General features: G+C 41.2%; 51 protein-coding genes and 3 pseudogenes (1 of these 54 running past the window's edge). 31 read left to right on the top strand and 23 right to left on the bottom strand.

The features are described 5' to 3' along the window. The 3 genes from V7K53_RS10645 to thrS form a co-directional block, all read right to left on the bottom strand. Positions 1-61: the beginning of a hypothetical protein gene (locus V7K53_RS10645; protein ID WP_335197473.1), read on the bottom strand. 422 nt of this gene lie to the left of the window's left edge; 61 of the gene's 483 nt are visible here — the first part of the coding sequence; its start codon is at positions 59-61; the stop codon falls past the left edge of the window. Between the two features lie 310 nt (positions 62-371). After that, the gene (locus V7K53_RS10640) at positions 372-863 is read right to left on the bottom strand and encodes a cupin domain-containing protein (protein ID WP_335197472.1); all 492 of its coding nucleotides are present in this window, start codon (positions 861-863) and stop codon (positions 372-374) included. 472 nt (positions 864-1,335) lie between these two features. Next, positions 1,336-3,171 (bottom strand): threonine--tRNA ligase, encoded by a 1,836-nt coding sequence (thrS, locus tag V7K53_RS10635; protein WP_335197482.1) that lies wholly within the window; start codon positions 3,169-3,171, stop codon positions 1,336-1,338. Positions 3,172-3,653: 482 nt separating this feature from the next. Between thrS and V7K53_RS10630 the strand changes: the two genes are divergently transcribed. The 4 genes and pseudogenes from V7K53_RS10630 to V7K53_RS10615 all read left to right on the top strand — a co-directional run bounded on the left by V7K53_RS10630 (position 3,654) and on the right by V7K53_RS10615 (position 6,169). Then, positions 3,654-3,971, top strand: coding sequence for a DUF2605 domain-containing protein (locus V7K53_RS10630; protein ID WP_335197471.1), 318 nt, complete (start codon positions 3,654-3,656; stop codon positions 3,969-3,971). 308 nt (positions 3,972-4,279) lie between these two features. After that, positions 4,280-4,609, top strand: coding sequence for a DUF2973 domain-containing protein (locus V7K53_RS10625; RefSeq protein ID WP_335197470.1), 330 nt, complete (start codon positions 4,280-4,282; stop codon positions 4,607-4,609). Between the two features lie 481 nt (positions 4,610-5,090). After that, positions 5,091-5,351: pseudogene (locus V7K53_RS10620) on the top strand (hypothetical protein); the annotation flags it as partial. A 128-nt stretch (positions 5,352-5,479) separates the two neighbouring features. After that, on the top strand, positions 5,480-6,169 hold the full coding sequence (locus V7K53_RS10615; RefSeq protein WP_335197481.1) for a DUF1877 family protein: 690 nt from the start codon (positions 5,480-5,482) through the stop codon (positions 6,167-6,169). Positions 6,170-6,351: 182 nt separating this feature from the next. Here the strand turns inward: V7K53_RS10615 and V7K53_RS10610 are convergent, their stop codons facing one another. Continuing rightward, positions 6,352-8,643, bottom strand: a complete 2,292-nt coding sequence (locus tag V7K53_RS10610; RefSeq protein ID WP_335197469.1) for an amylo-alpha-1,6-glucosidase — start codon at positions 8,641-8,643, stop codon at positions 6,352-6,354. Positions 8,644-9,911: 1,268 nt separating this feature from the next. Between V7K53_RS10610 and V7K53_RS10605 the strand changes: the two genes are divergently transcribed. The 3 genes from V7K53_RS10605 to V7K53_RS10595 all read left to right on the top strand — a co-directional run bounded on the left by V7K53_RS10605 (position 9,912) and on the right by V7K53_RS10595 (position 14,491). Further along, the gene (locus V7K53_RS10605) at positions 9,912-11,921 is read left to right on the top strand and encodes a DICT sensory domain-containing protein (protein ID WP_335197468.1); all 2,010 of its coding nucleotides are present in this window, start codon (positions 9,912-9,914) and stop codon (positions 11,919-11,921) included. 187 nt (positions 11,922-12,108) lie between these two features. Further along, positions 12,109-12,531, top strand: a complete 423-nt coding sequence (locus tag V7K53_RS10600; RefSeq protein ID WP_335197467.1) for a photosystem I reaction center subunit II PsaD — start codon at positions 12,109-12,111, stop codon at positions 12,529-12,531. 334 nt (positions 12,532-12,865) lie between these two features. Beyond that, complete coding sequence (locus V7K53_RS10595; RefSeq protein ID WP_335197466.1) at positions 12,866-14,491, top strand: anthranilate synthase component I family protein; 1,626 nt, start codon at positions 12,866-12,868, stop codon at positions 14,489-14,491. Between the two features lie 477 nt (positions 14,492-14,968). On the opposite strand, the gene V7K53_RS10590 is transcribed toward V7K53_RS10595, so the two are convergent. After that, entirely contained in the window at positions 14,969-15,208 is a 240-nt protein-coding gene (locus V7K53_RS10590; protein WP_335197465.1) for a hypothetical protein, read from the bottom strand. A 69-nt stretch (positions 15,209-15,277) separates the two neighbouring features. Next, positions 15,278-15,490, bottom strand: coding sequence for a chlorophyll a/b-binding protein (locus tag V7K53_RS10585; protein WP_335197463.1), 213 nt, complete (start codon positions 15,488-15,490; stop codon positions 15,278-15,280). 185 nt (positions 15,491-15,675) lie between these two features. On the opposite strand from V7K53_RS10585, the gene V7K53_RS10580 reads away from it, so the two are divergent. From V7K53_RS10580 to V7K53_RS10565, 4 genes are all read left to right on the top strand, one after another. Further along, positions 15,676-15,813: a hypothetical protein gene (locus tag V7K53_RS10580; protein ID WP_335197462.1), complete on the top strand. Its 138-nt coding sequence runs from the start codon at positions 15,676-15,678 to the stop codon at positions 15,811-15,813. A gap of 441 nt (positions 15,814-16,254) precedes the next feature. Continuing rightward, the gene (locus V7K53_RS10575; protein ID WP_335197460.1) at positions 16,255-17,217 is read left to right on the top strand and encodes an orange carotenoid protein N-terminal domain-containing protein; all 963 of its coding nucleotides are present in this window, start codon (positions 16,255-16,257) and stop codon (positions 17,215-17,217) included. Positions 17,218-17,535: 318 nt separating this feature from the next. Beyond that, positions 17,536-18,228, top strand: a complete 693-nt coding sequence (locus V7K53_RS10570; RefSeq protein WP_335197458.1) for a hypothetical protein — start codon at positions 17,536-17,538, stop codon at positions 18,226-18,228. 126 nt (positions 18,229-18,354) lie between these two features. Beyond that, positions 18,355-18,540, top strand: coding sequence for a hypothetical protein (locus V7K53_RS10565; RefSeq protein WP_335197457.1), 186 nt, complete (start codon positions 18,355-18,357; stop codon positions 18,538-18,540). 105 nt (positions 18,541-18,645) lie between these two features. On the opposite strand, the gene V7K53_RS10560 is transcribed toward V7K53_RS10565, so the two are convergent. The 4 genes from V7K53_RS10560 to V7K53_RS10545 form a co-directional block, all read right to left on the bottom strand. Further along, positions 18,646-19,101, bottom strand: a complete 456-nt coding sequence (locus V7K53_RS10560) for a nuclear transport factor 2 family protein (protein WP_335197456.1) — start codon at positions 19,099-19,101, stop codon at positions 18,646-18,648. 139 nt (positions 19,102-19,240) lie between these two features. After that, positions 19,241-21,508: a Piwi domain-containing protein gene (locus tag V7K53_RS10555; RefSeq protein ID WP_335197455.1), complete on the bottom strand. Its 2,268-nt coding sequence runs from the start codon at positions 21,506-21,508 to the stop codon at positions 19,241-19,243. Further along, entirely contained in the window at positions 21,505-22,326 is an 822-nt protein-coding gene (locus V7K53_RS10550) for a PD-(D/E)XK nuclease family protein (RefSeq protein ID WP_335197454.1), read from the bottom strand. Before V7K53_RS10550 ends, V7K53_RS10555 begins: the two co-directional genes overlap by 4 nt. A 37-nt stretch (positions 22,327-22,363) precedes the next feature. After that, the gene (locus tag V7K53_RS10545) at positions 22,364-22,567 is read right to left on the bottom strand and encodes a hypothetical protein (RefSeq protein ID WP_335197453.1); all 204 of its coding nucleotides are present in this window, start codon (positions 22,565-22,567) and stop codon (positions 22,364-22,366) included. Between the two features lie 355 nt (positions 22,568-22,922). On the opposite strand from V7K53_RS10545, the gene V7K53_RS10540 reads away from it, so the two are divergent. From V7K53_RS10540 to V7K53_RS10530, 3 genes are all read left to right on the top strand, one after another. Further along, positions 22,923-24,008, top strand: coding sequence for a helix-turn-helix domain-containing protein (locus V7K53_RS10540; RefSeq protein ID WP_335197452.1), 1,086 nt, complete (start codon positions 22,923-22,925; stop codon positions 24,006-24,008). Between the two features lie 22 nt (positions 24,009-24,030). After that, on the top strand, positions 24,031-24,720 hold the full coding sequence (locus V7K53_RS10535) for an ImmA/IrrE family metallo-endopeptidase (protein ID WP_335197451.1): 690 nt from the start codon (positions 24,031-24,033) through the stop codon (positions 24,718-24,720). Positions 24,721-24,828: 108 nt separating this feature from the next. Then, complete coding sequence (locus tag V7K53_RS10530; RefSeq protein WP_335197450.1) at positions 24,829-25,416, top strand: Uma2 family endonuclease; 588 nt, start codon at positions 24,829-24,831, stop codon at positions 25,414-25,416. Positions 25,417-25,418: 2 nt separating this feature from the next. Here the strand turns inward: V7K53_RS10530 and V7K53_RS10525 are convergent, their stop codons facing one another. The 3 genes from V7K53_RS10525 to V7K53_RS10515 all read right to left on the bottom strand — a co-directional run bounded on the left by V7K53_RS10525 (position 25,419) and on the right by V7K53_RS10515 (position 28,734). Next, positions 25,419-27,353 carry a hypothetical protein gene (locus tag V7K53_RS10525; RefSeq protein ID WP_335197449.1) on the bottom strand — a complete coding sequence of 645 codons (1,935 nt, stop codon included), beginning with the start codon at positions 27,351-27,353 and terminating at the stop codon, positions 25,419-25,421. Positions 27,354-27,692: 339 nt separating this feature from the next. Then, a complete protein-coding gene (locus V7K53_RS10520) occupies positions 27,693-28,097 on the bottom strand; it encodes an ExbD/TolR family protein (protein ID WP_094352241.1) in 405 nt (134 codons plus the stop codon). Further along, positions 28,081-28,734 carry a MotA/TolQ/ExbB proton channel family protein gene (locus tag V7K53_RS10515; RefSeq protein ID WP_335197448.1) on the bottom strand — a complete coding sequence of 218 codons (654 nt, stop codon included), beginning with the start codon at positions 28,732-28,734 and terminating at the stop codon, positions 28,081-28,083. The genes V7K53_RS10520 and V7K53_RS10515 overlap by 17 nt, the downstream gene beginning before the upstream one ends. Positions 28,735-29,076: 342 nt before the next feature. On the opposite strand from V7K53_RS10515, the gene V7K53_RS10510 reads away from it, so the two are divergent. Next, positions 29,077-30,567 (top strand): TonB family protein, encoded by a 1,491-nt coding sequence (locus V7K53_RS10510; RefSeq protein WP_335197447.1) that lies wholly within the window; start codon positions 29,077-29,079, stop codon positions 30,565-30,567. A 191-nt stretch (positions 30,568-30,758) separates the two neighbouring features. Here the strand turns inward: V7K53_RS10510 and V7K53_RS10505 are convergent, their stop codons facing one another. Continuing rightward, a complete protein-coding gene (locus V7K53_RS10505) occupies positions 30,759-30,935 on the bottom strand; it encodes a hypothetical protein (RefSeq protein WP_335197446.1) in 177 nt (58 codons plus the stop codon). A 233-nt stretch (positions 30,936-31,168) separates the two neighbouring features. Between V7K53_RS10505 and V7K53_RS10500 the strand changes: the two genes are divergently transcribed. Both V7K53_RS10500 and V7K53_RS10495 read left to right on the top strand, forming a co-directional pair. Then, positions 31,169-31,414, top strand: coding sequence for a hypothetical protein (locus tag V7K53_RS10500; protein ID WP_099099597.1), 246 nt, complete (start codon positions 31,169-31,171; stop codon positions 31,412-31,414). 10 nt (positions 31,415-31,424) lie between these two features. Further along, complete coding sequence (locus tag V7K53_RS10495; RefSeq protein WP_335197445.1) at positions 31,425-32,465, top strand: hypothetical protein; 1,041 nt, start codon at positions 31,425-31,427, stop codon at positions 32,463-32,465. Between the two features lie 204 nt (positions 32,466-32,669). On the opposite strand, the gene ilvA is transcribed toward V7K53_RS10495, so the two are convergent. Further along, positions 32,670-34,181, bottom strand: coding sequence for a threonine ammonia-lyase, biosynthetic (gene ilvA / locus V7K53_RS10490; RefSeq protein WP_335197444.1), 1,512 nt, complete (start codon positions 34,179-34,181; stop codon positions 32,670-32,672). 404 nt (positions 34,182-34,585) lie between these two features. Between ilvA and V7K53_RS10485 the strand changes: the two genes are divergently transcribed. The 4 genes from V7K53_RS10485 (at position 34,586) to V7K53_RS10470 (ending at position 37,983) form a co-directional block, all read left to right on the top strand. Further along, positions 34,586-34,897 (top strand): RNA recognition motif domain-containing protein, encoded by a 312-nt coding sequence (locus V7K53_RS10485; RefSeq protein ID WP_289798627.1) that lies wholly within the window; start codon positions 34,586-34,588, stop codon positions 34,895-34,897. Between the two features lie 290 nt (positions 34,898-35,187). Beyond that, complete coding sequence (locus V7K53_RS10480) at positions 35,188-35,712, top strand: hypothetical protein (RefSeq protein ID WP_335197443.1); 525 nt, start codon at positions 35,188-35,190, stop codon at positions 35,710-35,712. Positions 35,713-35,951: 239 nt separating this feature from the next. After that, positions 35,952-36,959 (top strand): aldo/keto reductase, encoded by a 1,008-nt coding sequence (locus tag V7K53_RS10475; RefSeq protein WP_335197442.1) that lies wholly within the window; start codon positions 35,952-35,954, stop codon positions 36,957-36,959. A gap of 487 nt (positions 36,960-37,446) precedes the next feature. Beyond that, positions 37,447-37,983 carry a hypothetical protein gene (locus V7K53_RS10470; RefSeq protein WP_335197441.1) on the top strand — a complete coding sequence of 179 codons (537 nt, stop codon included), beginning with the start codon at positions 37,447-37,449 and terminating at the stop codon, positions 37,981-37,983. Here V7K53_RS10470 and V7K53_RS10465 read toward each other — a convergent pair. Continuing rightward, positions 37,973-38,356 (bottom strand): four helix bundle protein, encoded by a 384-nt coding sequence (locus tag V7K53_RS10465; protein WP_335197440.1) that lies wholly within the window; start codon positions 38,354-38,356, stop codon positions 37,973-37,975. The genes V7K53_RS10470 and V7K53_RS10465 overlap by 11 nt on opposite strands. Before the next feature lie 187 nt (positions 38,357-38,543). On the opposite strand from V7K53_RS10465, the gene V7K53_RS10460 reads away from it, so the two are divergent. Both V7K53_RS10460 and V7K53_RS10455 read left to right on the top strand, forming a co-directional pair. Further along, entirely contained in the window at positions 38,544-39,896 is a 1,353-nt protein-coding gene (locus V7K53_RS10460; protein ID WP_335197439.1) for an oligosaccharide flippase family protein, read from the top strand. 139 nt (positions 39,897-40,035) lie between these two features. Further along, on the top strand, positions 40,036-40,941 hold the full coding sequence (locus V7K53_RS10455) for an N-carbamoyl-D-amino-acid hydrolase (RefSeq protein WP_335197438.1): 906 nt from the start codon (positions 40,036-40,038) through the stop codon (positions 40,939-40,941). A 20-nt stretch (positions 40,942-40,961) separates the two neighbouring features. On the opposite strand, the gene V7K53_RS10450 is transcribed toward V7K53_RS10455, so the two are convergent. Further along, positions 40,962-42,182: a cupin domain-containing protein gene (locus V7K53_RS10450; protein WP_335197437.1), complete on the bottom strand. Its 1,221-nt coding sequence runs from the start codon at positions 42,180-42,182 to the stop codon at positions 40,962-40,964. Between the two features lie 450 nt (positions 42,183-42,632). Here V7K53_RS10450 and V7K53_RS10445 point away from each other — a divergent pair, with 450 nt between their 5' ends. Then, positions 42,633-43,511, top strand: a complete 879-nt coding sequence (locus V7K53_RS10445; protein ID WP_335197436.1) for a hypothetical protein — start codon at positions 42,633-42,635, stop codon at positions 43,509-43,511. 101 nt (positions 43,512-43,612) lie between these two features. Next, positions 43,613-44,695, top strand: coding sequence for an aldo/keto reductase (locus V7K53_RS10440; protein ID WP_335197435.1), 1,083 nt, complete (start codon positions 43,613-43,615; stop codon positions 44,693-44,695). A gap of 79 nt (positions 44,696-44,774) precedes the next feature. Here V7K53_RS10440 and V7K53_RS10435 read toward each other — a convergent pair whose 3' ends face one another. Next, positions 44,775-45,602, bottom strand: coding sequence for a class I SAM-dependent methyltransferase (locus V7K53_RS10435; RefSeq protein ID WP_335197434.1), 828 nt, complete (start codon positions 45,600-45,602; stop codon positions 44,775-44,777). Positions 45,603-45,798: 196 nt separating this feature from the next. On the opposite strand from V7K53_RS10435, the pseudogene V7K53_RS10430 reads away from it, so the two are divergent. Beyond that, positions 45,799-45,900: pseudogene (locus V7K53_RS10430) on the top strand (oxidoreductase); the annotation flags it as partial. 13 nt (positions 45,901-45,913) lie between these two features. On the opposite strand, the gene V7K53_RS10425 reads toward V7K53_RS10430, so the two are convergent. From V7K53_RS10425 to fusA, 4 genes are all read right to left on the bottom strand, one after another. Continuing rightward, a complete protein-coding gene (locus tag V7K53_RS10425; protein WP_335197479.1) occupies positions 45,914-46,723 on the bottom strand; it encodes a Uma2 family endonuclease in 810 nt (269 codons plus the stop codon). A gap of 61 nt (positions 46,724-46,784) precedes the next feature. Continuing rightward, positions 46,785-47,666: a GNAT family N-acetyltransferase gene (locus V7K53_RS10420; RefSeq protein ID WP_335197433.1), complete on the bottom strand. Its 882-nt coding sequence runs from the start codon at positions 47,664-47,666 to the stop codon at positions 46,785-46,787. Between the two features lie 129 nt (positions 47,667-47,795). Beyond that, positions 47,796-48,662, bottom strand: coding sequence for a GNAT family N-acetyltransferase (locus tag V7K53_RS10415; RefSeq protein ID WP_335197432.1), 867 nt, complete (start codon positions 48,660-48,662; stop codon positions 47,796-47,798). A 64-nt stretch (positions 48,663-48,726) separates the two neighbouring features. After that, positions 48,727-50,730, bottom strand: a complete 2,004-nt coding sequence (gene fusA / locus V7K53_RS10410) for an elongation factor G (protein ID WP_335197431.1) — start codon at positions 50,728-50,730, stop codon at positions 48,727-48,729. A gap of 165 nt (positions 50,731-50,895) precedes the next feature. Between fusA and V7K53_RS10405 the strand changes: the two genes are divergently transcribed. From V7K53_RS10405 to V7K53_RS10390, 4 genes are all read left to right on the top strand, one after another. Beyond that, a complete protein-coding gene (locus V7K53_RS10405; protein ID WP_335197430.1) occupies positions 50,896-51,495 on the top strand; it encodes a macro domain-containing protein in 600 nt (199 codons plus the stop codon). 360 nt (positions 51,496-51,855) lie between these two features. After that, positions 51,856-52,983: a class I SAM-dependent methyltransferase gene (locus V7K53_RS10400; protein WP_335197429.1), complete on the top strand. Its 1,128-nt coding sequence runs from the start codon at positions 51,856-51,858 to the stop codon at positions 52,981-52,983. Between the two features lie 108 nt (positions 52,984-53,091). After that, entirely contained in the window at positions 53,092-53,865 is a 774-nt protein-coding gene (locus tag V7K53_RS10395) for a nucleoside phosphorylase (RefSeq protein ID WP_335197428.1), read from the top strand. 511 nt (positions 53,866-54,376) lie between these two features. Continuing rightward, entirely contained in the window at positions 54,377-56,968 is a 2,592-nt protein-coding gene (locus V7K53_RS10390) for a chloride channel protein (protein WP_335197477.1), read from the top strand. 51 nt (positions 56,969-57,019) lie between these two features. Here V7K53_RS10390 and V7K53_RS34030 read toward each other — a convergent pair. Beyond that, positions 57,020-57,223 (bottom strand): annotated as a pseudogene (locus V7K53_RS34030) (ATP-binding protein); the annotation flags it as partial. Between the two features lie 59 nt (positions 57,224-57,282). Here V7K53_RS34030 and V7K53_RS10385 point away from each other — a divergent pair. Further along, on the top strand, positions 57,283-57,582 hold the full coding sequence (locus tag V7K53_RS10385; protein WP_335197427.1) for a hypothetical protein: 300 nt from the start codon (positions 57,283-57,285) through the stop codon (positions 57,580-57,582). Positions 57,583-57,671: the final 89 nt, after the last annotated feature.

Here is a 57,671-nt window from a genome sequence, read left to right as displayed (position 1 = left end):
TAGCCAAAGCTGAAGCAGATGCTATCAAGCCGGCGAGCAAAATAGAGGTAAAGCGGTTCATGATGTGAGTCAAAAATTATTGACAGTAATTTATGCAAGTCCAGTCTGTTTAGGAAGAGCAGATTCCACAAGTCTTTAAATCAATCCTAACAGTGTTGAATAACTCGAAAAGTTTTCTTGAGTGTGGTGATTGAGAAAAGTTTTGTTGTCTGTGATACTTTCTGACCTGCAAAATCTAGTGAAAAGTTAAAATTAAAATGGATTTTTAAACTGGGTGAATCCACCTCTGAACTCCGTTAATGAGTATTCAAGACTCATGAATTCACCTGATAACTCTGCTTCCTGCTTTCTTTGAAAGATTTTACTTTTCCTCAATTTGTCGGAAATTGAACATACTTCGAGGCAATGACAACGGCTTTTTCAAAGTCGGCGGGATTCACAACGCCCAAAAGAGAGCGTTCTTCGTCATTCAAAGGTAAGCTTACAGGTTTCCCTGCCTCTACAAAAAACTGCTCACCCCCTGCTGGTGTAACCCAATTCAGTATTTTGGCAGGTTTTGACTCAATGTTCTTAAAACTATGACATTGACCTTTGGCAAAATTCAGGAAGGTTCCGGGAGTTGCAACGATAGTCTGCTCGCCAATCTGGTACTCAACCTCTCCCTCAAGAATGTAGTGCGCTTCGTCCGTTTGGTCATGGCTGTGAGGTGGTATAACGCTTTGCGGTTGCATCACAATCTCGTATACCCCATACTCTCCATTTGTATCTTTTCCTGTAGCCAGAATGGTATATAAGTCACCTAGCACCAAATATGTGGAACCCTGACCTGGCGGAACTAACATAGATTTAAAATTGACTGTCATAATAATTACTCTCCTTTATTTGTGGTTAATAAATTAAACCGTGCTTCAATATTAATTAGAAGTTATTGGTTCAAAATAAAAACAGGGTTAAGTCTACCTATATATATGTATTTATTAATTGCTTAACTCTGAAAAGCTTGCAAGTTAAATATAAATTTCTCAACATTCATAACTGCGAGAAATTCAGCACTATATAGTATTATCAGTAGGTTTAAATCAATTTATGCAAAAATTTTTATTTATGTCTGTTTGGTGGTCATGGATGAATCCACCTTTGAACTCCGTTAATGAGTCTTTGATATTAAATATGCTACGTAAGCGTACCCTTCGTGAAGCAAGCTACGCGTAGCGTCTCGTAGAGAAGCTCGTCATAGACATCGCACCTTTGCCAAAACCTACCAGCTAGCCAATAATCTAATCTACTAGACAAAACGCACACCAATTATGATTAGTGTGCGTCTGCGGCTAGATTTTAGAAATTCTCGAACTTAGCGATCGCATCCCTTATCTTATCCACTACCTCATCGACAGGGATAACTCCCAATTCCCCAGAAGCGCGAGTACGGATACTCAAGGTATTGGTTTCCACTTCCTTGGCTCCCACCACTGCCATCACGGGTATTTTTTCTTTCTCTGCATTGCGAATTTGTTTACCCAAGCGATCGCCACTGGTATCAACTTCTGCACGGATGCCCAATGCACGCATCTTCGCCACTACATCTTTAGCAAAGTCTAGCTGTGTGTCACCCACGGGTAATAATCTAGCTTGCACTGGCGCTAACCACAAAGGAAAATCACCTGCATATTCTTCAATTAAGATCCCAATTAGCCGTTCCAGCGAACCAAAAGGCGCACGGTGAATCATCACAGGGCGTTTGCGAACACCATCTTCGGCAACGTACTCTAAATCAAAGCGTTCTGGCAAGTTGTAATCTACTTGTACAGTTCCTAATTGCCATTCCCGTTCTAGGGCATCACTGACAATAAAATCTAGTTTAGGCCCGTAAAAAGCCGCTTCCCCAATTCCCTCAAAATGTTCCATTCCCAAGGTTTCAACTGCGCGGCGAATAGCATTTTCAGCCTGGTTCCAAGCTTCATCAGAACCGATATACTTATCACTAGCTGGATCGCGGAAACTCAGTCGTGCTTTGAAATTCCCCAATTGCAAAGTCTTAATCACTGACAATATTAGATCGACTACCTTGAGGAATTCGTTATCTAACTGTTCTGGGGTGACAAATATGTGGGCATCATCTTGAGTGAAACCCCGCACCCGTGTTAAACCACCCAATTCCCCTGATTGTTCGTAGCGGTAAACAGTACCAAATTCTGCTAGCCGCATCGGTAATTCCCGATAGGAACGCAACTCGCTTTTATATATTTGGATGTGAAAAGGGCAATTCATGGCTTTGAGAACAAAGCCTTGTTCCTGTGCAGCAGCTTCCTCATTTTCTGCCATCATCGGGAACAGATCGTCTTTATATTTCTGCCAGTGTCCAGAGGTTTTAAATAAATCCACTCTGCCAATATGAGGGGTGACAACCTGCTGGTAGCCACGTTTGATCTGTTCTTGCTTGAGGAAGTCTTCTAAAGTACTCCGCAACAAAGTACCTTTGGGTGTCCATAAAGGTAAACCCGGCCCTACTTGGTCAGAAAATATAAATAATCCTAGTTCCTTACCTAGTTTCCGGTGATCTCGCCGCAGCGCTTCTTCTTTGCGTCGCTTATATTCAGTGAGTTGTTCTGGACTTTCCCAAGCGGTGGCGTAGATGCGTTGTAGTTGGGCTTTAGTTTCATCCCCACGCCAATAAGCGCCAGCAACGCTTTCTAGCTCAATTGCTTTCGGGTTTAATTCACTGAGATTTTCCAGATGAGGCCCCGCACACAAATCCCACCATTCATTCCCCAGGTGGTAAATCGTGATGGGTTCGTTCTTGATATCTGCCAGAATTTCTAGCTTGTAAGGTTCCTTAATTTCCTGAATCCGGCGTTCGGCTTCTTCTCGGCTGACTTCTTCCCGAATTACTGCCAATTTACGATTGATAATCTTCGCCATCTCTTTTTTGATGGCTTTGAGATCGTTTTCGCTAAATGGTTCTGGGTTGTCGAAGTCATAGTAAAAACCGTTTTCAATCCAAGGGCCGATTGTAACTTGTGCCTTGGGAAACAGCTTTTGTACCGCCATTGCCATTACATGGGAAGCAGTGTGGCGAATCTTTTTTAAGTTCTCCGATTCGCTGGTACGCGGTAAATAAATTTTTTCGACTTGTTCTGACTGTTGTGACTGATTTGATGAATTTGGCGACATTGGCTGCTGAACCGTTGGCGAAGTGATTACAAAGGGTGATTTATCTGAATCTGTAGGCTTATTCAACTATAACGACTTTGGTTAAGTAGTCATTTGTCATTTGTCCGTTGTCATTTGTCCGTTACGAATAACTAATAACTAATAACTTTGCGTAGCGGTTTGATTCTGAGTCCTGAATTTTGACTCCTGAATTCTTCTTCAATCCAAAAATAAAGATAAATTTTTGATTTGTTACCTGAGTTGGAAATTCAGGATTGCCCGCGAGCGCTAAATTCTCTTATGAATTGCAACTCGGTGTCATATATACCTATAGTTACCTCTCCAAAGGCACTGTACAAACCAGATATCAAGACTATATAATAAATTTTGTGCCCTTTGTTACAAAATTTTACATCCAGAAATTATGAGAGAAATCTAAAAAGTATTAAGAAACGTAAATAACGTTAATATTAGTAAGCAAGTTTGAAATATCTCTCTCATTTATGTCAGACTCAAATTTACCAGGGACAGAGTTGCTGAAAACGGTTTTAGATCCGCTGCTGGAAGATTTTCAGCATTGGTTTACGCGATCGCGCCATTTACTCGAAACTGAGGAACTCTCATTTATGAGTCACCAAGAGCAATCTGACTTGCTCTTGCGGGTTAAGCAAGCACAGGATGAACTAAATACGGCGAAGATGCTATTTAATGCAACTGATAAACAAGTCGGAATTGATATGGCAACGTTAATACCTTGGCATGAATTAGTAACAGAATGTTGGAATGTCGCAATGCGCTTTCGTCAAGGACGTGAAGTCTAAGCGCGCTAAATTTCGGCAGACAACTTAGCGATGTCTCTTGACTTACCAAAGAAGCGTCTACGCAAGATGGTAAATCAGTCGTTAAAAAGATAGTAGAAAACTCTTAACAATTTCTTAACATTAACTGGATTAGCAAAATAATGTATCCTATGCTACCGTAAGTGGAATAACGGTTGACAAATAGCTCCATATAAATGTAAGCGCCTGAAAAGTGCGTAGAATAATCGTCTTAACTGTGAGTACAGTATCGGCGAAACAAAGCGTTACAAAATAAAGTTTTAAAAATTGCTGTTCTGGAGGAAAATCAAATGTTACATCTGCTTTACATTCTTGCTTTTACAATCCTTGCATTTATAGCTGTTGGCAACTTAATTCGTAACCTGATTATGTTCAGTTTCGATCGGGAGCGAACTTACCCGACAAATTCCTCGCCAATGAATAATCAAGGCAACTATGGTTATTATTCATCAAAAAAACAGTTTGTACCCCATCCAGAGTTGTTAGATAGCGCTGGAAACTTAATTAAAGAGCCACTTTTGGTAATGCGTTCGATTAACGTTGAAGATGCGCGTCAACATCTCGATGCACTTTACGAAGCATCCCCAGGAAATAAAAGAGATAATTCCGAAGAAGTATAACGTAGAGACGCAATTAATCGCGTCTGTTAGCAATTTGGGTGTAAATGATTGTTGTTTTTACATCCTTAATTTTTTTTAGTAGAAATTTATTATCATCTTTGAATTTGAGGCGATCGCATCGTTAGGCGGGTAAGTTAACAGTTTTTACAACAAAGTGTATTGACAACGTAAATACATCTTACCTAGACTATGAGGTATGGATGTTTTTTTTGTGCTTAATGGTGTCACCTTCGTTTGAAACCAAGAGAAAGCTTGGATTAATCCTAGCTATCATGACGGTATAACATCTCAGCAAGGCGTAGAAGCTTTCTTCGATTCGTTTCTAGTGGTGGTTGATGCAAGCCGGAATGATGAGGAGCGAGATGCTGTGATTGGCTTGGACAGACGATGGAATCTTTTGTAAGTCGTCTAGATTGAGCGTGAAAACGACATGATTCGGCTCATCTCCCTTGGAAAGGGACGCGCAAGTAACGTGAATACTATGAAAGCTGAAGTTTTAAAAAAGCGACTCGATAAAAATCGTCCAATGACGACAATCACAATTCGTATTCCCGAAGATGTGATTGAGGATTTGAAGCGAGTAGCACCATTGTTAGGGTTTTCTGGTTATCAGCCATTAGTTCGTGCTTACATTGGACAAGGACTTCGAGCCGATCTTGAGCGACTTGAGGGTGATACTGTTTCGACATTGATTGCGAGCTTGAAACGGCATGGTGTGAGTGATGAGATAATTTGTGAAGCACCAGCGAAGCGACTGGGCGGTAGCTTTCAATGCTGTGGTCGCAATCAGCAGTTAAACAAGGCAATATTCTGGCACACATCAAGATGTAGGTCTGAATTATAACTGTATAATATCTCATTTGAGCAGATATACAAAATACACTGGTACAGATAAGGTATGGGAATAGAGGGAAATTTCAAACAAATATCCGCATCTATTTTAGGGATAGGGAAACAAGATTTATATGTGTTGAACTTGTATCTTCATGCAAAAGAAGCCCTAGAAACCGGAGAAGTTCAACATCTACCTACTTACTTAAAAAAAAAGGAATTAATCATAACCTAGACGCTCTTATTGCTGAGGAGCAATGGAGAATTGGAAGACTAGATATTGATTCATATTGGCACGCAATTCACTACTTGCTAACTGAGGACATATCTTCGTGGGAAGAATGTCAGATACCTTTTATTGTTGCCCGAAAGGAGGAAAACAACCGATTGCTAATCAATGCGGTGATGGGCAGAACTTCAATTGAAGGAACAAAAGGTAGTTTCAAAGATTTCGGCCCTGTAAAATATCTTGTTCCTTCAGAAACTCAGCAAATCTCCGAAGCGCTGCTTCAAATTTCAGAAAAAGAGTTTACTAAGAGATATGAAGAAGCTTGTGTGCTGAATCCAGATGTTTACAGAACATTATGGGATGAGAAAGTAGATGAATATTGGTATATATTTCAGTGTATTTCAGAGTACTACAGAATAGCTGCTGAAGAAACCAGAGGTATGCTGCTCTACCTCGGTTGTTTTTCCGGGGTTGATTTCATGTGGGAAATGCAAGACTAATGCCGTAGGTTAACAATTCAGTTGCAACGGACTGAAGGAAACCCTGGAGTTGATGCAAAAGTTATCTACGGCGGCTCAATTTTGAGATTATGCCAGCAAGCGATGTCTACAACGGGCTACGCCTACGCACTAAATCATAAAATAGGGAGTAGTAAATTAATTCCCTACTCCCTATTCTCTTTCTAAGCTTCAATAACTACTCGAAGATTACCCCGTTTTTTCGCAACGCGACAAGCAGTCGTAGTCCCAGAACGCTCAAATTCCAAATCGAGGATGGTGGGGCCGACTCGCAAATTATGAAATGACAGGCGATTAATCGATTCTGGCAAAGCGGGGTCGATTATTCGCAAGCAGTTATTTTGAGCATCAGGCACCAAGTTGACCATCATTTGCAGTAGTTGGAAAACACTACCCGTAGCCCAAGCTTGGGGAGTACAAGCAACCGGATACTGCACAGGAGCATTATCACCATTCCGTTCGTAACCGCAGAAAAGTTCTGGAGGACGTTGATAGGGTTGTTGCTCAGTCATGTCAAATAAACCTTGGAATATTTCTAAGGCTTGATCGATAAGACCGAGCGATCGCAATCCCATTGCGATCAGAGCGTTATCATGGGGCCAAACTGAACCAATGTGATAACCCATAGGATTATAAGCGGGTGACAAACTACTTAGAGTCCGAATGCCCCAACCATTAAACATATCTGGTGCCCGCAACCGTTCTGCTACACTGTGAGCTTTTTCGTCTGTGAAGAGTCCCAATTGCAGACAATGACCAGGATTTGAGGTAATACTGTCTACTGGCTTACCTTCTCCATCCAAAGCCAGGGCGCAGAAATCTTGGTCTTCCACCCAAAAATCTCGATTAAACCGAACCTTAAGATTTCTGGCCTCTTCTTGCCAACGATCTGCCAAATCAAGCCGCTTCTTCATCCTAGCTATTTCTGCTAGGCGCATTTTTGCAGCATAGACGTAAGCTTGTACCTCACAGAGGGCAATTGGCCCGTTGGCTAATTCTCCCTTGCGGTCTACGATACAGTCGCCAGAGTCTTTCCAACCTTGGTTTGCAAGACCGCGTTTCGATGTACGGAAGTAGCTGAGATAAGTGGTTTGTTTCGTATTGCGATCGATCCACTCCATTGCCGCTAGAGCATTGGGCCAAAGTTGCTCTAGGAGTTCTCCATCGTGAGTCCAAGCATAATGTTCGGCATAGAGCAGCAGCCACAAAGGAGTGGCATCAACAGTACCGTAATAAGGTGTATGGGGAATCTCTTGACAACGAGCCATTTCTCCCAAACGTAACTCGTGCAAAATCTTACCCGGTTCTTCTTCGCGCCATTCGTCGTCAATTTTTCCTTGGTATGTCGCCAGTAATATCAGAGTTTCCTTGGCGATTTGCGAGTTTAACATCAGGCTTTGGGAAGCTGTAATCAGCGAATCTCGCCCAAATAGCGTCGAAAACCACGGTACTCCCGCAGAAACAGTCTTATGCTTACCAAAAGATTGGCGCAACAAATACATATCTTGTTCAGCCCGCTCAATCACTCGATTGAAGGTACTCTTATCTGAGCTAATACGGGTAATTTGTTGTACCCAGTGTTGCTCCTCCATCCACTCAGCAGCTTTCGCTTGTCCTAAGGTAGTGGCAGCACTCACGGTTGAACTGGACTGATTGTTTCTCAACATATTCACTCGGTAGCCCAGCTTTTGAGTTTCGTGAGAAGCCAACTCTAGCTGCCAAACCGCAGTGTAACCCTTGAAATAGTCTGGTTGCCAATGCTGGAATAAAATCCGGGATTCCATCACCGAGCCATCCAAACCTTGATAGGCGAGTGTTAAGGATTCTTCCCTAGAGACAGATGGCTCTTTAGGTACTGGTGCAACACCATCGACGTGAGAAAATGTTCCTTCCTCAGTCGTCGGTTCTACTAGGCGTAAAAGCCTACCTCGTTTTTCTCTGTCATAGCCCCGAACTTCAAATAAATCTACAAAATCCGCATCAAAGCTGATACTTAGTTCAAAATTGACAGTGGTTGTGCTGTAGTTAGATACTTCTATTTCTTCAAATAGTGCCCCATTCAGCACGATTTCTCGGCGAATTCCGATAGTCTCGGCTTTCAGACGTTCGTCGATTTTGGGGTTCGTACACAAAACTGAGAGTGCAAAACCTTTCTCAGCAGTACTACTGAGGAGTACAGGCGATCGCCCTTCAATTTGTAACTCCAAGCGATTGAGAAATCTCGTATCACAACAAAACAGTCCCATACTGGGATTGCCATCGTTGAGGGAACAGCCAGAAATATTCCCGATAGTATCTGTCACAAAAAATAAATCATCATCTTTAACCGTTAGTGTCGGTTGCGATCTTTCAGCCACAACACAAGGCCACTCCGGGATCGGTAATTGTTCGGCAGGAATAAAAGTTTTTCCATCCAGAAAAATTTTTTCTGGGGTCATTAGCATATCCGGGGTCATTAGACAAAATTCCGCGTACAGGTCTATATTTTTGTCGTCTTTTGAGTAGAAGTCTGTTGCCCAAGAGACATAGGGAAAGAATAAATACCCTTTTGCTTTGAGACAGAGCAACTAAATTTATTTAGGTCGAAAAAAGAAAGATTTGTGTCGAGACACGTAGTTTAAACAAAGAACAGCGTATCGTAGAGAGGCACAAGATGCGGAGTCAGGTCAGTTATCTTGCCCTGCTTTTACAGTGCTTTTCAAGTAATTCATCTACACTACCTCCCCACTTCATACTCCCTGTCTCAGTCTTGGTCTAAATATCTGAAAATCGCTGTAAGTATGGGGTTTTCCTTTTGCCCTCATCTCTGGTGTTTCTTGTTCATTCTCACAATTTCCGAAAAAAAGACGCTCTTTAAAACTCGTTTTAGCTATTCGAGCCAAAATAATCCTGACATATTGCTGACAAAATAGCAGCGCTTATATCCATATAAACAAATCTTGTTGAAGGATGCAGAAGGACGTTCGGCGAGCGTTCAATCGAGCCGCAGGAGGCGGCAGGAAGACTGCCCTGTCTACGACACGCTGCGCGAACAGCAATAACTGTCTTTCGTCGATAAATTTATATTTTATAAGCGTGAAGTCAAGACTGAAAACTGAGGATTTTGAGCTAATTTATTAGCCGTTGAACTTTCAAATACACAAGATATATAGTATACTCAGCAAAAACGTGGAACTTACAGTTTTTGTTGAATATAGAGAACATTTATTTAGTATACGATTTTGTTTTAAATAATCTTTGATATTTGATTAGACTAATTTATGATAATTAATTGATTAAGTTTAATCACTAATCATTGATTAAGTTATGTGAATATCGCAGTCATGATTTGTGGCTAAGAAAATTTATTTAGCGAGCAGAAATCAACGTCGGCAAAGTAGGCGATGTCTACGACGGGTTATTTTGCCGACGCATGGACTGTAAATCGATCGTCCGTGGTTATTAGCGAATACAGTAGTTAAAACTATACAAGAATTAATGTTTTAATACTTATTCCTGAAAGACTTTACCTGAGAATGTATATTGGGCGTAATAGATTGTCAATCAACAAATCAAATTCCACACCCCTTAGTTGGTAACGAAGTGTTGCGACTGCTTTGGCGAAAAGCGCTTTTTAGCGTTCTTTACATATTGCAGCTGTCTATTTAACTTGAGAGTCCCTTGAAATTTGTACAATGCAGCTGTGACGTGGATCTGATCGAGGTTGAGCGTTTAACAATAATTCATGAGCATTTCGACTTCTGTGCTGAGTGATCTGCTAAAGTCCCTACCCTACTTGCGGCCCCAGCTATATTTTAAGGCTTCACTAACGGCGCTCTCCCACGCGATGGAAGATCAAGTTTTGGCTGCGACTTTAGCTAAACCCCTTGTAATTGCTAGTTTCCAGCGAGAGCGATTCTACCGCCAAGAAGCTCATCGCTACCAGCGACTTGCTTTGCGAAGTAATCAAATATATGTATTATCTGCTCCAGAAACGGATTTTGCCAACAGTTCAGAACACTACGAAAAAGTGGCTTTTGAGTCAACGGATGGCTTAAGTCAGGAGTGGCATTTGGTCGTGATTGCTGACAATTATGCTACTTGTCTGGTTTGCCGAGAAAACCTTGGTTCTCTTGCCAAAAACAAGCAACTACCGGAACTAAGCCCTAATCTGGATATAGACACAGCCCGAAGATTTGAGGGAATTTGGACATCGGAAAGAGGAGCTAGCCTCAAAGCAGCCGAATTGCTGTTAGATAGGGTTTTGGTTTACAGACCAGAACTGACAAGTAAAATTCAAGAGGCACGTGAGAGGTTTGGCATTGGGGAGCCGCGAAACTACTCTGGAGCTGAACAGGTAAACGAGTATGCCTGTGATATTGATACAGATCCCTTTGTGCAGCGCTTAGTAACTTATTTGCAAGCTAGTCAGTACAAATTGCACAAAGCCTACCGTTCTATTGCTGCCCAAGCACGAAAAGAACGCTTAGTCAACTCAATTAGTACTGCCATTCGGCGATCGCTCGATCCTCACGAAGTTCTCCAGGTGGCTGCACAAGAATTAGGACAACACCTAGAAGCTTGTCGCTGTTTAATTTACCGCGCTCAAGCTACCGATAGCCAAGCCATAATTGAACATGAGTTTTTGAATCCCGGTGTTTTATCTGTTTGTGGGCAAACCTGGGAGTTAGAGAAAAATTCCCTATTTCGGGACATCGTAGAACAAGGCGAAGGTGTTTGTGTGAGCGATACGCTGAGTGACCCCCGTGTTACCAAATCGCCAGGACTTTCCACGATCGCCAAAAAGTTTGCCATTCGTTCTTGGCTGATGGAACCAGTATTTTATCAAGGGCGATTATTGGGCATTGTGGAGTTACACTACTGCCGGATGCCACCCCATGAGTGCCAACCTGGAGAATTGGATTTGGTAGAAGCGATCGCTACCCAAGTAGGAGCAGCTCTCATCCAAGCGGAAGCTTACGCTAACCTAGAAGAACTTAACCAGCAGCTAGAAGCTCTAGACCGCACCCGCAGCAACCTCATAGCCATAACTGGACACGAACTGCGTACTCCCCTATCCACAATTCAAGTGTGCCTGGAAAGTCTTGCTACCGAACCAGATATGCCCTTGGAGTTGCAGCAGGTCATGCTCAACACAGCTCTTTCCGACTCAGAGCGGATGCGAAAACTGGTACAAGATTTTCTTACACTTTCCAACTTGGAAAGCGGCCGGGTGGAATGGCATCCAGAATCCCTCACCTTACAAGAATGTGTGGATTTAGCACTCAGCCGAAATCGCACGCGTTCCTCAATGGAAAAGCCGCCCCAAATCAAGACTCAAATTGCCGAAAACCTACCTTTAGTCAGAGCAGATGGTGATTGGCTAGTCGAAGTATTGGCAAAACTCATGGACAATGCTTTGAAATTTACACCACCCGAAGGAGAAATCACAATTAAAGCGATTTACAACACCCGTCAAATGGTCGAGGTGACTGTAGCTGACACTGGACGCGGCATTGAACCAAATCGTTTAGAAGTAGTTTTTGACCGCTTCTATCAAGAAGAAGGAGCGCTGCGCCGCACCACTGGCGGGACTGGACTTGGTTTAGCAATTTGCCGTCAAATTGTTAATGGCTGGGGTGGGCAAATTTGGGCAGAGTCAACTGGCAAAGACCAGGGTAGTCAGTTTCACTTCACCATCCCGATTGTTCGGAGTAGCCAAGAGGAAAAACGGACAAAAGTCAAGAGTAAATAGGTATTAGTCCTTTGTCATTAGTCCTTTGTCATTAGTCATTAGACATTGAGCATGGGGTATTAATTTTTAACAAATGACAAAGAACAAAGGAAAAATGACTAAAAACTGTTACAGTCTATGACGCGATCGCAATATGATCGTGGTTGCGGTGTTAGGATTCCCTAAAAACGTTGAGAGAATCATCTTTATGGCAGAAACACTCTCTGGACAAACCCCGCTATTTGCTGGCAGCACTGGTGGCTTGCTAAACAAAGCAGTAGTTGAAGAAAAGTACGCTATCACTTGGACTAGCCCGAAAGAGCAAGTATTTGAATTGCCTACAGGTGGTGCTGCTGTTATGCGGAAAGGTGAAAACCTGCTGTATATAGCTCGTAAAGAATATGGCATCTTTTTGGGCGGTCAGCAACTTCGCAAACTCAAAATCACAGATTACAAAGTTTACCGGATTTTACCCAACGGAGAAACTACCTTACTTCACCCAGCTGATGGTGTCTTCCCCGAAAAAGTAAATGAAGGTCGTGATAAAGTGCGTTTTCTCCCACGCAGGATTGGGCAAAATCTCAACCCATCACAGATCAAGTTTAGTGGTAAAACTACCTATGATGAATAGGGAGTAAGACTGGGGATTGGAGAGCAGAGGAGCAGAGGAGCAGAGGAGCAGAAAAGCAGGGGGGGAAGTTACAGCAAATTTTCCCCTCTGCCCCTTATCCTCTCTGCCCCTCTGCTTATTGTGCTCCATACCCTTCATGAGTGCTGAGTTAGGAGTGCTGAGTTAGGAGTTATTATTTCTCCTCTGCTCCCCTGCTCCCTTGGTCACTGAGCGTAGCCGTACCACTTCGTGGAAGCAAGCTACGCGTAGCGTCTGTCTGCGACACGCTGCGCGAACGTAGAGAAGTGCTGCCCCCCGCCCCTCTGCTTCTTTATGCCCCATCCCTAAGCAATTTATGGTATTCCCCGATTTCTCCGAATTTTCTCAACTAGCTCTACAAGGCAACTTCGTCCCGGTATATCAAGAATGGGTGGCGGACTTAGATACGCCTGTATCCGCTTGGTATAAAGTTTGTGCGGGTCAGCCTTATAGCTTTTTGTTGGAATCGATAGAAGGTGGGGAAAAGCTGGGACGCTATAGTTTAGTGGGCTGCGACCCGGTGTGGGTTTTGGAAGCAAGGGGCGATCGCACGACTCAAAAAAACCGCGATGGTTCGCAAGTGGTGTTTGCTGGCGATCCTTTTACAGCTTTAGCCGAATGTTTAGCACCTTATCACCCAGTGAAATTACCACAGCTACCACCAGGAATTGGCGGTTTGTTTGGGTTTTGGGGCTATGAATTGATTCAGTGGATTGAGCCGCGTGTGCCAATTTATTCACAAGATGAGCGGAATATACCTGATGGGTTGTGGATGCAGGTAGACCACTTGTTGATTTTTGACCAGGTGAAGCGGAAAATTTGGGCGATCGCTTATGCTGATTTACGTGACCCGAATGTAGATTTGAAAGCAGCATATCAACAAGCTGGCGATCGCGTCAGCCAAATGCTCGAAAAGCTATCTTTGCCCCTATCGCCGGAAAAAACTCGATTGGAATGGAATCCGCCTGGGAGCAGGGGAGCATCGCTTCGGCTCATTTCGGCTACGCTCAATGACCAACGCTCAGTGACCGAGGAGCAGGGGAGCAGCACTTCGGCTCCCTTCGACTACGCTCAGGGCAAGTCGCTCAGTGACCGAGGCGCAGAGGAGTATAAGAGTAATTTTACCCGCCGTGATTTTTGTGCCAGCGTTGAGAAGGCGAAAGATTACATTAAAGCGGGCGATATTTTTCAAGTAGTAATTTCCCAACGACTATCAACAACATACACAGGCGACCCTTTTGCCCTTTATCGGTCGCTACGTCAGATAAATCCTTCGCCTTACATGGCTTACTTTAACTTCCAAGATTGGCAAATCATCGGTTCCAGTCCTGAAGTGATGGTGAAAGCCGAAATCGATTCAGATGGTGGAGTAATAGCGACAGTACGCCCAATTGCTGGGACGCGTCCGCGAGGTAAAACTACTAAGGAAGATGCAGCTTTCGCTGAAGATTTACTCCAAGACCCCAAGGAAATTGCCGAACACGTGATGCTTGTGGATTTAGGGCGCAATGATTTGGGGCGTGTTTGTCAAAGTGGTAGCGTCAAAGTTGATGAGTTAATGGTGGTTGAGCGCTACTCCCATGTAATGCACATTGTTAGCAATGTTGTGGGTAAATTAGCAGTTGGTAAGACAGCATGGGATTTACTGAAGGCTAGCTTCCCAGCAGGTACGGTAAGCGGCGCACCCAAGATTAGGGCGATGGAAATTATCCACGAGTTAGAGTCTAGTCGTCGTGGTGTTTATTCCGGTGTGTATGGGTATTACGATTTTGAAGGTCAATTAAATACTGCGATCGCAATTCGCACAATGGTAGTGCATGATAATACCGTCAGCGTACAAGCTGGTGCAGGTTTGGTAGCTGATTCTGAGCCAGAAAAAGAATACGAAGAGACGCTGAATAAAGCTAGAGGCCTATTAGAGGCGATTCGTTGTTTGCGTTGAAGTAGTGAATAGCACACAGGTTAGAGATGACAAATATTTCCTGTAATCTGTCACCTCTCCCCTAACACCAATCCTTTTTTCTACCTGTTATGGTTCCTTTCGCATACAATTAATTGCACACTGGTTTTTATTGCTTAATTGTAAAACCGGGCTTGATATAAGTACAGTAACAGTTCGATCTGCGGTATGAGCATCCAGACCAGACTTTAAAAGTTGATGTACCAATACCCTTCTATTTTGAATTACATAGGTTTTACTTTGAACAGCAAGATGTTTGGAAACGATTTGTGCTACTTCTAAGCCCACGTATCCACAATATCGCGATAAATTGGGAAGCTTTATAAATCCAATCAACATCAAACTTTTTCCAAAGCTAAATAGAGTTTTTTAAACTTATTGAAAATTTAAAAGAAGTCCTGGTATCCAAATCCAAGACCTCTATTGAAGTTACTACACACTAGAAATGAACAAACTTATTCATCCTAATTGGCTGAAGTAAATCGCCCAAAGAATTCCAGTTACTCCAATGGCAATTAAAAGGTTAGTGAAAAATCTACCGAACTCAATTTCTTGTCCCAGTCCTTTGTCATCTTGACCGGCAGTAAAAAACAATGACCAGGCTTGATTTGCATTGATAGTCTCAAAGTTGTTGAAAGCAGGTCTAAAAACAACGGGTCCAATCAAATCCTTTTTGGGATAATCAAAATCGGTTTTCATAAGTAAGTTTGCCTCTAAATTGCTTTATTCGTCAAGTGAAGAAAATTAAGAAATCTCAAAGTGTCTTCTTTAAAGGCTGGTTAGCCAGCCAATCAAACCGTGTCCGGTGATTACTTCTACAACTATGAGTGAAACAAAAGCAATCATTGCCAAACGCCCATTGAGTTTTTCGGCATATTTGGTGAATCCTATCTGCGGAGTTTCATCAACATAAACCTTGGGTTCAATCGCAAATCTGTTGATTTGACTGCGTTCGTTAATGGTAAAGCCTTTACTTGCCATTTTTGATTCTTTGTTCTTGCTCTCTGTAAATGAATATTAACTATTGTAAATATTTTTTGCAACTACTTGACATAGAAATAAAAGTAGTAACAGCCGTACCAATTGAGTAGTGTATTTCAGACGTGTACGAGAACTAGGCGTGTCTACAGTCGGCTCAATACTGTTCGGTAAAGGCAAGAGACGCGATGAATCGCCGTCAAGACGAAAGACTGATTATTGTAGAGACGGCGATTTATCGCACCTTTAGCGATCCAAAATTTTCATCAAAAAATCCTAACCGAACCATATTGACAGTCAGCTGTGACGCTTATGATGCTCGATAGCGCATAGGTGCAGCTAAGGATTATGAAAATTTTATGCACACAAAAGTACCAACTGGATTAAATTAAACATCAGTAAAAATTATTAATAATATAACTAGAACTTATCAATATATAACTGAGAAGGTATTGCTTATTTGTAACGAACTTGTTATGTTTCTTTACATAAAGATACAAAACCAGCATCAATGCGTTAAATCCCTGTTAATCAAGGCTTTCTAAATAACCATGCAGTTGAGCCTGCAATGTGCTTTGCCAAGTATCTAAACTCAATGGCAACGGCATCACTATGCCTTTATTAAAGCTATGTCTACAACAGGCTTTCTAGTGATGCAAAAACTACTGAGTGCCTTTATTAACATCTAAACGCATTTTTCATCGGTCTTTGCACATTTGATTTTTCACATTCGGTAGAACTGTAATTTTCTTTTTGGAATTTCTGCTATGTCTTTTACCATCCAGTCGGCTCAAAGTATTTTTCCCGGCACCCTAGTTGCTGACGTTGTTCCAACCGTCGTCGAATCATTCTCTAAGCTCAATGCTGAAGATCAACTAGCATTACTTTGGTTTGCTTATACCGAGATGGGCAGAAGTATTACAGTTGCGGCTCCTGGGGCAGCTAACATGATCCTTGCACAAGGCTTACTCGAACAAATTAAGCAGATGCCTTTTGAGGCTCAAACGCAAGTCATGTACGATTTGGCTAACCGTGCTGATACTCCTCTGTGCCGTTCTTATGCATCCTTCACCGTGAATATCAAGTTGGGCTTTTGGTATCAGTTAGGAGAATGGATGGCTCAGGGAATCGTTGCTCCCATCCCACCAGGTTACAAGCTTTCTTCTAAAGCTGCCGATGTGTTACAAGCCATCCGCAATGCAGATTCAGGTCAACAAATTACCATCCTACGTAATACCGTAATTAGCATGGGATTCGATCCGAATGCTCCTGGTAGTTATAAAAAAGTCTCAGAGCCGGTAGCTCCTCCCACTGCACCAGCATTTCGGACTAAAGTCACCATTGAGGGCGTCAACAATCCTACGGTACTTGGCTATATCAACAACATGAATGCCAATGACTTTGATGCTGCGGTTTCTCTGTTTCGTTCCGAAGGTGCTTTGCAACCTCCCTTTGAAAGACCAATTGTTGGTCAAGACGCAATTCGCGCTTATATGCGTGAAGAATGTCAGGGATTGAAGATGCTTCCAGAGCGCGGCGTATCTGAGCCAGTGGAAGATGGCTATACCCAAGTTAAAGTTACAGGCAGAGTCCAAACCCCTTGGTTCGGAGCCAGCGTGGGTATGAATATTGCATGGCGGTTTTTGCTAGATCCCCAAGGCAAAATCTTCTTTGTAGCGATTGACTTGTTGGCTTCTCCTAAAGAACTGCTGAACCTAGTACGTAAATAGAGGGCTAGATTAATTGCTGCTTAAGCGTGGATGAGTGAAGGAGCAATCGCTACCTCACCACGCTTAAGCAAAAGAAACTGATAGGGGCTTCTTTGGTATCTTAATGTTGCGATCGCTATTGAAAACAACCTATTCAATCAGGGATCTTTTAGTTTTTAAAGTCTCAAAATATACAAAATTAGAACAAGTAGTATTGACTTCTAGAACCTTTCTCGCTCAAGAGCATCTCAACTATTCTTTACTTGTTTATATTTAAATAACAATATATCTTTGGATAGAGTAATAATTTATTCATCTACCAAGAGTAATAGATTATCAATGACTTTTTTCAATTCTTCTGAGCCGCTCCTGCGTGAAAAACAGCAAGAGCTAGATTTTCAAGATATTCAAGGTTTAGTCTGTCTCAACTACCAAATTGGAAATTTCACTCTCTTTTCAAAGTTTTATACTCGCGTCGATCAAGCATTTATTCTCTGGGGACTCATTTCATCTGGAATTTTCGTAACTGCCCAGTTTCTACCCATTAGCTGGAGTAGCCAAGCGATTTTGTGGTCAGTGCTTACCTTATTGGGTGCAGTTGGCATGGTAAGTTTAACTTGGTTTTGGGCAACTGTAGAACAGCTACGCTGGGTTGTTTATAGCTGGGCGATTTTAATCTTAATGGGTTTAATCTTGACCGATCTGAGCATTTTTTTGGGATGGGGAGAGGTGTTGATCCGTTTGTGTCCACTGTGGTTAGGATTAAGTGCCATCGGCTACTTTTGCACCGGGATAGGAATGCGTTCACGCACATTTATTTTGATGGGGTTTATTCATTTGCTGGGAATTTTAGTTTTGCCATACTGCGGTGTCATGCAGTTTCTCTCAACGGGGCTAATTATGACCGTTAGTTTACTGTTACTAGCAGAATTACAATGGGATATGCAATCTTCAAGTGATTACAACCAATTAACACTACAACAAAAGCAGTTTAACCAAGTACAGTCCCAACGGCGTCAAATGACTAGCTAAAGTTATAAAGAATTAAAATCTTACTTTAGACAAGTTTGTATAAACAATATAGCTATATCTCTTGACTAGGTAGTGTTTATACTTGAGAGAGAGAGTTTTTCACCCAACTGTTAGCTATTCTAGTTTATGAAAACAGACAGCACTGTATGGGTGTTATGCCGCTGTGGCCCAATATCAGACATCGAAGGAGAGCGATCGCAGATGTTTGAACAGTGTAAATCAATAAAAATCCTTGACGGTGTGGAGTTTTTGTCGCTTCCTCCACTTTATTATCACTTAGGGAAGGTTAAATTCTTTGTCAGAGCGGTCTGAGGTGATAGGCGTCTTGCGTTTTTTACATTACAAGTTAATTTTTGATACTCCAATATCCTTAATTCAAAATCAATTAGGGATATTGAAGTTTCATGGCTCATGTAACTATTTGTTAGTTGGCGTTTGTGTGTCAAAATATTCACGCCAACGACTAATCTGACTACCCTTAAAATCTACAACAATTACGTCATCAGCTTTATTACGACGACCTGTCGCCTTTTCTATATCTTCGTAGTACCATTCTACTGCTGCCTGATTTGCTCCAATGATAATCCGCTGGATATCTATTTTGACATCTGAATACTGTTGTTTAAAATTGGCAAGCCCTTCTCGAATTCTTTCTTGTCCCCGCCAGCATTGACCAGGTACAATTAGTTCTCCATCAACTGTAAACAATTGTGCAAGAGCATCGATATCTTGAGCAATCCATGCATCTTTAGCTTTTTCTATTAATATCTGGATATCTTGTTGGTTCATAGAATGACTGGCAAATAAAGGTGTGCTAAAAGTTAAGCTAACAAATAGAGTTCCTAACACTAGCCATTTAGATAACCAAAGCATCTAGATTTTTCTACCCTCTAAAGTATTAAGCTTATAGAGCATTAGTAAAATTTAACCAGAAATTGTTTGCATTGCGATCGCACTTGCGAAAAGTCAGGTTTTGATTGAATGCAGAATGTCTGTAGCGTTGATGTTAATTCTACAACCAAAACTGGCGATCGCCATTCAGCGAATTTGGGACAATACCTTGTAACCGCCTATAGGCTATACGGTCAGATCCATACAGTGGAACGGGTAAGCGTGGCTCTTTCAACGCTCCATGATGGAGCAAAGTGAGTTTTAGCGTTGCTTCTATTACATCTTCAATAGGTGCTTGGTGTCCTTTCTCATGTACTCTCAAACGTAGAGGATAAGGTAAGCCCATATTCTCAGAGGGTAATTTAGTAGTTACCAAAATCACTTCACGAGAAGACAAACGAAGTGCTAACCCTTGTGTAGGTGCTTTCACAACTAACTGATAATAGTTATATAATCTGGGAATACCAGACTTAATACACTCTACAAGAATAAACTTAGAATTAATTGCTTTGGCTCTTTCCTGCAAATATTCAACTTCATCACCACAAAAGCGTCCGTCACGGTAAATTAGTACAGTTTTTTCGCTGATATCAGCAGATGGGAGAAACCTTTCTAATGTTTGTTTATCAATTTCTTCACCTTCTGTAGAAACATCTTCTAACCTATAACGAATAAAATCCCCTTGTTTACCGTACAAACGAACACTTGCACACACATTTCTGCTACCGACGGTTTTCTTTTTGGGTTTTCTGGAAATATCCAAGCCGATAAAATAATCAGCAATTCCTAAAGGTTCAGCTAGAATAAAAGGCGAATTTCCCAACTTTGCTAAAATTCCTACTATTACTTGATTGAGGATGTTTTTATAATTGCTAGGGTTTTTCAAAGTATCTTCATAGATTACTTGGCTTACTATCTCAGGGTTACTACGTCGTAGTAGCCTTGAAGAAACAAAAGTATATAAGCTTCCATCATCACTATTATCAGTATGGCGATCGCTCTGTGGTAAAAAAGTCAAAACAATATCAGTAGGGATAGCTATTAAATCATCAAGGGCTTTCTCCACTTTAGCTCTGGCTTCAGCACTGCTTAAACCATTGATGGAAACGGCTTTTCTTCTATCCTCATCAATCTCAAGGCTTTCAAAGTCATAGTCTTTTAAGCGTTGTCGGAGTTGCTTAAGAAAAGATATATCAACTTTAAAATCGCCTATTTTAAGCGCTGCAATGCGAATTTTTCTGGAAGTATCTTGATAATCTTGGTGACGGCGATAAACGCCACCTGTAGATAGTCCCTTTAAAACCTCATTTCGCTTTCGGGTCACATTCTTGCCAAATTTAAGTAATGTGTCTTCAAGTTTGAAGGTAGGTACTAAGAACAATTCTGGATACTTCCCGTTGTTAATACATTTAGTTGCTAACTGAAAACCATAGACAGCTAAAGCATTTGTAGCTTCTTGTTTGGATGAAGCTAAACGATTTTGCCGTTCTTGATAAGGAATTTTAGTTTGCTTTCGTAAATCACTATACTTTACTTCAAATAAATCAGCGGTTTCTTCTGTAACACAGGGAATTAAAGCAGCCATTGGATAAGGATATTGTTGTTTATCTTTACCAAATTGAATAGTTACTACAGGTTGCTCATCTGGTGCTGCTTCCGGTTCAAGTTTCTGTTTACTAATAGCTCCAGTCGCTTTTTGAAAAAGCTCTTCTCTACGCTCTCCAAAAGTTCCTGCAAGAGCCACAATTGTAGCATAACTTTTTTTTTCAATATCTCTAACCTTTAAGCCAATCAAAAGCTTATTTGGATCTTGTCGATAGGGATGATTTTCGTAAAACTCAGCTAAATCACCCTTGAAAACAAAAGAACTGTGAATTGTAAAAGCGATCGCAGGATGTAAAGTATCTTTTATTTCTATCGTTTCTGCCCAAAAATCTACTTCACGTTTGACTTCCACCTTATTTTCTGACCAAACAGTATCAGATGAAAAAGGTCGTCTAACTTTCAAGACCATTACAGCTAATTGAGCCAATATAGAAGCTGTTATTTGTGGTTGGCTTACCCACTGAATTGAATAAGTGCGATCGCCAATATCTTTTTTCAAGTCGTCTTGAATTTCTGTTAAAGCTTTTCGCCATTCATCTAAATTTGGCATTGGTTGATCGGGTTTAGCTAAAACCCAAAAATTCCCATCTGAAAAAATGACTATAATATCAGGGAATTTCTGACTAAACCGCCAACTGAAGCGATTACCTATTTTAGTATCGACTCGGGGAGTCAGTCGAAAGCAAATTAAGTTAGGTTGAGGAATATTTAGTAAAAATATTTCCGACAAAAATATTGGGAATATATTAGTTTTTAAAGGGGATTGAAGCACACCAGCAGTCATGTAGAAACCTCTGATATAGTAAATTCACAAATTGAGTTAAACGAACAGTAGCGACAACTTATGCCCGGATTTTGGGGAAATATTTGACTGAAATCAGCAGAATTTTTACGGTAGCGTCTCAAATCTTCTTGATGTCGTTGAGCTATTAGAGCAAGTTCTATCTGAAAAGCCTTAAGAGTGTTAGATGTTGCGCTAATAGGTTCTGACCACTTACCATTTTCTAAGTTATAAAAAGACGCTACTGCTTTTTGCTGGGGGTATCGGTAACTAGCAGCTAGTAGATAAATATACCCTTGTCGCCGATCAAAATCAGAGTGGCCAGTTTTGAAATCTAAAATGTGCAAAGTATCATCTTCTTCTGCAAAAATACAGTCAATCGCAGCATAGAAGTTAAAAGACTGATTACCCTGCTGAATCAAAATTGGTTCTGGAAAACCCTCATCACCTCGACTAAGTTGAATAATTTTCTTCTCAGCAAGAATTGGATTTTGCTGGTAGTTTGTCAGTATCTGAAGTACTCGCTGCTGAACTAAATCTGACTCTTTCCGCAATTCCAGAATCTCTATCATTTGTTCTACAGCGTCTTCCTGATGTAACATCGGGGAGTTTTCATGAAACTCATAAACTCCCTTTTGTGCTAGTAATCCAATTCGCTGAGGAGTGCTATCACTTGCCAAGATTGCTGCAACCGCAGGTTCTCGCGATCGCGCTTTTGTAAAACCTCGTTTCATGTCACAGTGTAAGTGTTCTTTCCCTATGGGTGGAGAATACTGCAACCATAGGTTGTAACTGGCAAATGGTAGCCAATTTTGGCTCATTGATGTCAAGTTCCAGAATTTAGCAGAGAAAAAAAATTTACTTAGTCAGGATTTCGTAGATTGCTGTATATACATCAATCTCGGTGGCGATTTCCAAGGTATGTAAGCCTTCTAGCATCTGTTCCGCAGCCTTTCTTAGTTGTGGATTGCGGCTTGATTTTTGCACTTCCTCAAGCAGAACCACTAGGGGTCTACCGACGGAAAAACACAATTGTTCAGGGTTCAACGATTGTTTATTCATACTTGTGCTCTTGTGTAACGAAATATAACTCAACGAACATCAGTACAGCCGCCTGAATTGCCATATAATTTCAACAAGGCAAGATATCAGTTGTTCAGTATTGAACTATATTATGCAACATGCACAAACTTTGTCAACTATTTAAACTATGTAAAATAAACGTTGAATTTTATTTTCAACACTGGTATTATCTATCTATGAGTGATTCAAAGGCTAAAAATTTTGGGTAACTTATAGCCCACCGACTCCTGAAAAGCTTTGTAAAATAAGGCTTATAGCCTACTGTGACTCAAACCGATACAAGGTTTATTATTATGTATGCTTCAGGAAATGCGTTAGGCAGTTGAATGTAATTATGGATAAACAAGAGAGTCAGAGTTTTGGCAGGTGTATTTGGCAAGCTCGTAGAAAAAAGGGATTGAGTCAGCGTGAGCTTGCGGTAAAGGTAGGTGTGGATTACACCTATTTGTCTAAACTAGAAAACGACCACGTTGAGCCAAGCGAGAAGGTGATCCGCTCCATAGCAGAACATCTCAGTTTAAATGCAGAGGAGCTGATTTACCTAGCTGGACGTATGACTCAACGTGACTCGGATGCTTTTGAAGAATTGGTTAAGGCGAACTACAAGGAAATGCCAGCTTTATTCCGTCGAGTGCGCGAAAGTTCGGGTCTTGATTCATTGGTAAAAGCACGAGATGAGCAAATTGCAAGACTACAAAAAGAAAATGCTGAACTCAGAGATAAGGTAGCAAAGCTTCAAAATCGCTTCTATTCTAAAGATGAGATTGAAAACATAGCGAATGATCTTCTAAGTCGTATGCAAATTTCATCTCAATATGCCCTTAAATTATCTATGGATACTACTAGGGTATGTGACTTTTTGAATCTGAGTATTTGTTATGCACAAATATCTCCCGATGATCGGGGATTGATCATAGCTATGATTTTACCTTTAGAACGTACAATTTTGATAAATGATGATATTCCAGAAGTTCTAGGAGCTTTTACAGAATCGACAATTGCTCACGAAATAGGACATTGGTTACTTCATGTTAACCAAAACAAAAGTGAAATTTTATCTGAACAAATAGATATCAATGCTGGCATTAAAGAAACTAATCATTCATTTTTATGTCGTAGCGCTAGTGAACCACTTGATAAGTATACTGCCAGTAGTCAGCTTGATAAAATTGAATGGCAAGCCCAGTATTTTGCCAGCTGCCTGCTAATGCCTCGTCATGTACTGCAAGACATAACTAAAGGGCGTGATTTAACTAATTGGAAACATCTTTATGCAATGAAAGAAGAGCTTGGTGTAACAATATCTAATCTCATCAATCGGTTGCAAGATATTGGGTGGATTTATATTCCCAAAGGTTCTAAGCAAATCTATCCAGGCAACTTAGAACCAGAATGTCAAGAGAGAAAGTGGTGGTTATGAGTAAAAAAAGTGAGGAGTTATAATGAACCTTTTCAGGTATAAATTCTATTCTAAAGAAGAAATAGAGCAGAAAGCTTATGAAGTTTTCAAAATTATGGAGTTAGAAAATTTTCCACCAAAATGGCCTTTTGAGGCTAGTTGTGCTGCTGACGCTTTGGGAATTATGGTGAGTTGGGAAAGAATTCCTCCTGATGAGCAGGGGTCGATAGTAGCTAAGATTCTGCCATTGAAAAGAAAGATTGTACTCAATGAATGTATTTCAGAGCTAACTGGAGGATTTGAGCAATCTACAATTGCTCATGAAATTGGACACTGGATACTTCATGTCAATCAAAATGAAGCTGATGGACTGACAGAGCAACTAGAATTAAATCTAGGAATGAAAGATGCTACTAAGCTTTATTTGTGTCGCACTACAGGCGTTAAAACTAATCCAAATATAACTCAAAGTCATTTGGATAAAATTGAATGGCAAGCTCAGTATTTTGCTAGTTGCCTGTTAATGCCTAGAGAAATTTTGGAAGCTAAACAAAGAGGACGTAATTTAACTAATTGGAAACATCTTTATGCAATGAAAGAAGAGCTTGGTGTCACAATATCTAATTTAATTAACCGCTTACAAGACCTTGGCTGGATTTTTATTCCCAAGGGTTCCAAGCAAATATATCCGGGTAAAGCTGCACCCAATGGGCAGACAAATTTATTTAATTAGGTAAAGTGCGATCGCACTTCATTATCTCATCATGCGATGTCTACGACGGGCTACGCCTACGCACCCCACACAGCAATACACTAGAAAGTAAGATGCTCTGAATAGCCTATGAACGCCACGACAACCAGTTTCCCTTCTACACTCAAATTGAAAATTGACTTGACTGATGAGCAATTTTTCCAAATGTGTCAGAAAAATAGTAATTATAGATTTGAGCGCACAGCATCAGGGGAAATATTAATTATGCCGCCTACAGGTAGTGACACTGGCAACCGTAACTTTGATATGGTTGTTGAATTAGGAATCTGGAATAAACAGACTAAATTAGGCAAAGGTTTTGACTCTTCAACTGGTTTCACTCTACCTAATGGTGCAGAACGTTCTCCTGATGTTTCTTGGGTGAAAATTGAGCGATGGAATGCTTTAACCCCAGAACAACAAGAAAAATTTGCCCCAATTTGTCCTGATTTTGTAGTAGAGTTGCGTTCTCGTACTGATTCCTTGAAAGAATTGCACGAGAAAATGCAGGAGTATATCGAAAATGGCACTCAATTAGGCTGGTTAATCGATCGGCAAAACAAGCGAGTGGAAATTTATCGTACAGGTAAAGATGTAGAAATATTAGACAATCCTGCTAATTTATCTGGAGAAAATGTACTACCTGGATTTGTGTTGGATTTACAGCAAATTATGTAATTTTATTGATTAGGATAGATATAGCGCATTTCAAAACGACTTTGTTCCCAAAGTGGTATTAAAGCCTGTTTAGCAGCATTTAACTGAGCTTGTGAAAAAGATATTTTACCATTTTCTATAATCCAAATAAATATCCGCGCGATCAAATCTGCCTTGAAACTATTCTCGTATTCACTATTATTTATTCTTACTACTTGCCGATCTAAGCAATCCATAGCATATTTAAAAGTCAAGTTTTTCCAGTCTGCGGAATTGCTATAATTTTCTTCTGGCGTATTTTTCCACTCAACTCTCCGCAAATTTCCAAAAATATAGTCTATGCCTGTTATGGAAGAATCCGTATTACGCACTAAATTTGTATAGGCTTGGTAATATGGTTTCAATAGCGAAGCTGGAATATTTTCCACATAGATATGTAACCAAGATTGAATGTCACGAAGATAAGGTACTAAATCTCTAATATTATCAACTTCTTTAATCGGCGCACGTTCCCTTCTATAATTTGTTATTTTTGCTAGCAATTCAGATTCAGATAATTGAGATTTATTTGAGTAGTATTTAATCACCTTAGGAATATATTTATCTAATAACCACTGTTTGGTATATCTAGCTGTCCAAGTTTCTTGTACTCCAATATCTTGCTGCCATAAGCTAAATTTAGCTGTTTCAATAGATTGTAAATTAATATCATTTAGTTCGTAGAGTATGTTAACTTGATTGCTAGGTAATAAAGATAAATCTCTGTCAAACTTGGGGAAGATAAATGCATGATCGCGAATTCCTCGACTCACTCGAATTGATATATTTTCTCTATGGAATATGTGCCATTCTGACTTGCCTTTCTTATAATCAAATTCCTTAGCGAACTGCTGCATCAACTTCCATAATTCTTGTCTTACAGAAAAAAGAATAAAACCACGAACTTCTGAAAAGCTTACAAATTCAAAATTCCATGTTTCTAGAGCATTCTCAAATTCAATTATTGAGTTTTTATAGTTTTGGCAAACTTCATCGATACACAAACACAAGTCTGCTGCTTCTAATTTTGATAAAATAACTGTTATTTGACCCAAATTTACTGTAAAATTATTTTTATCTAATTCTTTCAAAAAACGACGACAACCCCAATCTGGCTGGGTATGTAATCCTGTCATTAATTGACCTAAAATATCTTGATGATTTAAGTTAATTTTTAAACCTTTAAAAAGAATACTACTGAATTCTATTTGACAATTACCTTCTCCAAAAGCTTTGGGTAGATTACAGGCGATCGCTACTTTTGGTTTAACAACAATTAAGTGGCAGCCTTCTCGTCTTATAGAAGGTTCAAAATCACATTTTTCTAAAAAATATTGTAAATCTGGATGGCGTATTATTAAGTTTTCTATTAAGTTACATTTAGTATATGTGAAAATATCATCTATGTTTTTATCGATATTTTTAACTACATCAAAATTGAGTTTGTTATAAAACTTTGAGGCAATATCGTTATTTTTTAAGGTATCTATATTTAGATCAAATACTAATTCTTCTCGATTGTAATGTAGACGCTGAAAAACCTTGATTTCATATCCATTGGTGACAATAAAAAATAGTGTATTAAAATGATTACTATAAAATCTACCTTGCTCAATAGCCTCAGTTAACTTAGTCTTTTGCGGTTCTATAGCTTCTACAAAAATCAGTGATGTATTTGTATTGTGTTTTTTAAGATCATCTGTTGCAAAATAAATCTGAGCAATTTCTAGATTTTTGGCGTAGGTTTCTGATTGATATGTTTTCAATGAGTATTCACGATGACATATCTCTGGATAGCAGAGATAGTGAAACATAGGCAAAATCAGCTTTTCTTTTACATCATCTTCATTTTGTAAAACACGATGGTCAAAACCTTGTATCCATGTAATAAATTTTTTAATTGACTCTGGAATAGTCATCAGATAATCTACCTGCTTGTATAAATTTGCTATGCCTATTTTGTTCGTGTAATTAGCAATTTATCAAGTCAGTTTGGATTATGTCGTGATTGTTGATACTAGAATGGAACCATTCGGCTGAAACTTAACCTTGGCAAAACCTACATTAATAAAAGTTACTGCCGTTAGAATTAAATATCTGGTGAAAATCAGGTAGGCAAAATTAATGAATTGTGTATAACAATAATTTTGGGAAACGCATAATAAATTTCTAGAGATGTCTATTAGACAAGAAGGAGTTAGGAGTCAGAATATAGAATTTTCCTGACTCTCTGAACTTCTGACGCCCAATATATCTATTTATTCTCTTTGGGTAGCGATCGCTAATTTAGCTCCCGGAACTTGACGTACTCGATCCATCACCGCCACTACCCGGCCATAATCAACTTTTTCATCAGCATTAATAATCACTAATACTTCTGGGTTAGAACCAACTAAAGTCCGCACTTGCGCTGTTAAATCATCAACTGCAATTGGTTTACGGTTCAGGCTTACCTGTTCTTTTTCATCTACCGTAATGGTAATTTTAGTGGGAACTTGCTGTTGTTTAGCTGTGGCAGCCTTCGGTAAATTTACTGGCAAACCTTCAGAACGTGTTAAAAACAGAGTTGACATAATGAAAAATGTCAAAATTGCAAAAATCACGTCAATCATCGGCACGATGTTGATCTGTAGCGGAAGCTCTGGTTCATCTGGTAGACGCATACGTTTTTTCTCCTCGTTCATAGCGACGGCGGTAAAGTAATTCTAGCTGTCCACCATACTCCTGAATTAGTGCAATTTGCCGTTGGTACAATCCCCGGAAGGTATTGGCAAACATGAGTATGAATATAGCAACGATCAATCCTGATGCAGTTGATACCAGGGCTTCACTAATCCCAGCTGTAACACTTGCCGTTTTACTACCTCCCACATCACCAAGATTTAGGGAAGCAAAGGAGGCTATCAATCCTAATACTGTGCCGAGAAGACCTAACAGTGGTGCCAGACTAATAATTGTCTCGAAAATGTTTTGGAAACGTTTGAGTACAGGTATCTCAGCTTGTGATTCACTTTCTAAGGCCAAACGAAATTCCTCTGGATTTGGCTCTTCTAATTCTAAAGCCGCCAGAAAAATCCGAGCGAGTGGCAAATCTGCGTTTTTCTGAAGTTTATCCATTGCACCGACAATATTATCGAGACGGTAGAGATTCAAAACGTCTCGCACCACCCGGTTTTGACGCTTATTAATCCGTACCCAAAACCTGATCCGCTCGACGATCAGTGCCACACCCAATACCGAAAACGCCAACAGGGGCCACATGACCACACCGCCTGCTGCAAACAAATTTTGAATTCCCATGTAGTGCCTCTATAACGTCATCCACAATACAAAATCAGACTACCAGAATCTAGAGAAAAGCTGAAACTTATTCTCAATAAAATATAAAATATAATGATAAATTTTTCAAATATAACGATCATGATTTTTATTTACTCGTTCGTTTGTTTTACATAAATTAATTTAATTTAATTGCAACAAAAGTTAATTTTGTCCAAAAAGCATGATATTGGTACTTTAAAAAGATGTTTATGCTAGTCCGGTGTTCCGTAAAGCTGTCCCAAATAATTTTAATTGTTTACTTGATATTTGTAACCTTGCATTCTAAGATAGCTAAATTAGTGAGAATAGGTAGCAATAGCTATGAGCTTTTCCGGCATTACTGTCGAGCAACGTTCCAAAGAAGTTGAGGCTCTCAAGTCTTTTCTGACTTACAGTCTAATAGGTTCACTGGCGCTGCATATCGGCGTACTGTCTTCTGGCATAAGTAATTATTTGACGAGAGTGCCCACAGGAGAAGAAGAACCAATAGAGGTCGCGATCGTGGATTCTCCGACTGCGGAACCAGAAAAACCAATTGCAGAGATTCCAGAAGAAATAAAAAAAGAACCAGAGATTGTCCAAAAACAGCCTATAGAAACTCCACCAGTAGAAAAATTTGAACAGATTACAGCAGTCCCTCAGAAGCTACAGCCGATAAATACGCCGCCAAAAGCAATTCCTATTAAGCCAGAAGTTGCTGTGAAATCTGCACCTATTCCACGATCGGTACCAGAAGTACCTGTGAAATCTGCATCCATTCCCCAACCAGCTCCGTCTGAAGATTCCAAAGCAAGTTCAGCAGGTGGTGGCGGTGGCGGTGGCGGCGGCGGATCTGGTGTTGGTTTAGGCTCAGGTAGTGGTATTGCTGTAGGTACAAGCAGTGGTACTGGTTCTGGCGGAGGAACTGGCACTGGCACTGGTGGTGGCATTGGTAGTGGAACTGGCACTGGCACTGGTAGCGGCACTGGTCGCGGCACTGGCAGTGGCATTGGTAGCGGCACTGGTAGCGGCACTGGCAGTGGCACTGGCAGTGGGATTGGTAGCGGCACTGGCAGTGGAATTGGTAGTGGAACAGGAAACCGTCCCACAGTAGCAACAGCGCCTACACCTCCAAAAATTAACAGTCCAGGTAATGGTCGTGCAGCCTGTCGCGAATGCAATGCCAAGTATCCAGAGGCAGCAAGACGGCGGGGAGTTGAAGGCAGAGTAGAAGTAGCTGTAGATACTGATGCAGAAGGCAATGTTACTAATGTGCGGATTGCTCGCTCTAGTGGAAACCGCGACTTGGATGAAGAAACCAAGAGACAAGCGCGTGACTGGAAATTAAAACCCGCACAAGGTGGTAGACAAGGGGTATCTATAGCCACTGAATTTGCTCTACAAGGTTCACGGCGATATCGCCAAGTTCAAGAACGGAAAACACAAAGACAAGCACAAGAGAGAGAGAGAACCCAACAGACAACGGCTGCTAACTCCACACAGGAAACTCCAAGACGTAGGCGCAGAGAGTTGGCACCCCCATCAAGACCAGCAATATCTGGATTTAGTCGGCGACTGGAACCTCAAAGAGCAGAAAGTCCTGCTAGAAACTCATCATCTGAAGCTAGAACAACTCGTACTCAAGGAACTGCAAGAGAGTCCCTACGCCGCATCCGGCGCGAGCAAACGACTACTGATTCATCACAAAAGCCACAAGCAACTACAAATCGGCGGCGGCGAAGAGATAACACTAGCCAGAATAAATTGCGGGACTCTTTACGCCGTTTACGCCAACAACCTCAATCACAACCTGCTGCTCCTAGTCAGCAGTAGTTTGTCAAGTTGAAATTCATGGGTTAGTAATAAGCGCTTGAGCGCTTAACAAAGGACTAAAGTTCTGACTACGAACTTATTGACCCCGTGAAGTTGACTTGACATACTACTAGTAGAGGGATAAAAATTATTGGAATCATACTTTGATTAACAACGATCGCCGTCTCCTGTTTTTAGGAGGCGGTTGTTCTTTAGACAGAAATGGCTCCATTAAGCATTACCCATTTAGCATAAGGAAGAGGGGTTAGGAGTGCGGTAATTTTATGATGGGCTATTAGAGACACTGGCGATCGCTTGATTTGCCAATCAATAGTAGTGGAAGTAAATAATCCTGCACTTTCTCCTACCAACTTTGACGATCGGGGCAATGTAAATGGCTGTCCCTAAAGAATGATAGTAGTGTTTGCTCATCACCAATTATATGCTGAGAGATATAGTCAACGGCTAACTCTCAAATTGCTCATCTGCACTTTATGTCTAGATGTCAAATTCACTGATTTGAATAAAACTTCTACATAAACACACACTGATGCGGTTTGATTTGCTTGAATAGCTATATTGATAGGACATTGATAACGTCGGCAATTCACAATTCCTGATTATGGCAAGTAAATTCATTGATGTTAGAGAATATACTGTCAGGGCGCACAAAAGACAGATTCATACTCGTGTTTTCCAGTTTGTCTGTAAAGAGTGTAACGATCTGACAAAACGCGAGACTTTCGGCCCTCGACCTTTATATTGTGAGAGATGTCGCCCTCCCCAACCGCCTAAGAAATCCCAGCCAGCATCTCACAAGGCAAAACCCAGAGCAATGTCTTATAAAAGTGACATCGATTTAAATTAATTAAAGCCCTATGACTCAAAATGGACAATTAGAACCACCTCCGGGAACCTTTCTCTCACCACTGTTGGAATTACGAGACTATTATGCTCGCCTTACAGAAGAGTACGAACGCCTCTTTGTGCAGGCGCGATCGCAGCTCGATCATGTAGAAGCGTTGTTGTCTAACTGGTCTTTTTCTGATACCAACAAGCAGATATCAAGATTAACGGCAACTGATGAAACCTCAAATCTTTCTGGGGAAAGTTCTCTGCGGTTTTTATCACCCCTTGATGACATCAGCGAAATCAACTTGGTGGAATCTTTAGAGTCAGAACGAAAAGATTCAGATCGATTTGAGATAAATAATTCTTTTTCTGCTGCTGTTGATACAAAAGAGAGTCAATCTCAAACGACATCAACAGAGCCAAAGATCGCCCTAGAGAACAACGATAGTTCAACGAAGGTAGTGGAAATTCCGATGCTACCTCAGTATCAGCACGCTATCTCGCGAATGGAAGCCATAAAACAGCTATTGCAAGAACAGATAGGTACTGTTTGTCATATCGATTTTATCGTGCGATCGCTTTATGGAGAGTTAGATTCCAATCTATTCAAAGTAGTTAAAGGTAGAGTGCAATCTTCCCTCACCCAAGGCAGAGAAAGGAATTACTGGGTAACTATTCCCGATGAGCCAGGTTGTTATACTCTGGATTTAAGTTTGGTAGCCCCAAATAATCGCAATGGTGCTTCTAGGAATATCAAGAACAAAAATAAGAAGCCTTTCGTTCCCCCGACAAAAACAGTACCAATGCTCAAAGCCTTTGAGGGTCAATTCTTAATTGATGCCCTCACCTCTCTGTTAAAACAAAATCCAGGTAAAGTTTTCAGCGTTGCTGAAGTCATCGCCGGAATTTATGGAGAACTAGATTCTCAGCAAATTAGAGAGATCAAAAATAAGGTGCTGAATGAACTATCTAGAGGCTATCGGACAGGTAGATTTGCTAGGGTTCCTAATCAAATCGGCTTCTATACTTGGGACTCAAATCTGATATTGAAGGGGAGTTCTCGTTAAATTGGGCATGGAGAAGAGGCAGAGGGGCAGAGGGGCAGAGGGGAAAAACTAGACCTCTTGCAAAAATATATTTTTGCAAGAGAGGGAAAAGGGAAAAGGTTAAAGGGAAAGGATTTTGAGTTTCTTTACCCCGACTTTTGCAAGAAGTCTACTTACTGCAACTTCTCCCCTGCACCCCTGCACCCCTGCTCCCCTGCTCCCTTGCTATCCCAAAAACAGCTTGTATGCGGGATTCTTGTTTTCATCCCAATAGCGATAGCCCAGGCGATCGAGAAAAGCTTGCCAATCTTTCATCTCATGGGGGGGAACCTGGATACCGACAACGATTCGTCCGTAGTCTGCGCCGTTGTTGCGGTAGTGAAAAAGACTAATATTCCAGTCGGGACTCATGGAAGTCACAAATTTCATCAATGCGCCGGGACGTTCGGGAAATTCAAAACGGTAGAGTAATTCATTGTTAGCTAGCGGAGAGTGTCCACCCACCATGTGCCGCAGATGTAGTTTAGTTAGTTCGTCGTCCGTTAAATCAAGGGTTTCAAATCCATGAGCTTCAAAGGTTTCTACCATCTTGACAGCATCGGCACGGTTTTGAATTTGCACGCCGACAAAAATATGGGCTGTTTTTTCATCGGCAATGCGATAATTAAACTCGGTCAGATTACGGTTGCCAATACATTCACAAAACTGGCGAATACTTCCCCGTTGCTCTGGAATTGTGACTGCAAAGATCGCTTCGCGGCGTTCGCCGAACTCTGCTCGTTCTGCCACAAAGCGGAGGCGATCGAAATTCATGTTTGCACCACAGGCGACAGCAATTAAGGTTTGTCCCTCGATTTGTTCTCGTTCGGCATAGGCTTTGGCAGCTGCGATCGCCAATGCACCAGCTGGTTCTAAAATGGATCGCGTATCCTCAAACACGTCTTTAATTGCAGCACAAGTATCGTCTGTATCTACCAAAATAATTTCATCTACATACTGCTGACATAAACGGAAGGTTTCTTCACCGACTTCCCGCACCGCTACGCCATCAGCAAATAACCCCACCTGGGACAAGCGCACCCGATGTCCGGCTTTGAGTGATTGAGACATGGCATCAGCATCTACTGGTTCAACACCAATAATCTTGATTTCAGGACGCAACCGTTTCACATAAGCCCCAATTCCAGAAATTAATCCACCCCCTCCAATTGCGACAAAAATCGCATGGATGGGTTGCTGATGTTGCCGTAAAATTTCCATCCCAATTGTTCCCTGTCCAGCAATTACATGAGGATCGTCAAAGGGATGAATAAAAGTCAATCCTTTTTCTACTTCTAATTCACGGGCATAGCTATAAGCATCGTCATAAGTATTTCCATGTAACACCACTGCTCCGCCCCTCATTCTCACCGCATCCACCTTGACTTGGGGTGTGGTTACTGGCATGACGATAATTGCTTTGGTTCCCAAGCGATTGGCTGCTAGGGCGACTCCCTGAGCATGGTTCCCCGCAGACGCGGCAATTACACCCTGCGCCAATATATCTGGCGGCAGTTGCACCATCTTGTTATAAGCACCCCGCAGTTTAAAGGAAAATACTGACTGCATATCCTCGCGTTTCAACAGGAGTTGATTATTCAGCCGCGCAGACAAATTTGGAGCATACTCCAGTGGTGTTTCCTGGGCAACATCATATACACGGGCAGTCAGAATTTGGATGAGGTAGTCGCAAAACATGGGCGTCAAGGTGTTAGCAAATGCTGGATGGAAACTAATTTTACGTTACAAGCGATCGCACTGGTTTTATTGATTTATTCTCTCTCGAAATTTTGATTGAACAAAATCTAAAAATTACCAATTAATATTCTTTGAAGATAAATTAAGTTCAGTTATGAAAATTTTTTGATCGCTGCAAATTTAATGCGATCGCTGATAGGTTGATTTGAAAGTAGTTTTGCCAACTATCTGAGTACTTAGATCGGCAGATTAACTATAGTGTTACTTACGAACATAACTTCTCTATTTATGTTAAAGTATGCGTGGAAGATGAAATTCGGCTGTACAGTTTGTTTTTATATATACTTGTATTACAGACCTCTCCGGATCTAAATCTCTACACCCTCTGATTCTGGAGACATTCTATGTCAATTTACGTCGGCAATCTATCTTATGAGGTTAAAGAAGATGACCTCCGGCAAGTCTTTGCAGAATATGGAACTGTAAAAAATGTTCAATTGCCTGTCGACCGAGAAACAGGTCGGATGAGAGGTTTTGGGTTTGTGGAATTGGAATCAGACGCACAAGAACAAGCGGCGATTGATGCGCTTGATAACGCTGAATGGATGGGTCGAAGCTTAAAAGTTAATAAAGCCAAGCCCAAAACAGACGGCGGTTCCTCTGGTGGTAGAAGAGGAGGCTATGGTGGCGGTGGTGGTGGTGGCGGCCGCTATTAAGGTCTAAAACCAAAAATTTAACTCTCAGGTCTTAAGGGCAGACAAGGAGTCTGCCTTTTTTGCGTTTTGGGACTGGTATTTTGACTCAGCACTCAGCACGAGCTAAATCTTAGCTATCCGCTAACAGCACTCAGTACTTTCAAGTTAGAGAGCAGGTGGTCACTGAGCGTAGTCGTTGGCGCAGCCTCTCGTAGAGAAATGATGCAGGAGGTTTTAGGAAATAATTCTTATGAAGCCATGCGTTAGGGTAGCTTACCGCAGGTATCGTTTTTGTAATCGGTGTAGCAACCATGAACCCAGAAGCTAAACATATTGTTAACGAACTAAGGCATAAGTTTTACACTAACTTTGCTGCTGCGATGAGTATGCCAGTACTTATAACTGGTACATCTTATAGTAGTAATTCACCGATCGCATCTTGGATGGATCGTAGTCAGAGACTAAACTATATAAATGTATACGCTTATACAGCACCCGATGAATTTGTCCCATTCCGCCCATTCATTCTGCGACTGGCTATTAACAAGAGTGCTGGTAGAGTAACAGTGACCAGAAAAGGACAAGTCTGCCGAGGTCTGAATTTGTTGTGGGATTTCGAGTTAACTGTATTACCAAAAGAAATCTTAGACTTTCTTCCCTGGATAGTTAACTTAGTTGAGGCCCAGGATAAAGGTTCGCCCTTGTTGCTAGAATCACCACCCCATTCATTTGAATTAAATGTGTCAGAGGTGGGGTTATTTAATAACGCCTGGACTGAAAAAGCTTGGCTGTTGGCAAATTCAACCATATTCCCTAATAGTAGTCTGTCAAGTTGAAATTAATAAATCAAGACTACAGGGTGGTTATAACTATCTCAAATTTTCACGAATTATTTCGGACTGCTATATATCAATACGCTTGGGTTAGGCGTAGGTTGGGTTGAAGGAAGTGAAACCCAACAAACCACTGAAAATGTTGGGTTTCGTTCCTCAACCCAACCTACAATTCTCCTTAACTGAACCGTATTGTGCTATGTATGCCTGATAATTAATAAGGCAATCTATAAATAGCAAAGATGCAGACTCTCCAAAAACTCTCACTCCCAAGCATGGGCTGCGGTACTTGGGCTTGGGGCAATCAACTGCTTTGGGGATATGACGAAAGTATGGATGAGCAGTTGCAAGCCGTCTTTAACCTTTGTGTAAGCAACGGTGTAACTTTATTTGATACAGGCGATTCTTACGGAACGGGGAGATTGAATGGTCGGAGTGAGTTGCTTCTGGGACGATTCAACCGAGAATATGTAGGTTCAGGCAAAGAAAATATTTGTATTGCAACTAAGCTTGCTGCTTACCCGTGGAGATGGACGCGTCAATCAATGGTAAAAGCTTGCCAGTCATCTGCTCAACGCCTGGGAAGAAATGTTGATTTGGTACAGATGCATTGGTCAACAGCAAACTATGCTCCTTGGCAAGAGGAAGGACTTTTAGATGGTCTTGCCGATTTGTATGAGCAAAGATTGGTTAAGGGCGTGGGATTATCCAATTATGGGCCGAAACGGCTGATGCGAGTGCAGAAAAAATTTGCCGAACGAGGCGTTCCGATTACAACTCTGCAAGTTCAATACTCTCTGTTGTCTACATATCCTGTCACCCAACTCAAGCTCAAAGACCTTTGTGATGAGTTAGACATTAAATTGATTGCCTACAGCCCTCTAGCTTTGGGACTACTGACAGGAAAATACTCTGAGCAAGGCCCTTTGCCTAAAGGCATTCGAGGTCTGTTATTTAAGCAAATATTATCAGGAATGCGTAGAGGTGAAGAGGCTTCTGCTGGCAAATCGCTTTTGGAATGTTTGCGAGAGGTGGCACAGTTCAGAAACAAAACTATGTCACAGGTGGCAATTAATTGGTGTATCTGTAAAGGAACTATTCCCATCCCTGGAGCAAAGAGCGTTGAACAAGCGAAGGAGAATCTTGGGGCGTTGGGTTGGCAATTAGATGCTGGTGAGATTGCAGAGTTGGATAAGGCGGCGGCGAATTCAGACAAAAAAATGCTACAAAATATCTTTCAAACGAAGTGAAATTTCAAGTCGCTGAATTTGAAAAGTATTAAATGTAACGATAGCCCCAGCAATATCAACTAAAATAATGATGTTTGTAACGAAAATCGTAGTGGTGGTAACTAAACTCATTATTTTACTAACAAATTGATAATATTGTAACGAAAATAATGATGTTTGTAACAAAAATCGTAGTGGTAGTAACTAAACTCGTTATTTTAGTAATTTAAAGCGCGATGTTAGTAGAGATGTTTAGTAACGGCAACTGGTTTCAATTTAAAAAACCTAGATATCACACGCAATGAATTGAAAAAGTAATGCTGAACTATGCAAAATCTGTAACGCTGAGTTAAATCTGGGTTTTTTAACTTAGCTGCGAAATTTAGAACAAAAGTGGTGTGTTAAGAAGTAAATAAGATACACATAGTCAAGGCAGGATGATGATACTTGAAACTGCGGCGATCGCTGTTGGCACTATAATAGCTACCAAAGCCTTAGAAAAAACCTGTTGGGGGAAAAAGATAAGCGAGTTGAAAACCAACTACAAGCTGCAACCGCAATATTATGTGAATGTCTGGAATATTTGCCTTTGGGGATAGAGTTAGTAGGAGCTTATTTGGTACGCGACCCGGAAATATCTTTAGATATCATGTTTGGGCGATTGCAAGAACGTAAATTAGCAAACTTGCTGCAACAGGTAGAAGAAAGAGCAGGATGTTATAAAATTCATGCCTTAGTTCGGTGGTTTTTGCAAGAAGAGTTAGCAAACTCTGGCAAAACCAAATCGGTTTTAGAAAAAACTTTTGTCACTGCCATGATAACCAAAGCCCAAAACCTTCCCGATTCACCAACTTCTGAGCATATTGAAGGCATCAGAGATGTTGTTCCCCATATTGAAGACTTGGGAAAACGTTTAATTGTAGAGATAGGTGAAGCATATTTTGGTTCTTGGCAACTTTTGGCGATCTTGGATTTAAGCCGAAGTTTGATTTTCAAGTCAGAAGGCAGAAGTCGGAAGGGTAGAAGTAATAAATTCAAGCTTTGAGTTTGTTTAAGCTAGCAACTAATATACTTTGCATTTCCTCGACCTCATTCAATAGGGGAGTGAAAAGGTTTTTGTCAGCTAAATCTACAACTTTTGCAATGATTAATTGGGTATCAAGTTCTCTCAAAGAGCCTAATGCAATATGTAAAAACTGTATATATTCTGGCTTTGAGCGCCTTCCATAGCCTTCTGCTATATTAGACGCTACAGATACAGAAGAACGTCGGATTTGGGTGGTTAAACCATACAATTCTGACTGAGGAAATAGGCGGGTAAATTTATAACAATTGATAGCAAGTTGAACCGCCCTTTGCCTTCTGCCTTCTCCCAACCAAGATCGCCAAAAGTTGCCAAGAACCAAATTATGATTCAAAGTACACTTACCTATGCGGGAACCGCTATAAAAGTGGGAAAAGTATGAAAAGTAGGATGTTTTGTCTCAACCCTTGATTATCCTGTTAATAGATTGTAAGGTGAGGCGTTAAGTACATAGTCAATCCAGAGTTACATAAGTCGTTGATAAAGCTAAAAATCTGAATTTTAAAATTACAGATAACTGTATGGCTCAATCTCCCATCACGCGAACTCAATCAGAAATTACATTACAAGCTTTAGCTAAAGATACTAGTATTGCTACCCTTATCCAAGTAGCTGGGGTTTCTTTGGCTTACTTAAGTCAGATTTTCTTGGCGCAATGGATGGGGGATAGAGAATATGGTATTTATCAGTATGTCACCTCCTGGTCATGGCTGTTGGCAAGCATTGCTGGACTCGGTTATCCTCGTACAGTCCTGCGCTTTGTCAGTCAATATCGAGTCCAACAAGACTGGGGGCGTTTGCGAGGTTTAGTCCGCAGTAGCTGGCTGATTAGTCTGCTAGTAGGTTTGTTACTTTCTGTTGCCAGTATGGGCGTAATTTGGTTACTCAATCAGTATCACTCTTTTACCTACGCCATACCTCTTCTAGTTGGGATTTGGCTAGTTCCTCCCCAGATTTTACTCAATTTACAGCTAGAAACTGCTAGGGCAATGGAGGACATTATCTTAGCATATACTCCTTACAAAATTATTTGGCCAATCTTACTGCTTTGTGGTGGATTTGTTTGGTTAGAAAAAAATGGCTCTCTTACAAGTCTGCCAATCATTGGTATGGCTATTGTACTCTTGTTAGTGCTGGCTGGATTTCAGTTAGGACTACTTTGGAAGAAGTTAAACGATAATATTGAATTGGCCACTCCAATTTATGCCCTCCGTGAATGGCTTCAAGTCTCCCTGGTTTTATTGGTTCAGGAAGCATTTAATGTAATTTTATATCAGACTGATATTGTGATGATCGGCTCGCTTTTAGGGCCGAGCGAAACAGGAATTTATAGTGTTGCTGTTAAGACAGCAATGTGGGTGGGTTTCATTTTAACGACGGTAAACATGGTGGCAGCACCAACATTTGCCGCTCTCTACGCTCAGGATGATTTACAGGGTTTGCAGAAGGTAATTTCCACCATCACTTTATGGATTTTTTGGCCTTCACTAGTCCTTGCCTGTTGCTTAATTGTCTTTTCCAACTCTATTTTAGGAGTTTTTGGATCGGAGTTTATTGCGGTCAGTGGGGAGTTAAAAATTCTGGTTTTGGGTCAACTGGTAAGCGTGTTTTGTGGCTCGGTAAATATGTTAATGACAGTTACTGGTCATCAAAACAAATCTGTAATTGTCTGTGGCTGTGCGGTTTTATTGAATCTGATATTAAATGCGATCGCTATTCCTTTAATTGGTACTATGGGAGCTGCGATCGCTACAGCTTTCACCACGATGGCATGGAACATTGGACTATGCGTGTTAGTTATCAAATACGTTCGGGTTAATCCTATTGCCTTCTCTTTTCTTTTCGCTCAGGAAGTTGAGCGCGAAAAAGAATAACCAATCAGCAAATGGGAGCAATACTGAGTAGAGGATCGAGTTAGACTCAAACCCGCTCACTGCTTAAACCATCACCTATATCAGCTTGCCATAAAGACACAAAGCTACACTGATTGATTAATCCCCAATATCTCCAATTATGGCCCGAATAATCACTGTTGGAGCCGCTCAACTAGGCCCTATTGCCCGAAATGACAGCCGTACAGATGTCATCAATAGATTAATTGACTTGATGAAACAAGCAAAAAGTATGGGCTGTGAACTGATAGTATTTCCAGAATTGGCATTAACCACCTTTTTCCCTCGCTGGTACATGGAAAATCAGGTAGAGATTGATGCTTTCTTCGAGACAGACATGCCTAGCACAGAAACTCTTCCGTTGTTCGAGCTATCCGCTCATTTAGAAATTGGTTTTTATCTAGGGTATGCCGAACTGACGATTGAAAAAGGCCAAACTCATCGTTATAATACCTCAATTTTAGTCAATAAATCGGGTCAAATTATTGGCAAGTATCGCAAGATTCATGTACCTGGTCATATTGAATATAAACCAGAGCAAGCCTTCCAGCATTTGGAAAGACGGTACTTTGATATTGGAAATTTAGGGTTTCAGGTATGGCACGCCTTTGACGGTATTATCGGAATGTGCATCTGCAACGATCGCCGTTGGTCAGAAACCTACCGAGTAATGGGACTTCAAAACGTGGAGATGATTTTAATCGGTTATAGTACACCGCAACAAACTCACCTAAGTCAGTTCCATAATCACTTAGTTATGCAAGACGGAGCTTATCAGAATGCAACTTGGGTAGTTGGCGTGGCAAAAGCTGGGCGAGAAGAGGGCTGCGATCTGATTGGTGATAGTGCCATTATTGCTCCTTCTGGCGAAATTGTGGCCAAAAGCATTACCTTGGGGGATGAGTTGATTGTTGCTCGTTGTAACCTAGATTTATGTCAGCCTTTGTCTAATTTTGAGGTGTATCGTCAACCACAGTATTATCAACCGATCTGTGAACAAAAAAGCGTGACATCAGAGGATGTTTGAAAAGGAATGCCTGTTTAATTTTATGTATTTATATTTTCAATTTTGAGAAATCCTTCTTGAATAAATTTGGTCGCTAACTCAATCTTGCCTTCGTCAGTTATCAGTTCTCCAATATCCTTGACCGCAAAACATTCATCTTGAAACATGAGTTTTAAGGAAGGTTCAAAAAAACGAGGAAAATCTAATTTCTTATTGTAAAATTTAACGTACACATTTTTTTCATCTCTGTCAATTTTATAAATAAGATTTTTTCGTCGTGAGAGGATAGAATTCAAATTGAGCTTGTTTAAAAGAATAGAATCTTTAAAGCGATTTTGGTCGTCGAAACGCTTGCTAGAGAGGAATTTATCAAACTTTCTTTCTAGTAGTTCATCTACATCTAAATTATCAATTAAAGAGTGAGTAAGCTGACGAAATCGTTCTTTAAATTTGATTTTATCAGCTTCATTCATTAAAGCATTGGGTATTGCCCGTCTAAACTCAGGTTGAGCTTGAGCGAGTTCGACAACTTCTTGGAACAGTTGAAACCAATAATTAGGATATAAATTTATATTAATATGAACTGAAGCAGTATCAGTTGTCAAAGCTTCATGAATTAATCCTCTGGGAATGTATAATAAATCCCCAGGTTTTAACTCTACTTCAAATTGAGGGATGCCTACTTGATGAAAAAACTCGCCTTTATATCGTTTATTAGCATAGTTTGGAGAAGATGGATTTTCTTCAGAACATGGAAGTTTTACTGGTGAGTGATATAAACGCCAGATTTTTGTTCCTGTTGTTTGTAAAATCAAGACATCATGATCGTCAATATGAGGAATAAATCCTCGGCTGTTAGCTGGTGAAATGTAAATCTTAAATTGCAAGTAAATCTTTAATTCTCGTTCTAGATCGCTACAATAGTTTGCTAACTTGAAAATTGAGCGATCGCCTGCCCTAACAATTATGGTATGTCCTTGGTTAAATAGAACAAATAGTCGGTCATTATCGGCAATAGATGAGTTATCATAACTCCATTTGTAGGCGGGTATTTCTTCACTTTCTTTGACAACCCGCAGTTCAGAAGAAAATAACCTTTTATTTTGAAAAAATAGGTCAATATCATCAGAATTGAGAATGGCATCGTAGTATTTTTCGTTATTTCGGGCAATATAAAGATATTTTTCTTCATAAAATTGCTGAAAAAATTCTTCAATTGTGTAGGGCAATATGAGGCTGGAAAATTTGTAATTTATACTCATTATTCTTTGGCTTGGATAAATTTCAAAAATCTCCTCTCCTGAAGTGGCAGACTATAGAAACGAAGCTTATTTTTGCAGCCTAAAAATAGTGTTTAGTCTGCGGAAACAACTTTATTTATGTAGCTGAACCCTTTCCGGCGGAGGTGTATGATAAAATTATACATTCCTTCGGAAAAGTGGGGAATAAAGATCGGGGATTTTTATCAGCACTCATTGTTAAAATTATTTAAATTATTTTTTTAATCGATGTTAATTATAGAAATTCGTTATTTACAACTTTGCTACACGATCCAATTTATGGTATTAATTAATATATCTGCTACTTGCTCACCCTCAGAGCAGGTTTTAAAATTCAACCAAACAGTCCAAAGATAGCGGAAATGACTAACCCTAACCTAATGATATAGGATAGGCTCTAAAACTAATTACTAAACAATTAAAAACTGTAATATGATTGCCTTAATAGCTATTAATAATAATGAACATGCCTTTTATGTCTACAATTTATCTAAAGGTGAGATTATAAAAAAAGTTCAGGCACCTCAAGAAATGTACGACTTATCCTCTCTGAATAAGGGAAGACCAATTCTTAGACCATTCGGGATAAGCTTTGACGAAAAAATAATATATGTAATTTCAAACTCTGTATTGGGAATGTTTGATTACCAGTACAATTATTTAGGAAAGTTTGCTCTTAATTTCTCAGTCAATACACATCAAATACTAGTACAAGACAGAAAATTGTATGTATGTCAAACTTCAAAAGATTTGTTGTCCATAATTAATTTAGATAATCTTGAGCAGGAACATTATAATATTATTGAAATGAGAAAATTCGAGGATGTAGATGTAGAAGTTCCCAATTATTTTGAACTCGATCAAAAACATTTGAATAGTGTTAGGATAAATAAAGGAATAATGTATTGCTCCTATTGTGGAAAAGGAAGTGATTTAAATGGAAGTGAATTAAAATGTTATGAATTGGAAACTAAAAAATATATAAAAACCTTAATTTTTTCTAAATACCCGCATAACATAGGTATTATAGATGAAAAAATATACACAATTTCAACATATGAAAACTCTCTAAATACTAGTGATGGCGAACAATTTGAACTAAACTTTCCTGGTTTTGCTAGAGGTCTTGCCATGACCAAAAATTTTGCCTTTATTGGTGTGGGTGGAGATAGAAATACAATCAATGATGGTCATGTTTTAAAATTTGACTTAAATCAAAGAAAAGTTGTAGATATTATGAAAGTTGAAAAAAGTGGAGCCATAACAGAGATTAGATTGTTAAATGAAACCGATTATGCTCATAAAGATTGATGATAGTCATATCACTATTTTTGCTACTCAAAAAAATATCAAATTTGGGATGGCTTTTTTGTTAACTTTTTTAACCTTTAACACTTCTAGGATTAACTCTCATGTCTCTCGATACATATTACACACTAGGAGGCTCAGGTCTACGAGTTAGCCGCCTGGCATTAGGTAGCATGACCTTCGGCACTGAATGGGGTTGGGGAGCCGACGAGGATATAGCGCATCAACTGTTCAATACTTATATTGATGCAGGTGGCAATTTCATTGACACAGCAGACTTGTATACCAATGGTACAAGTGAGAGATGGATTGGCAAATTTGTTGCAAAACGCAGACTTCGCGATCGCGTTGTCATTGCTACTAAGTTCAGCTACAACGCCGAACCTGGCAACCCCAACGCTGGCGGTAATGGACGCAAAAATATCCTTCGAGCCGTAGAGGGATCGCTGCAACGTCTCGGAACCGACTTTATCGACCTCTACCTTCTCCACACCTGGGATCGACTCACCCCCGCCGAAGAGGTGATCCGAACCCTTGATGATTTAGTCAGATCGGGCAAAGTTCGTCATGTAGGGTTGAGTGATACACCTGCTTGGTATGCAGCACGATCGCAGACACTTGCCCAGTGCCGAGGTTATGAGCCGCTTAGTACGTTACAGCTTGAGTACTCGCTAGTTGAGCGAAACATTGAACGCGAGTTCGTTCCACTGGGATTGGAACTTGGCATGGGTATTATGGTCTGGAGTCCTCTAGCTAGAGGTCTTCTCAGTGGAAAGTATCAACCAAATGAAGGTAGCTTCACAGGTTCAGGACGGCTAGAGACAATGCGAAATAGTAACAGTCCGGCATCACTGAAAATGACAGAGCGAAACTGGCAAATCATTGCCCAACTTGAAAGTGTAGCTAAAGAATTGGGTCAGAGCATGGCTCAGGTTGTACTTAATTGGATAGCTAACCGACCTGGCATTGCCAGTGTGATTGTCGGAGCCACGAAGCTAGCTCAACTAGAGGACAATCTCAAAGCGTTGGATTTTGAAATTCCCAAGGAACTGAGCGATCGCCTTGAGATCGTTAGCCGTCCTGAACCTCAATTTCCATATACTTTCTTCAACCCCAAAATTCAAGCGATGATTCATGGTGGTAAACCCGTCAGCTTGAAACCCAAAGGATACTATCCGGTTATGTAACAAATATCTGTTAACACCACTAAATTTCCACTTCCAGAATAGGCTCTAAAAATAGTTTGATTTTCTTGTGCCAACTTACTTAAACGGTTTTTCTCAAGGTATAAATAGTCGAACTTAACTTGCCAATCAATTGATAAATAGCCCAATGGTACAACGCCGATGTGACTTCATAATTTGTCTGTCCTAACTGGGACAAAAACTTTTCTTTGGCCAGTATCATTCGTGCCAAGCGCATGAGTTCTTTTGTAGCGCGTCCGTCACGTTCTTCGTAGTATTGCATCAACTCGCTGCCGATTACCTCTTTTGTCAAGATTTGCAATCCGGCATCTTGAAAACACTCTTCAACAGAAGAAGCAGACATACTTTCAGGTACAACCCCCAGAGTTTTGTATAGGCGTGCTGCCTCTTTGGGTTCCATAAGTTCGGTGGCAAATATTGTGTAGATGACCATGTTCCCGTTAGGCTTAAGAACGCGATCGCACTCTCTAGCAAATTGCCGCACGTTTTGCACCTGCTCTAGTACGTCACGACACCAAATCAAGTCAAAGGTTGCATCTTCAAAAGGGATATTCTCTAGACTTCCTTTGATGAAACTGACTTGCTCGGCTAAACCTTGCTTAAGTGCAGCATTTTGCGCAAATTCTAGGTGGTCATCAACAATGTCAATGCCTTTAACTTGAAAGTTAAATCGCCGTGCCAAATCACAAGTGTTATTTCCATATCCGCAACCGACATCAAGCACGGTAGAGCCAGAAACAAGATTGAGTCTTTCAACAAAATCATAAAGCATTTCCGGCGGGCGCGGCTGCAAACTTTCGTCTAGCTTTTCGTAAGCACCACCGCCATGAGCAACTCGAATATACTCATAAATTGTGTTTAGCTTTTCAGTATTAACATTGTTAGTCATAAATCAATACGGTTCGGTTGCTCACACAGTAGTTGTCTAACCTCAATTTAACAGCTTAACAGCGATCGCCCCTTCCACAGTCTTAAAATACCTCATACCGATAATCTCTGGATTTATGTAAACTACACAGTAGAGACACAATACATCGTGTTTTTACGGTATATTTTTCAGGGCATCCATCAACAAATGAGACTAACAAAGCAAGTGGGTAACTCAAATTACATTCGTCAGCAATTTGTTACTTACTAAAAAAAGATATTGGGAAGATCGGGGCTATGAGTGGTTTGCAGGGCTATAAGTCAGGCAAAAAGCTAATCTAAATCGGGTTCAACGCCTAGCGATCGCAATTGTGCAATCAAACGTTCGGCTCGTTGTCTTTCTTGTTCAGCTCGTTGACTTTCCTGTTCGGCCCGTTGACTTTCCTGTTCGGCCCGTTGACTTTCTTGTTCAGCCCGTTGACTTTCTTGTTCTGTAGAAGTCAATACCCAGCAGCCTGTCCAATCATACCACCGCAACCAGGGCTGTTCTACATCTTGATAGCGTCCATGCCACACACCCAAGCCTAATTCTAGTTCTGGTATCCAGAAGCGTGACTCTGACAGTGCTATCTCAGCATAACGACCACCGTCTAACTTAAATACTCTTAACTCATATTTATAGCGATCAAATACTACATAATAAGGCACACGCAGAATCTGTTCATATACTTCCCATTTTCCTGGTGGTTGCTTAATATCCCGCAATGTCTGCCCCAAGTCTTCCTTTTCAGTACCTGGAGACAGTAATTCAACTACAATAAAAGGCTGAACTCCCTCTTGCCAAAGGACATAACTTAAACGTAAATCTTTTTGTTCATAGAGTCGGGAAACACCTAAAACGGCAAACCAATCTGGTCGCTTATGCCACAGTGGATGGCGCGGGTCATAATAAAGATTCAGATCGCTAGCAACAAATATCTCGTCGCTTGGATAATTCGGGGGACGAAAGGTTTCGTCTAAAAGACGAGGTTGTAATAAATGAAACTGATCGGGCAAACCAGGCTCCTCTGGATCTTCACTGGGAAGATCGTACATGGTCGGCAATACATCTTTTGGCGATCGCGGTGGATCGGTTTGATACATCATAAAGCAATCCTGATGATGAAACTCTCAGTTCTATTATGATTAATTGTTTTTGAGTAACTCAACACCTTGCAGAACGAGGCAGCATAAATTTCTCACCCTCAGCTGCAAATCTACCACGAACCATCAGCACAGTTTCATCAAATGCATGGACGAATGCTTCCACATCTTTGACATCGAGAAGTTCTGGACTAAAGTAAATCACCACTTCTTCGATGGGTTGAGGTATCTTACTAAGAATATTCTTCAAAGAGCATATCTGCGTTGTAACTAAATCGAAAAGATGAAGTCGGTTATCTTCTATCTCCATACAGGCGATTAAATCTAAATCTTCTGCATAATATAGGGGACGACTTCCTTCATTGACACAGAACACAGGTTTTTCGTTGACTACGCCAACTATATTAGAGACAGGAATGCGTGTTTCCAAAAGTCTGTGTAGCAACGTGTAATCTTTAGTATTTGTAAAATCCAGTATTCTGAAGCTATCAGTACCACCTGTGGAGTTACACTTAACTTTGAAGATTTGTTCTTTGACAACACGAAAGCCAAAAGGTAAGTAAAACTCCGGTTGTGGTGTCGTCAATACCAGGGTTTCGTAAAGGCGATCGCGATCGCAATACCCTAGCACTTCCTCCATCACTTCACGGTAATACCCTCTGCGGCGAAATTCTGCACGGGTAGCTACTCCATGAACTCCTCCGACAGTGAGCCTTTGTCCCATAATTTGCATGGGAATTTCTAACACTCCCACATGAGTAATAGCTATATCATCATGAAAGCGAATAAAGGGAGTTGAAGCTGTTTCCCAGGATGCACCTAGTTTTCTTGCACATTCTGCTAAACTGCTGATTCCGGGAAATGTGACTTCCATCAAGTCAAAAAGCTTATCGCTTAAGCTGGGATCGTCAGAGAATGACTGTTTGAAACGATACTGGCTCATACTTCAAGTATTACAATCAATTCAGTAGAGACTACAAAATCAATTCCAGCAAATCCAGAAAAAGGGAAATATTATAAATGGATAGTAAGGGCGTAATATCTCCAAGGTTTAACCCTATCTTTCTCAAGCCTAAGTCTCTTCAAATAAGACTAAGCCATACTTCTCGCCAGTAGGCAAAAAGCCAATTCCTCGATAAACAGCTTGGGCTGCTTGGTTATTATCACCTGTAAACAGGATGGCACGTTTTACTCCTTGCGATCGCGCATTTAACAATGAACCTGCTACCACACTTTTGGCGTAGCCTTTACCCCGCAGCCCTGGCGGTGTCCAAACTCCACCAATTTGTACAATATCAGGTAGGCTGGCATTGAAAGCAGAGTAAGAAACTGGGGTATCTTCTTCTACCAAAACCCAATGCATTGCCATAGCTTGACGGGCTTCAATTACGAGACGGCTAGCTGTTGTTAAACTGGGAGTATCTCTTTGTCCTAAAGTTTCCACACTAAAAGCAGCACACCATTCAGTGAGTAATTCCAACTCATCTGGATGTGGCAAACGACACTGCACCTCTGCCGATGTTAAAGCTTCAGGTATTTGTAAATCTCGCAGTGCTAGAGAAAACAATATCTCAGCCTGATCAAGCTGAGTTGGTCGCTTGCTAAATCCCAAAATGCTTTTTGTCGCTTCAACTTGTGCTGCTGGACCACTAATTCCAGAAATAGCACGTCCAGATTGTGCCACAACTGCTTGTACCACTTCTGGCAGATGTACAGGGGCTTGGACTACGATCGTCCCATTCCAAAAATGGGCTGCAACTGCCACTATAGTTTCATCTAAGTAGGCTGCTATATAAGTTCCTTGAAATCTAGCACCTTGGTCAAGCAATCCCGCAACTCGCCAATTAGAGCGCAAAAACATAGAAGTATCGGTGTGTTGTAAGAGAAATGCTTCCAGTGATACTTCATCTCCAGGTTGCAGAATTCTCAAAATAGGCACAAAAACCTCCTAATAATTGAAAGGGACACAGCCTAACTGTGTCCCTAAAAGCTACTTCAAGATGCTAGGACTGGCGATAGCAGGCAAACTCCATTGTAAAAGTAGCCATGCCAGAAGTAAGCGATCGCAATTCTGTAGAATACCCAAACATTCGCGCCAGCGGGACTTCGGCTCGAATCACCGTGTATCCCTGCATTGTCTCGGAACCCAACAACAAACCCCGACGAGAGGATAAGTCACCCTGAATCCTTCCCATAAACTCGTGGGGCGTTTCCACCTCTACAAGCATGATGGGTTCCAGTATGTAAGGTTTGGCTTTGGCGATCGCACCCTCAATTGCTTGATGGGACGCTGACCGGAAAGCCAATTCTGAAGAGTCAATTGGATGATAAGAACCGCCATCCAAAACGACTTTCACCCCAGTTACCGGATAACCTTCCAGCTGTCCTGATTGCATTGCCTCACGGAAACCCTTCTCGCACGCTGGGATATATTCTTTGGGAATCGCACCCCCAACCACCCGATTCTCGAAAACAAACGGCTCATCTGTAGGTTCAATCCACCCAGTAATATGAGCGTACTGACCGGGGCCGCCTGACTGTTTTTTGAATCGATAGTCAAAGGTAGCTTGTTGCCTAATGGTTTCCCGGTACGCCACGGCGGGAGTACCGACGTAGACCTCGGCATTGTATTCTCGTTGAATGCGCTCCAGGTAGATTTCCAAGTGGAGTTCGCCCATTCCAGAAATCAGAGTTGCTCCTGATTCGGGGTCGATGCTCAACCGGAAGGTGGGGTCTTCTCTTTGAAAGCGATTGAGTGCTTTGGAAAGGCGATCGCTATCTTCCTGCTTCTTGGGCGTAATTGCCAGCGTAATCACTGGTTCCGGCACAAACATCTTCTCTAGAGATACCAGTGGTTCCCCAGAACAGAATGTATCACCAGAAGCACAATCCACACCCAACAGAGCCACAATATCCCCAGCAACAGCAACTTTTACCTCTTCTCGCTTATTGGCGTGCATTCTCACCAAGCGACCGATTTGCACCCGCTGTTCGGTACGGGAGTTGTAGACGGTATCACCGGGTTTGAGCGTCCCAGAGTAAATTCGGGTATAGGTCAACTGCCCAAAGGATTCAACAGTGAGTTTAAATGCCAATGCCACCAAGGAAGCATCGGGGTTAGGGTAGACACTCACCGACTCTGCGGTTTTGACCACTTCTCTATCCACGGGAGATGGTAGATAAAGCGCAACTGCATTCAATAAGTTTTGCACTCCTTTATTTTTGAATGCCGAACCCAGCAGTACAGGTGTGAATTCTAGGCTCAAGGTTGCCTGTCGGATGGTTTCCCAAATTAACTCTTTGGGAATCTCCTCACCCGCCAGTAACATCTCGGTCATCGGTTCTGAGAACAGCGACAAAGTATCTAGCAACTTCTCCCGTGCCTGTTGTGCTTCATCCCTAAGTGATTCGGGAATTGGCTTTTTCACGAAGTTTTCGCCGTTTTCACCTTCAAAGTAGTCAGCAGTCATTTCTACAAGGTCAATCACTCCCTGGAATTGGTCTTCACTGCCGATAGGGTGCTGGAGTAATACCGCATTTAGTTGCAAGCGATCGCGTATTCCTTGTATTACACGAAATGGATCTGCTCCCGTCCGATCCATTTTGTTGATGAACGCCAAACGCGGCACTCGGTAGCGCTTCATTTGCCGATCCACCGTAATGGACTGGGACTGCACACCCGCCACAGCACACAGCACCATCACTGCCCCATCCAATACCCGCAGGGCGCGTTCCACTTCTATTGTAAAATCTACGTGTCCAGGTGTATCAATCAGGTTAATTTGAGTATCGTGCCACTGGCAGGTGGTAGCAGCGGAAGTGATGGTTATACCATGTAGTTTTTCCTCTGGCATAAAATCCATCGTTGCACCCTTACCGCCTCCCCGCACTTCCTCAATAGCGTGGATTCTGCCCGTGTAGAAGAGAATTCGCTCTGACAGCGTAGTTTTACCAGAGTCGATGTGGGCAGAGATACCAATATTTCGGATGCGTGTTCGGGGAATCATAAAATTTCCTTTGTTCAAGCGACAAACAGTCACCAACTAAGTGGTGATATATTTTGTATTATAAATGTATTACAAATAAAAGACAAGGCTGATAATACAGAAAAACCGTTGATATTTGCCCTAGCTGACGTTTAAAATAGGTATTCAAGCGGAGGAAATGAAAGCTTGAAATTGATATTGGTAGCTCCCGACTGTTTGTTGTGTGCAGCCTTTGAACAGCATTTTAATTACTTACCCAATGTAGAAATAGTGAATAACTATTTCGAGTGGTTGCCAGATTTTGATTGTATGGTCAGCCCTGCTAACTCTTTCGGAATGATGGATGGTGGCATAGATGCGGCAATTATCCGTTTTTTCGGTCATTCCTTAATGGCAAGAGTCCAGCAGCGCATTCTTGAGGATTATTTGGGCGAACAGCCTGTGGGAACATCAATGATTGTGGAAACAGGCCATCACAAACATCCTTTTTTGGCTCATACACCCACTATGCGAGTTCCCATGATTATTGCTGGGACAGATATTCCTTATATTGCAATGTGGGCTATGCTGCTGGCAGTTCGCCACCATAATCAACACGCTAGGCAAAAAATTAATACCATTGCCTGTCCTGGATTGGGTACGGGAATAGGACGAGTGCCATATACTGAAGCTGCTAGACAGATGGCATTAGCTTACGATCATTTTCTCTATCCACCCAAGCATCTCAATTGCATAGTTGCGGCTGAAAGACAACTTCAGATATGGGAAGGAGGAGATTTTAGGTAAAGCAGGGACTTTGGATAATAGTCTGAGTTCATTACCAGGGTAAATATAGTGTTCCCTATGGTGTTAAAAATTTAAATGCAATTTATTAAATATTTTTGCAACCCGAAGATAAACACTATTAATTAAGGGAACGTTATGTCATTATTAAACTTCATAAAAAGATATTAATTTTTAATACATGAATTGATTTTCTAACTCTCAATTTAATTTCTCGTCTTTTAACACTTTAAGTAGCATCAGGGAGTGATAAATCCTTGATTTTATGGGAGTTTTGAATTTATCGCAGGCCGAAATTGTAAAAGACGAGTATTTAGTTTTGTCATAAATTTAATATAACTAAAAATCTAAGGTAATGTATACATGACTTCCAGCATTACAGACAAGATCCAAAGACATACTCTTTTAGTAGATTTGAATAACAAAAACCGAATTGCTTACCAAGCTAACCGCACAGCGATCGCTGCATTCAATGCAATCCTAATGGCAGGAGCAGAGGCTTACATCAATGGGCTAAAAATCCCCGATACTCTGCTTAAATCCCTTTTAAATCTCTCCATGCAAATCAGCTACAAACATTTTCCTTCTCTTTTAGTTCCCTATGAATGGCTGTTGCAAGAAAGCGATCGCCTTGCAGAAGGGTCACACGAACTAATGAAGGTTCAATACAACCTACCCGAAGACATGTTCAGTCTGATGTTAAAAGAGACAGAACTTTTATATCCCAAATACACAATGGCTTTATGGGAAAAAGGAGCATCTAACCTTGAGCAAGCTCAAATGCACATGCTCGATGATTTGATCGCAAAAGCAGGCATCGAAGACGGAGACGAAATCTTAGATTTGGGATGCGGTTGGGGTTCTGCATCAAATTACATTCTTTCCCGGTTTCCGCATGTGAAAGTAACGGCTCTTAATTTGAGCCACGGGCAATGCGAATATATTCGGAAAAAAATGCGAGACCCTACCAGTTACCTCAGTTCAGATAGATTCACTCTATATGAAAAGGACTTTAATGATATTGATTTTGAGAATAAGTTTGATAAAATTATGGCGATTGGCTTGTTTGAACATATAGGGAATTTAACGAAATCATTTCAAAAACTGGCTTCTCTCCTCAAAGATGATGGCAAGGTGTTAATTCACATAATCACAACCAGATTACCTGATAATATAACCCATCCTTTTATCGATAAATATGTTTTTCCAAACATGCGGGTGTGGAGTTATGATGTCATCCCAAAGATTAATACAGACCTGAAAACTATTAATCAATGGTATTTAAATGGTGCTAACTACTCAAAAACTCTGATAAATTGGTTGATGAATTTTGAACAAAATCAAGCTAAAGTCAAAGATTTAAATTATGGCATGAACTATGGAAATTTCTGCCGGATGTGGAGACTTTATTTGCTCTTGTGCATTGTGTATTTTGACGGTTGTGATGGTGAAATTCTTGGTAATGGTCAATACTTATTAGTTCATGCGTGACAAGTTAATTGCATCAGTCCTAATAATTTAGCGATCGCCCAACCTATCGAGAGCAATTTTTGGCTCCTTAGTTGTAGGAGCCAGCAATAAGTATGTGAGTACCATTGAATGGCAAATAAACGTTTTTATCACATTGGCTTTGGGCAAGATGATTTAGGTTCATCGCCTCCTAACATTGCCTTATTATCTGGCGATCCAGAGCGATCGCATCTAATTGCCCAAACTTATTTCCAAGATGTTCGCTTATTGTCGGAAAATCGCGGACTCAATAGCTATGTGGGATATTTACCGAATGGTCGCAGCATCTTATCAGCTACTAGTGGTATGGGTGCGCCTTCATTGAGTATTGTTGTCAACGAGTTGATACAAGTAGGAATCCGGCAAATTATTCGCATTGGAACTTGCGGATCAATTCAATCTTATATACCAGTCGGTAGTGTTGTTATTAGCAGCGCAGCATTATGTCGCCAAGGTGCAGCAAATGACATTGCACCTGTGGAATATCCAGCCGCGGCCGATCCTTTTCTGACAGTCGCTTTAGTTAAAGCTGCACGAGAATTAAAGGTTGAACATTACATCGGAATTACGGCATCAGTTGATACTTTTTACGAAGGACAAGAACGCACTGATTCAGCCAATCCAAATTTAATGCGATCGCTACATGGTATTACAGAAGAATATCGGCGCTTAAATATCTTGAATTACGAGATGGAATGCGGCACACTATTCAAAATGGCAGGAGTGTACAATTTTGCGGCTGCTGCTATTTGCGGTGTAGTTGCTTCGCGCACTGATAGTGAAAATATCATTTTAGAACAAAGAGATGTTGCTGTTAAAAATGCGATCGCAACTGCTGTAAATGCAGCAGCAAGCTTTGAGTAAGCTAACAAATTTCTCTTATCCAACTTATAACCCAAGTTGCGGGTTATCGACTGATGGATGCTTGTCACCCATCAATTTATGCGATGCCTGCGGTGGTCACTGAGCTTTGTCGTACCACTTGCCTACGGCACGCTGCGCGAACGTGGAAGCAAACAAGCTACACGCAGCGTCTCGTAGAGAGCGTCTTGATTCTGACCGGAGGCGGAGCGTCTCCGGCTTTGCTCCTGAATTCTGACTTCTGAATTCTTCTTCAATTGGTTTGACTTTATGAAGATATAAAGATATGAAAGAAACAAACGCAGATGATTAGAGTTGGCTGTATTAAAGTAAAGCGATATTTTTTAAGTATAAAACACTATACGCACTGTACTGCTAGTGCAGATATCTATCTTTAGGCATAGAAAAATTTCATTCTGATTTCATTTTTTTACGAAAAGCTATGAATAGGGTGAACGGTAAGACATTTCAGACATTTATATACCTTCATTGGTGACAAGTGATTGCTAAAAATATGTTAGCCAGGGGTAAAATTCTCTGGTTGAGGCTTTCCCGTCAGTTGCTTCGACCTAGGCGCTTGGCTTTCGTGGAAGCTTGCGTGATTGGTCTAGTTTCTGGGTTAGCGGCAGTTCTGTTAGGACAGGCAGTGGATTGGGCAGGCGCATTGCGAGTGCGTGTTTCTTACCATTGGGCTGCCTACTTGGTGCTACCAGGTATTGGACTAGTAGGGGGACTTTTAGCTGGTTGGCTAGTAGAGCGCTTCGCACCGGAAGCATCAGGTAGTGGGATGTCTGAAGTGAAAGCGGTATTGGCTCGTGTGCCGATGCCGTTAAATCTGCGGATTGCTTTGGTCAAGTTGATCGGCGCGACATTAGTGTTGGGTTCTGGAATGCCTTTGGGACGGGAAGGGCCAACTGTCCAAATTGGGGCAGCTTTGGCAAATCAACTTAGTAACTGGGTACCGACTTCACCAGAGCATCGTCGCCAACTCATCGCCGCCGGAGCCGGGGCTGGTTTAGCTGCGGCTTTTAATGCACCGATCGCAGGTGTGCTTTTTGTAGTGGAAGAATTACTCCAAGATGTGTCAGGTATCACTCTTGGTACTGCGATTTTGGCTTCTTTCATCGCTTCAGTCATCTCCCGGCTCTATGGTAGCCACAACCTGGATCTAAATCATCTAAATTTAGGTCTTCCCGATACAACTTTCTTCGCTCAGGAAATCCCTTTCTACTTGATTTTGGGAGTGCTGGCAGGATTTCTAGGCATTCTATTTAATAAAGGTATCCTTGAGAGTCTAGCAATTAACCGCCGCTTACTACACGTGAGTTTACCCTGGCGAATTGGAATTGCTGGGTTAGTCAGTGGTTTGGCGATCGCTTTATTACCTGCTGCCTTTCGCGATCATGCTGGGTTGAGAGAAATTTTGCTTGCGGGTAATACTAACTGGTCATTTGCCGCGATCGCTCTGTTAGTTCAGTTTACCCTAATTATTTTTACCTACGGCTCTGGAGCGCCAGGGGGTTTACTAGTTCCCACCTTAGTCTTGGGAGCTGCCCTTGGTTACTTAGTGGGTGCTGTCGAACACAGTTTACTGGGAATGAGTGCTGCAACAGTCTATGCTCATGTCGGCATGGCTGCCTTTTTTAGCGCCGTCTCCAAAGTACCAATTACAGCAGTTGTCATTGTGTTTGAGATGACAACAGATTTCAATCTGGTGCTACCGCTAATGATTGCCTCTGTGGTTGCCTATTTAGTAGCAGAAAAAATTGACCATCGATCGCTCTACGACCTTTTACTGGAGTGGAAAGGGATTCACATCACCAAGGAGCCAAGCACAGAGGGGCTTCTGGCGCAACTCAGTGCCGTAGATGTAATGCAACGGCGTGTAGAAACTCTCTCTAGCCAAATGAGTACTGATGAAGCAGTACAGGCATTTTCCCACTCTCACCATCGCAACTTTCCGGTTTTAGAGAATGGTAAAGTTGTTGGCATTGTCACTCAGAAAGATTTAGTTAATATTGCTTCAGAACAGTTAAGCAAAGATACAACTATTAGTGAGATTATGACACCAGAGCCAGTGACAGTAACTCCCACAGCTACACTGGCTCATGTACTGCATATACTTAATCGTTATCATCTCAGCTGCTTACCCGTTACAGAAAATCGGAAGCTCATAGGAATTATTACTCGTAGTGATATTATCCGTGTAGAAGCAGAGCAACTCAGTGGTAATAGCGAACAAATAGAACGTAAATCAGCACCTTCTTATGTGGTTTACCAAACTCGCGCTCCGGCTACAGGCAAAGGAAGATTGTTAGTACCGCTTTCACATCCCCAGACAGCCGAGAATTTACTAGAAATGGCAGTTGCGATCGCCAAAGATCGCAATTACGAAATAGAATGCCTACAAGTGATTATCGTTCCGTCTGGCCGCATCCCATCGGAAACACCAGTACAAATCAGCAAAAGTCTTCAACTTTTGCAACGGGCAATACTTTTAGGAGAGAATTCGCGGATTCCCGTTCATACCCAGATCCGAGTTGCCCATAATGTTGCTGGAGCAATTTTGGAGACTGTCAAAGAACGACACATTGACTTGGTACTGATGGGATGGAAAGGCAGTACATCAACTCCTGGTAGAGTTTTTAGCCGAGTAGTGGATACCATAATTCGACAGGCAGGTTGTGATGTCATGTTGGCTAAATTAGATAATAAAAGATCTTTTGACCGTTGGTTGTTGCCAATTGCAGGCGGCCCTAACTCCAGCCAAGCAATTAAGTTATTACCTGCTCTTTCTTCTCTAAGTACATCGCCCCAAATCAAGCTATGTCAAGTTTTCCAGCCTACTAACTCAATTCCTGACACAACATTATTAGATAAATCTGTTCACTTTCTGCAACGCCGAGTTAGCGGTAAAGTGGTGGCTACTCCAGTTCGTGCCAATTCTGTTTCTGATGCTGTCCTGAAGTGCGCCGAACAAGATAACAGTGATGTGATTGTTCTGGGAGCTAGCCGTGAAAGCCTACTACAACAAACGATTCAAGGAAATATTGCCGAGAATATTTCTCGCAAGAGTAATTGTACAGTTATCATGGTTAAAACTTAATTACATAGGCGCAACCCTACCCGTAAAGTATTACGAATTACGAATTACGAATTACGAATTACGAATTATCAGCAAGTATATAGTAAAAGTTGCCCCTTGATTTGATGTGCTGCCGGCGATAATACTGCCTTGATGGGCTTCAATAATCCGCTTAGAATTGCTAACCCTAGACCATTACTGCTACCTTTGGCGTCGTGCGGGGTCTGTTGTATAAAATTGCTCAAAAATTCGAGGTATATTACCCTCTTTTATCCCTGGCAGTCGCATTACTGGTGGCAAGATTAAAAGTTCTCAAACTCGCCCAGTAGTCAACCGTGCCGCAAACGCTTTCCGTATGGCAGCACAAACTGCTGGAAAAAGTAATTCTGCCGAGTCGTGCTTTTTATCGTCGTTTACGTTCTCGCCTTGGCTCTCCTAAAGCTATCACTGCTACTGCTCATAAGATTGCGCGGCTTTTTTACAAACTTTGGACTACTGGAGGAAATTATACAGATCCTGGTATGGATTATTATGAGCAGCGTTATCGTGAGCGAATGGTTAATAATTTCCACAAAAAAGCCCAGGCTTTTGGTTTTGAGCTTATTCCTCAGCCCTCAGAAAATCTGATTTCTTAGCGGGACTTAGACAAAAATTAAGCCCAAATAAAGCCCAAACTAGCTTTATGAGCAGCAAATACGTCACGGTTGAAGGTCAACCAGTCAAA

It is taken from the genome of Nostoc sp., from assembly GCF_036917355.1.
In the GTDB taxonomy this organism is placed as follows: Bacteria; Cyanobacteriota; Cyanobacteriia; order Cyanobacteriales; family Nostocaceae; genus Nostoc.
This window is presented reverse-complemented; position numbering and strand designations above follow the sequence as displayed.

Coding starts and splice junctions, on each gene's coding strand:
- V7K53_RS10565 (WP_335197457.1), top strand. CDS start 18,355: ATGAAAACAGACAGCACTGTATGGGTGTTATGCCGCTGTGGCCCAATA.
- V7K53_RS10390 (WP_335197477.1), top strand. CDS start 54,377: ATGTTAGCCAGGGGTAAAATTCTCTGGTTGAGGCTTTCCCGTCAGTTG.
- V7K53_RS10495 (WP_335197445.1), top strand. CDS start 31,425: ATGACTCAAAATGGACAATTAGAACCACCTCCGGGAACCTTTCTCTCA.
- V7K53_RS10570 (WP_335197458.1), top strand. CDS start 17,536: ATGACTTTTTTCAATTCTTCTGAGCCGCTCCTGCGTGAAAAACAGCAA.
- V7K53_RS10480 (WP_335197443.1), top strand. CDS start 35,188: ATGAACCCAGAAGCTAAACATATTGTTAACGAACTAAGGCATAAGTTT.
- V7K53_RS10395 (WP_335197428.1), top strand. CDS start 53,092: ATGGCAAATAAACGTTTTTATCACATTGGCTTTGGGCAAGATGATTTA.
- V7K53_RS10530 (WP_335197450.1), top strand. CDS start 24,829: ATGAACGCCACGACAACCAGTTTCCCTTCTACACTCAAATTGAAAATT.
- V7K53_RS10600 (WP_335197467.1), top strand. CDS start 12,109: ATGGCAGAAACACTCTCTGGACAAACCCCGCTATTTGCTGGCAGCACT.
- V7K53_RS10555 (WP_335197455.1), bottom strand. CDS start 21,508: ATGACTGCTGGTGTGCTTCAATCCCCTTTAAAAACTAATATATTCCCA.
- fusA (WP_335197431.1), bottom strand. CDS start 50,730: ATGATTCCCCGAACACGCATCCGAAATATTGGTATCTCTGCCCACATC.
- V7K53_RS10520 (WP_094352241.1), bottom strand. CDS start 28,097: ATGCGTCTACCAGATGAACCAGAGCTTCCGCTACAGATCAACATCGTG.
- V7K53_RS10560 (WP_335197456.1), bottom strand. CDS start 19,101: ATGCTTTGGTTATCTAAATGGCTAGTGTTAGGAACTCTATTTGTTAGC.
- V7K53_RS10630 (WP_335197471.1), top strand. CDS start 3,654: ATGTCAGACTCAAATTTACCAGGGACAGAGTTGCTGAAAACGGTTTTA.
- V7K53_RS10500 (WP_099099597.1), top strand. CDS start 31,169: ATGGCAAGTAAATTCATTGATGTTAGAGAATATACTGTCAGGGCGCAC.
- V7K53_RS10420 (WP_335197433.1), bottom strand. CDS start 47,666: ATGAGCCAGTATCGTTTCAAACAGTCATTCTCTGACGATCCCAGCTTA.
- V7K53_RS10455 (WP_335197438.1), top strand. CDS start 40,036: ATGGCCCGAATAATCACTGTTGGAGCCGCTCAACTAGGCCCTATTGCC.
- V7K53_RS10485 (WP_289798627.1), top strand. CDS start 34,586: ATGTCAATTTACGTCGGCAATCTATCTTATGAGGTTAAAGAAGATGAC.
- V7K53_RS10450 (WP_335197437.1), bottom strand. CDS start 42,182: ATGAGTATAAATTACAAATTTTCCAGCCTCATATTGCCCTACACAATT.
- V7K53_RS10535 (WP_335197451.1), top strand. CDS start 24,031: ATGAACCTTTTCAGGTATAAATTCTATTCTAAAGAAGAAATAGAGCAG.
- ilvA (WP_335197444.1), bottom strand. CDS start 34,181: ATGTTTTGCGACTACCTCATCCAAATTCTGACTGCCCGTGTATATGAT.
- V7K53_RS10545 (WP_335197453.1), bottom strand. CDS start 22,567: ATGAATAAACAATCGTTGAACCCTGAACAATTGTGTTTTTCCGTCGGT.
- V7K53_RS10525 (WP_335197449.1), bottom strand. CDS start 27,353: ATGACTATTCCAGAGTCAATTAAAAAATTTATTACATGGATACAAGGT.
- V7K53_RS10575 (WP_335197460.1), top strand. CDS start 16,255: ATGTCTTTTACCATCCAGTCGGCTCAAAGTATTTTTCCCGGCACCCTA.
- V7K53_RS10625 (WP_335197470.1), top strand. CDS start 4,280: ATGTTACATCTGCTTTACATTCTTGCTTTTACAATCCTTGCATTTATA.
- V7K53_RS10460 (WP_335197439.1), top strand. CDS start 38,544: ATGGCTCAATCTCCCATCACGCGAACTCAATCAGAAATTACATTACAA.
- V7K53_RS10440 (WP_335197435.1), top strand. CDS start 43,613: ATGTCTCTCGATACATATTACACACTAGGAGGCTCAGGTCTACGAGTT.
- V7K53_RS10605 (WP_335197468.1), top strand. CDS start 9,912: ATGAGCATTTCGACTTCTGTGCTGAGTGATCTGCTAAAGTCCCTACCC.
- V7K53_RS10400 (WP_335197429.1), top strand. CDS start 51,856: ATGACTTCCAGCATTACAGACAAGATCCAAAGACATACTCTTTTAGTA.
- V7K53_RS10610 (WP_335197469.1), bottom strand. CDS start 8,643: ATGACCCCGGATATGCTAATGACCCCAGAAAAAATTTTTCTGGATGGA.
- V7K53_RS10580 (WP_335197462.1), top strand. CDS start 15,676: ATGAATCGCCGTCAAGACGAAAGACTGATTATTGTAGAGACGGCGATT.
- V7K53_RS10515 (WP_335197448.1), bottom strand. CDS start 28,734: ATGGGAATTCAAAATTTGTTTGCAGCAGGCGGTGTGGTCATGTGGCCC.
- thrS (WP_335197482.1), bottom strand. CDS start 3,171: ATGTCGCCAAATTCATCAAATCAGTCACAACAGTCAGAACAAGTCGAA.
- V7K53_RS10425 (WP_335197479.1), bottom strand. CDS start 46,723: ATGTATCAAACCGATCCACCGCGATCGCCAAAAGATGTATTGCCGACC.
- V7K53_RS10445 (WP_335197436.1), top strand. CDS start 42,633: ATGATTGCCTTAATAGCTATTAATAATAATGAACATGCCTTTTATGTC.
- V7K53_RS10510 (WP_335197447.1), top strand. CDS start 29,077: ATGAGCTTTTCCGGCATTACTGTCGAGCAACGTTCCAAAGAAGTTGAG.
- V7K53_RS10540 (WP_335197452.1), top strand. CDS start 22,923: ATGGATAAACAAGAGAGTCAGAGTTTTGGCAGGTGTATTTGGCAAGCT.
- V7K53_RS10475 (WP_335197442.1), top strand. CDS start 35,952: ATGCAGACTCTCCAAAAACTCTCACTCCCAAGCATGGGCTGCGGTACT.
- V7K53_RS10585 (WP_335197463.1), bottom strand. CDS start 15,490: ATGGCAAGTAAAGGCTTTACCATTAACGAACGCAGTCAAATCAACAGA.
- V7K53_RS10550 (WP_335197454.1), bottom strand. CDS start 22,326: ATGAGCCAAAATTGGCTACCATTTGCCAGTTACAACCTATGGTTGCAG.
- V7K53_RS10640 (WP_335197472.1), bottom strand. CDS start 863: ATGACAGTCAATTTTAAATCTATGTTAGTTCCGCCAGGTCAGGGTTCC.
- V7K53_RS10590 (WP_335197465.1), bottom strand. CDS start 15,208: ATGAAAACCGATTTTGATTATCCCAAAAAGGATTTGATTGGACCCGTT.
- V7K53_RS10595 (WP_335197466.1), top strand. CDS start 12,866: ATGGTATTCCCCGATTTCTCCGAATTTTCTCAACTAGCTCTACAAGGC.
- V7K53_RS10435 (WP_335197434.1), bottom strand. CDS start 45,602: ATGACTAACAATGTTAATACTGAAAAGCTAAACACAATTTATGAGTAT.